Source organism: Rickettsia aeschlimannii, assembly GCF_047973405.1.
Taxonomy (GTDB): Bacteria; Pseudomonadota; Alphaproteobacteria; order Rickettsiales; family Rickettsiaceae; genus Rickettsia; species Rickettsia rickettsii.
Genome location: NZ_JBFQGO010000005.1, coordinates 57672 through 115342 on the forward strand (window position 1 = coordinate 57672; position 57671 = coordinate 115342).

The window sequence follows — 57671 nt, forward strand, 5'->3', positions numbered from 1 at the left end:
GCTGCTCTATATTTAGATTACAATCAATCAACCAAATTATGTTATAGTTATCTTTATTTTCATAAGCGTACATTCTAGCAAGCTGCGTTTTACCCATACCGCTTACCCCTACTACACTAGATTGCTTATATTTATTAAGATTTTCTTTTAGTTTTTTCAATTGAGATACATGATTTATAAAATAGCTAACCGGTACAACTCGACTAGAAGTCAATAAAATTTGAGGTTAGTGAAGGTATTGCACGGGGTGGAAAAGTAGGTGATGTCATTCCCGCGAAAGCGGGACTCCAGTAATTTAAAGATTATACACAATAAGTTTGTAAAATTAAAAGCTCGATTTATCTCACTTTTTTCCCGATCCCTGCCTACGCGTGGATGACATATAGTAGGTTTTTGAGCCATGCAACAAGACATGTAGGCGGGAAGAAAAAACAAACAAAGCCCCCTTTTTTCAAAGAGGGCTTTTTTCTTGAGGAACTTATAAATTTGCTAATCGGGAGCGATTAGAAGTTTACACGGACTTTTAGAGTACCTTGATGTGCGGTATATTTACTTGCAATCTGAGCATCGTAACCGATTCCGTACTCCATCTTAGCATCAGGTCTTATGCTTGCACTTAAACCTAAATTATAAGATGTTTTAGCGGTTCTGTCAGGCTGGCTAATACACGGAGTAACTTGTCCGTCTAATACAGACTGAGTTTTAGATAATCTACCGTTTACTTTATGAACCACAAAAGCGTGAGCTTCCGGATATACCGCAAGATCAGTTATGTTCATAGTACCGCCGACTACTTTAGCACCTACTATTAAATCGGTTCTATCGCTAAACTTGCTGTTAACTTGCTTGTTTGCAACTGTTGTACCGGTTTCTTTGTAGTTTTCATCAGAAGACTTTAAGTAGCTAAGTCCTGCCATTGGAGTTACTAACACACCTTGCATTACATTGTAATCATAACCGACTGTTAAGTTACCACCAAATGTCATGTTATCGTAATTACCGGCAGCAATTTGCTTGCTCATATTACCGTTAGCATCGAAGAAGTAACGCTGACTTTTGTTCTTTACTTGGTTTAAGCTAAATATTGCACTACCTTGAGCAAAGAAGTTCTCAACAAGCTGCTGGGCACCATATAGAGAGAATGAGAAACCGTTAACGTCAGTTTTATCACCTTTCTTATAATCTTGGTGTTTTATATCAGTTTTAGTGATACCGATAGCAGCACCGATCATTAAGTTATCGTTAGCTAGCGTATCTAAACCGATTACGACACCGGTGGTTTTAGCTTTATAACCAGCTAAACCACCTTTCTTACTTTGATGTGCATCAGTATAGAAAGGTTTTGTCCATATACCGTAAGCTACATTATCAACAGCCTCGTCACCTGCAGCAACCACAGCCGGTATTACTCCAGCTTCAGGTCCAGCCATTTCAGCAGTTTCAGGAGTACCTAAATATCTAAGAGCACCTAATCTGTTACCAAGTTGAGCTTGGATATCTTTAGCTACATCTAATTGTGCATTAGTTACGACCGCACTTGTATCGGTAACGATAGCTCCGACAAAGTTAGCAGAATCAGCACTATTTTTAGCTAAAAGAAGATTATTATATGCTGCAGTATTAGTTGCATTTACAAATGTTGTAACGTTCTGACCTACACCTGGTGCACCTCCAAACGAACTATTTGCGATATCGTTAGTAACTACGTTTTCTGCATTGTTAGTACGTGTTATTATATAATCTTGGTTAGCAGCACGTATTAAACCGTAATTTACGAAACGATTACTTCCGGTTACAGCAAAGTTAGGAACTCCTAAAGTACCGTTAAATCTAGCACCACCTTCGATTAAAGTATAAGTTTGTGTACCACTGAAATTTGCATTGGCATTATCTTGTACGTTAATGGTTGTAGTTCCTGTGGTTGTTGCATTAACTTGAGCACCTTCCGCGATAACGATGTGACCTATATTACCGTTTGCTAATGTTAAAGTAGTTTTAATAGAAGTATTGTTTCCCCATGTTGAAGTACCACTTGCAAATGTTAAAGTATTCGTAAGAAGATTGACTGCACCGTTAATAGCAGTAGTACCACCGCCTAAAATTACATTAGAATTTAAAATACCTAAGTCATAAGTACCAAAGTCTATGACTTGTGAATAAATATTTCCTTGTAATCCTGCACCATCATCACTACCTGTAAATCTAACAGAAGCTACAGGAGTACCTGAATCACCTATATTACCGACGAATGCATTACCTAAATAAGTTACAGTACCGTTATTAGCTTTAGTAGTAACAATCATACTTGTAGAATTAGAAAATATACCATCAGCAAATCTTACATTAGCGTTACCGTTAACACTTCCAAGAGTAATTTTACCGTCAAAATCTGTTCCGGCTATACCGCCTGTAGTAACAGTTACACCGTCATTAATTGTTGCGTTAGTTGCAATAATATTACCTAAGTTGTTATAGTCTGTAGTAAACGTTACTTGCTTTAACTGTGAAGAGCCAATACCTGTGCCTAAGCCATAAACTGTACCAGGGGTATTAGGAATACCACCGCTAAGTGTGACAGTACCTTGATTATTGTTTATAGTACCGATACCTGCATATAATGTAGTAGCATTAACGATTATGCCGTTATCGCTTCCAAGACCTAGACCTACGATATTATTTTGATCACCGATTACTTGACCGTCAGCGATGACACTATCAACACCTAAAACAATCACTCTAGGAACATCAAAACCTTTAGCTGTTTCATTACCTACGGTACTTTTAATTGTTAAAGGAATTGCGTTACCTGCATCATTGAATGGAATGCCGCTAGGTAAGAATAAAGTTGCACCTAAACTTGAATTTTCAAAAGCAATCGTATCAGTCGCAACACCATGATTATTACCTGCATTACCTATCCCATTAATCACTACGTTACCGGGACCAGAAACCGTTATTTGTTTTAAATAATCAACAGGTGCAGCTTGTTTGTTTAATGTTACGGTAATAGGACCGGTGTTAACGAATTCTACTATACCGGTACCATCGGCAGATGCAACAAAGTCTGCAGTATAGTTACCACCGATTTGTAAGGTAGAATTAGCTTCAATTATAGTTTCACCGTTAAATGTTGCATTATCTAAGAACTTAACAGTAGTACCGTTATCTAATGCTACAGTATTAAACTTATTACCTTGCTGTCCACCGACTGTACCGCTTACTATATTTGTTCCACCGGCATTAAAGACGAAAGAACCTACGTTAGCATCAGTAGTAGTAATATTAGTAGCATATAAATTTACACCTTTACCAACATTTAATATAGTATCAGCATGAGCCCCTTTAGATCCAAAATTAATTTCTGCAAGTGGATTTGCAGCACTACCTAAATTTGTACCGGCTGCAAGAGTTGTATTATTATTTACAACAGGATTAAATATTATTTTACCTTGACCGACAGCATTTGTAGTGCTTGTTATTAAATAAGTATTATGAGCGAATTGTACTGAACCGTTATTTCCAATAACCAACTCGTTAATAGCAACATTACCGCCATTTAAAGCTGTTTTACTTGAGCCAATATTAAATTGTCCAAGAGTTTTATTATTAGCTCCAATAGCACCGATTGTACCGCTAATAGTTAAAGTTTGAGCATTTGTTAGGCTACTCGCATCAACAACGCCTGTTTGATCAGTAGCTATAGCTAAATCAAAATCAACTAAAATATTATTTTGAGTGTTTGTTAATTTAATAGTACCACCGTTAGCTTGGAAATCAATCGTTCCACCGACATTAGCACCGATAATATTTGCTCCACCAAGTGTTAATGTTTTTGTAGCATCGTTAGCTAAAGTAATGCCTTGTAACGCAGCAACACCGCCACCGTTACCTATATCGCCGGTAATTGTAGCACTACCGTCTAAGGTAATAGCACCGGCTGCAAGAGCACCGCCGACAACAGCAGTTTGGTTAACTTTACCGTTTATAACTGTACCGTCAGCAAGTTTAAAGATAGAACCGGCATTTCCTAAACGTAACTCGGCAGTATGTGTTCCTGATAATTGGACAACTCCAATACCTGATGCTTCAATTGCTGTAATATTATTTGTCACCGCAACATTTGCATCTGCACTAGCACTTGCTAAAGTACCGTTAGCAGCAAAAGTTATCACACCTGCAGTGTTACCGTGATTGCTAGCATCACCTGTAAAATTACCGGTAAGAGTCATAGTATCAGGAACTGTAATCTGTGCTGCAAGATTACCGAAATCAGTAGTACCAAAGTTTGAGTTTTGGGTTATTGCAACTTTAGAAGCTGCTGTTTTAAAGGCAGTAGTACCATCTGTACCAACGTCAACTATGTGTCCAAAATTTACTTCTCCGCCTGCATTAGCACTTTGTATAACCATGTCTTTAGCATAAACTTGTCCAGCGATTGTTGCTGCATTACCATTATCTACGCTAACAACAAATCCTGCAGCTCTACCTGCGCCATTATTAGTACCTATTACTGCATTAGCAGGGCCTGCATTAGCTATAAGTTGACCGGCTACTGCAACAGTGTTAAATGCGATAACACCTTTTAGATTACCGCCTAAACTTCCTGTAACGTTAAAGTCGTTAGCAGCACCATGCTTACTTAATAATACTAATCTACCCGTACCGTCTGTTCCATTAAAATTAATAGTAGCACCACCTGCTTGTAAATTTAAAGCATTACCAACAGTAGCATCAGTATTGAAAATGAAACCTTGACCGTCACCGATATTAATTGTCTTAATAGTAGCGAAACTTTTGTCTGAAACTTGAATAAATCCATTAGTAACATTTAATGTACCGTTAACACCATTAGCTATTACAGCATTATTTCCAAGTACAAGAGGAGCTTTTTGAGTTGTAGGATTTGCTAAATTAAATACTAATGTAGAAGCCGCAGCACCCAAGTCTATTGTTCCTACACCGCTAAGATCATTATTGGCAATAGCAGCACCACCATTAAATTGTGCAACAACATTTTGAGCATTTTTTGTAACAGCAGCTTGTGCATTAGTAATACCTTGACCTGTTATAGTAAGAGTTTTACCGGCATCAACCCTAAGGTCAAAGGAGTTAGCGTTATTAGCAGCATTAGTGATGAACCCTAAGGTAGTATCTGCACTCACTGTCACTGCTAAATTGTTTGCAGTATCTAAAAACAAACCGTTAAAACTACCGTCTGGAGTATTTAAATTAATACCATTATTAGCATTAGCAGTAATAACTGCATTTAGAGCAACTGCAACATTTGCAGGAACGGCAGTTTGATCAAATCCCGCACCATCAACAGTTGTAGCAGCTCCGTTTGTTGTTCTATTCTGCTGTGTAGCAGCACCCATAGCTGCACCTGCAAAACTGGCTACTATGGTAGCTGTAGAAGCAGTTACCAACCCGGCGGAAATTAATTTTTTTAGAAAATTTGGTTTTTGAGCCATAATTTTTGTCCTATATTTAAGTTAAAATTTAGTATCTAGTATTAAAACAAACTTATCAAACGTGAATCAAGGATATCCCCCATTTGATAAGGAAATAACCTAATATTTTGTTTCAATAGTTTCTAAACTACGGACTATAGCATACTATATATTGTATATAATTACAAGCATCGCTATAGTTTTTTTATAAAGTTTTAATAAATGTTATATTTTTACCACATTGGAGTTATACCTTATCAGGGTCATCCCGTGGCTTGACCACGGGATCCAAAAAAATAACTTAATACGTATACATTTTTGATTTTTTTAGATGGATACCGCTACAAGCTCTCAGTATGACACCAAGAACTGGATCCCGTGGTCAAGCCACGGGATGACGAACTAATTATTCCCCTACTCTTCTTTAAATATTAGCACTTCAGCAGTATTTGCCCATTTTAGCATTTCGTCGTATTTAGTATGCCAAATACGCATAATTTCTTTTTCATATTCTACAATTTGCTCTTCTAATCCTTCAAATTGTTGCACCATTTGACGTGCTTTAGAAAGTATCGTGTCATTAGTAACGTCAAAAACTTTTTTCAAATGACGGTCTTGTTCTTCTTTATAATTTAAATGAGCTGCTCTACCAAGCTCGGCATCTTTATGCATATCTTCACTTCTTATCTGTATTTCAAAATTACGTTTAGAGTATAAAAGCTGCATTATATTATGAAGAGACTGATAGCCGTTGCTTTTTGGTCTATTGATATAATCTTTGGTGTATAACCAATCTAAATGCGGAGAACTCTTAACTACGTCCAAAGCATTATAGCATAGAGCTTTAGATTTAACTATAATCCTACATGCAATTAAGTCTTTCAATGCATCAATCGGCACTGCTTTCCTTTTCATCTTTTTTAAAACAGAATAAGGTTCTTTAAGACGCATATATATCTCATTTTCTATATCTGCTTTATTTAAATCTTCTTTAAGAAGATTAATAATATCACAAATCAAATCCCCTCCTGCTACCTAAAATTCTCTATATCTCTATTCTTAGTAAATATTACCTATAGCTTTTAGAACTTAAATCCACAAGACTGTTCATAACACTATTCAAGTAATTTATAAAATTAATTCTTTAACTAAAAATTAAAAAATAGATTAATAGTAAAAATAAATTTTTTCAATATAATTTGTTTAATTAATTTTAACTCAGATTAATTGGATAAGTTCCTTAATAGCCATTTTATGGCTAAATACCTGAAGTTGTGCAGTTCCATTGTCATCTCGCAGCTATGACCACGGGATCTTGCATCACAGACTGTGTCCTAAGATACCGCGGTCGAGCTGCGGTATGACATTAAATGAATAATAGCATTAAGCAATAAACAAGTCAGAAAATTTATCTATAGAACTTCCCGAAATACTACCTAGAACTTCAGACATTTTGTTAAATTCTCCGCTACATTCAAGCACTATATCTACGCCTGCATCTAAAACTTCTTTGGTCATATCTGCCATACTACTGCTTAAAGCTTTCATATCTATTGCATCGGAAATAATAAGCCCTTTAAAACCGATATTATTTTTAATATAGTCTATAACTTTTTTTGATAGGGTGGCAGGATTCTCAGGATCAAGAGCTTTGTAAATTATATGTGCCGTCATAGCAAGTTTAATATTATCGTACTTCGCTAGCTCCTTAAATACTTTAAAGTCTGTTTTTTCTAACTCTTCTATATCAGCATCGACAATCGGTAATTTTTTATGGCTATCCACCGTAGCTCTACCATGGCCCGGAATATGTTTTATACAAGCCCCAACTTTCTCTTCTTGTAATCCGTCTATAGCAGCTAAACATAAAGGCACGACTACTTCCGGCTCCCCGCCGAAACTTCTATCACCGACTATCTTGTCTGCTCCTTCGTGGATCAAATCCGCTACCGGTGCAAAATCTAGATTAATACCTACTTCTCTCAGCTCTTTCGCAATATCACTATAATTTTGTTTACATGCTTGGGGATCAGTAAAAGTTTGAGCAGCCGGAGCGTCATAAAAAGCCGGTGCTATGAGCCTTTTTACCCTACCGCCTTCTTGATCTATAGAGATGATAGTATTTTCCCCTAATACTTCTTTTATATATGCAATAAGCTTAATAAGGGCTTCTTTATCCTGTGCACCGTTATCATTCTTTCTAATATTACGACGGAATAAAATTACACCTAAAGGATTATGCTCTTCAAATAATTCTCTTTCGGTATCGGTTAATTCAGGACCAGATATACCTATAATTACTGGCTTTACCATTTGTCTTATTGTCATAATATGCTCCTTTCTGTTCTTTAAAACGTGATATGACAAGTAATATACGTGAGTCATCGAGGAATCGGCAAGAATTTTTTTTATTTGAAGAGACAAATTATGGAAGTTGGTAAGTATAAGTAATATATCGATTCTAGCAGTAGAAAGAGATGTAATATCTTTATTTAAAGATTTTTGGAGTAGATCAATATCATTAGCAGTATAATATTTTCTATTATTTATTTTATAATTAGATAAATCAGGGCTTTTTGTCTCTAGATATCTTAATTGATGTAAAGCAATATTTAAATGCTTAATCACTTCACTAGCAGAATAATATTTTTTTTGTTAGCTTATTGTTTGTCATATACTCCGAATACAGATTTTGTTGCATATCTCGGAAAACGCTTTTTTGATTCTATAATTACCGGTGCTTTGGTATGAAAATTTATTCCGGGACGTGGATTTTTTTGTTTAACCTCAAAGCTACCAAAATTCTTTAAAGTTAATTTTTGCTCTTTTGCTATTTCTAAAATACTAGAAAAAACCGTATGAACTATTTCCTCGCATAAATTATTTGAAAAACCCAATTTAAAGCTTAACATAGCTGCAATTTTTTCTTTGGTAATAGTCATAAATAATACCGGTTTTTAAGGGTATATTGTCCGCAGTCATTGCGAGGAGAAACTATAAGTTTCGACGAAGCAATCTCAGGAGTTTATCCTACTTTATGAGATTGCCGCATCGATGCTACGCATCTCCTCGCAATGACGTTAAAAAATTACGAATTTGCTTTTGTGTCATCCTTGGTAGGCAAATCTGCAAAAATGCTAGGTGTTAATAATAATGAAAAAAATTTTAATAACATAAAGTAGCGGTAGCACCTAATGTTATTAAAATTTTTTTCATTATATTCTCCAATTATTTAATCATCAAGTTTTTTCACAAGAGTTTGTCTATATTCTTCCACTTTATCATCTTTAATTTTCTGATAATCCTGTAACTCTTTCGTTAAATTTTTATATTGCTCTTTTATAGTTTCTAAAGAATGGTATTTACTATCCTTAGCCTATTCCTCTAAATCATTAATTTTGACGGATAATTTATCTGCTACTTCATGACATTTTTTATTAAAATCGACAGTAATAATTTTAGCAGAGTTCTTAAGATTTTTATGTAATTCTTCAAGTGCTTCACTTCATAGTTCTCATAAAACCTCTTTATTAAAATAGTTAATAAAAATTAAACTTAAGTATTATTATATACCGGTATCATAAATAATATAATTATAAAAAGCAATTTTAAAAAGTACATATTGAACATATAGTTATTGTATCAAATAAATTTGAGGGTATTATGACATTAGAACTAGGAAAAAAAGTTCCTGATTTATCTTTACACATAGGTAAAGATAACGTAATTAAACTATCGGATTTAAAAGGAAAATTCGTAATATTATATTTTTATCCGAAAGACGATACACCTGGATGTACTATTGAAGCACAAAATTTTAACAAGCTAAAACCAGAATTCGATAAACTTAATACGGTAATTATCGGAGTATCCAAAGATAAGCTTGACTCTCATGATAAATTTAAAGAAAAATATAGTTTAGGATTTGATTTAGCCTCTGATGCAAATTCAAATTTATGCGAACAATTAGGGGTATGGATAGAAAAATCAATGTTCGGTAAAAAATATATGGGTATTGATAGAGCTACGTTTTTACTTGATGAGGAAGGCATAGTTAAGCATATTTGGCGGTCGGTAAATGCTAAAAATCACGCTCAAGAAGTACTTGAGAAATTACGGACTATGCTTTCTTAAAATGTCATACCGTGGCTCATTTTTTTGTCATTGCGAGGAAATTGCATAGCAATCGACAAAGCAATCTCAAGATATTTGACGAGATTGCCACGCAGCCTACTACGCTACGGCTGCTCGCAATGACGTTTCATTTCTTCCATCTATTGTGAAACCAAAACCATTGAGAAGGATTTTGCTTAACCCATTCTCCTAGCATTTGATTAATATTAAGCATAATATTATAGCAATCGGCTTTATTATCGCCAGTTTGCTCAAACTTTAATTGCGGGTGAACTATTACTTTAAAATAACTGCCTTTAGTTCTAATGATTTGGCAAGGTATAATTGGATATTTATACTGCAAAGCAATTTTAGCGATGGCGCTTGCAGTCATAGCAGGATGCCCTAAAAAAGGCACTTCAATTCCATCGTTCATTTTTTGATCAACAAGCATAACAATAGATTCACTCTCCTTGATAGCCCTGACTAAAGCTCTGCTACCTTCAGGACCTTTCGGTATAAGTCTTAATTTATCACCGGCACGACTTTCATTAACCAACTTGTTAACATACGGGTTATTTGCTTTACGATAAATTACGGCAACTTTCGGATAAAATTTATGAAGAAGCTTAAGACTAATATCCCAATTGGCAAAGTGACCGCTAAATAATAAAAAAGGTTGTCCTTCAAGTTTTTTAATATTTTCTATGCCGATTATTTCGATTCTACACTCTAACTCGGCTTCATCCATCTTGCCAACATATGTAAATTCACCGATAAACCTACCGAAATTATCCCAAGTTTGATCTATGATTTTTTCAACATCACACATATCGCCGAATACTACTTTAATATTTCGTCTAGCAATTTTATTAACAGCAAATAATATACCGACTTTTCTTGCTATAAAACTACAAATATCCGCCGCTTTATCTACACCGAATATTCCTATTACTTTCAGGAATATAACAACGATAAAATACTCAATTAAATATCTGAGCTTTTTTAAAAATTTTTTCATTTAATAAATCAGGATTGTTTATAGATAATTCTACATCTAGACAGACAATATTATTATTTAAATCATTAAACTTAACATGATCTTTTCTTGTAGTAACTAAGGTAGCGTTATGGTCTTTAGCTAATGAATATAAATTTTCTAAATCTGCTTGTAAATAATTATAATGATCAGGAAAAATTTTGTAACCGGTTATATTTAATCCGTAATTTTTTAAAGTCGCAAAGAAACGCTCAGGATTACCGATACCGCTAAAAGCAAAATAATTTTTAGTTTTATCTATATTATTTGAAGGAACTATTTGAGCATTTATTAACTTATTGACATAAGGAGTTAAAATATTCGGTATTTTATCTTGGTGGCTACTGACTAAAAAAATTAAATCAGCTGCATCAAGGGCTTTATTTGGATATTGTCTTAAAGGACCGGCAGGAATTAGAAAACCGTTGCCGAAAAGCCTTTGGCTATCTATTGAGACTATAGTAAAGTCTTTATGAAAATAAGGATTTTGTAGGAAATCATCAACTATTATTATATCAGGTTTAAGCTCGTTAATTAACGGCACAATCTCTTTAATATTTTTAGTAGCAACAACTGTTCCATACTTTGCAAGTATTACCCCCTCATCTCCTACCTCTAATGCTGTATGTCCTTGATGTATGGTAGTTGCACTTTTAAGGTTACTACCATAAGCCTTAGTTACTATTACAAAACTTACATTTCTGGCTTTTAGTAATTTGGCTAGATACATTACTATCTGCGTCTTACCCGTACCTCCTACGCTACAATTACCGACACAAATAACTTTAGCAGGCAACATAATAGGACGTGCTAAACTAGCTCGTAAATAGCCTAAAAATTGATATATCAAGCTTATAAACAAAAGCAAATAAGCTATAATATTTTGCTTCTGCCAAAATTCAGGATATAAAAGTTTGATCATAGTTTAACATTTACGGTAGTTAAAAATAAAGTCAAATGGATTGACTACTTTATTATCTAACAGAATTTCAAAATGCAAATGTTCACCCGTTGCATTACCAGTGCTTCCTTGTATACCGATAAATTGACCACGCTTAATTTTATTTCCTTCCTTGACTGACATTTCTTTTAAATGAGCATATTTCGTAACAAATTTGCGTCCATGTTTAATCTCAACAAAATTCCCGTAATCAGGTGCTCTAGCGGCTTTTATAACAATTCCGCTTGCTGCTGCATATATCGGTGCTGCCTTTTTAGCTTGTAAATCAATACCGCTATGGAAACATTTCTTTTTTCTTTTCTTTTTATGAGGACTTGTCCTAGTTCCGTAATGGCTAGTAATTTTCGGCTCATATTCCGGCATCATAAGCGGTATTGTACTAATTATTTTATCAAGCTTGGTTAATTCCGAGATATTATTCCTATGAGTTTGTTTTTTTGCAAAATAGCTAGCTTCCGGTTTAGAGAGAAACTTATATTTTGAATTTAGTTTTGTTACAACTGCCTTTATATCAGCTATTTTTATTTCGGCTGCTTTATTAAATTCTGCCGGGTTTTTATTATGGAATTCGTGTAAAAAAATCTTATTTTGTTTAGGGTTATTAATTATTAGACCTAAGTTTTTTGCATATATACATTTGCTATTTTTGTTTGTTAAATCATACTGTACTACTAAATCCGCATGGCTGATTTTATATTTTTGCTTTAATTGAGATGAAGTAGTAGAAAGTAACGTAGTATCACTAGATTCTTTAATACTGCTACAACCTTGAACAAAAAAAACTATAAACAGTAAAAAGATATATTTTTTAAAAGACATTAAAGATAAATGTATGTAAATTTCAAATTAAGAGTGCCACTTAAATATTCTGTTAATTTCTCTAATTCTCCTCTAATATTTGGAGGGTTAATTAACATTAACCCACACTTTACCATATTTTTATCACTATTTAAAAGCTCATATTCAATAATCATAGTTTCTTTAAATCCGATATTTTTGTAATTGTGGTAAAAATCACAGACTAAAGATAAATCTTTTATAGGATACCAAATTAAGACAGTATTATTAAGAACTCGTAGCTTAATTTTTTTAAGTGCTTCAAGTAATTTTTGAAACTCATTTTTTACTTCAAAAGGCGGATCAAGAAAAATTAATCCTCTATTCTCTTTAAATGGTAGCAAAGCTTTGATAGCATTATAAGCATCTATATTATGCGTATCATTTGGTAATAATTTTTTTAAACTTAAATAATCACTTGGATGAAGTTCGCAGGCAATTTAAGCGATCATTTGGTCTTAATAATTGTTTAATTATAAAAGGTGAACCTGGGTAGTGACTTTTGCCTGCTATATTTATTATATTTAAAAAAGTTTGTAAGAGGAGCTGAGGAACAGGATCGGTAGCTTGCAGTAATTTATTAATTCCCGTATCGCTTTCTAGAGTTTTAGAAGCTGCCTCCGAGTTTAAATCGTAAAGACCTAGCCCAGCAAAAGCATCTAAAACCGCAAAAGGTTTTCCTTTTTTCTTGAGCTGTGCTAAAATACTAATCAGGACTAAATGTTTGACTATATCGGCAAAATTGCCTGCATGATAAATATGACGATAGTTCATTTTAAATTAATCATAAATTTCACTTCTACAACCAACTCACGCGCATGGCTCTATGTCATTCCTGCAAAAGCGGGAATGATATCGAGTTTTTTATTTACTATCATTTAGTTAACAATGCCTTGCTTTAAACATTTTTTATAAGGGTAAGCCATTCTTCTTCATCAATAATTTTAATATTAAGCTCTTTAGCTTTTTTAAGTTTACTACCTGCATCAACACCGGCTATAACTAAATCCGTGTTCGATGATACGCCAGCTGTAACTTTAGCCCCAAGCTTTTCAGCCGTTGCTTTAGCTTCTGCTCTAGACATCGTCGGTAAACTACCGGTAAATACTACTATCTTGTCTGTTAAACTACTCTGTTCTCCAGTCTCTTTATAATCTTCAATATTTAATATTTCACCAAGTTTTTTGATAAGCTCAATATTTTCTTTAACATCAAAAAAATCAATAATATCTACTAAAATCTTATCACCGATTCCTTCTAAATTGTTTAGTTTTTGATAAATATCAGGCTCATTTGTTCTAAGCAATTCCATTTGAGCTATAAAATTATTATAGCTGCCAAATTCTCTAGCAAGTAATTTAGCATTTTGTTCACCGATATGCCTTATGCCTAATGCATATATAAATCTTGGCAAACTAACATTTTTTGATTTTTCTATATTTTTAAAAAGATTTTCTACTGATTTTTTACCCCATCCATCCATATTTTCAAGTTTTGCTAAGCTAGAGTCATTTTTTTCTTTTAAAAAGAAAATATCTAAAGGATTACTAATCAATCCCTTATCTATTAAAAACTCAACTTGCTTACGCCCAAGCCCCTCAATATCCATAGCATTTTTCGATACAAAATGACGGATACGCTCATAATTCTGAGCAGAGCAGTTAAGGCCATTATCACAGCGTATAATAATATCTTCAGGCATGTAATGCAACTTAGAATTGCATGACGGACAAAATAAAGGAGTATCAAACATTGCTGTATCATTAGGACGTTTATCAAAATCAACTCCCATGATTTTAGGAATAACGTCACCAGCACGTTGCAGGAATACATAATCCTTAATCCGCACATCTTTTCGTGCAATTTCTTGGAAATTATGTAATGTTGCTCTGCTAACAGTTACCCCGCCTATTTCTATGGGTTCAAGTTCTGCTACCGGCGTTAACGTACCAGTTCTACCGACCTGTACAGTAATAGAAAGTAACTTTGTTTGTCCTATTATTGCAGGAAATTTATGAGCGGTAGCAAAGCGTGGACTTCGTGCAATAAAGCCCATTCTATTTTGCAGTGCAAAATCATTTAACTTATATACTACTCCATCAATTTCATAAGGTAAATCTTCTCTATTTGTTTTGAGATATTCGTAAAAGGCGAAAATTTCTTCTTCAGAACTCGCAAGTTTAGATATTTCATTAATGTTAAAGCCGCATTCTTTTAATTTTGTAAGTAATTGATCTTGTGAAGAAGCGAGATTCTGTTCAGTTACCCCTCCTGAATATACAAAATATTTGAGCGGTCTTTTAGCCGTAATAGAAGCATCAAGCTGACGAAGTGATCCGGCAGCAGCATTACGAGGATTGGCAAATTTATCCTTGCCCTGCTCTTCTTGTTCTTTATTTAGATTTAAAAAATCTTGTTTTTCAATATAAATTTCCCCTCGTACTTCTAAAAACTCTGGAACATTATCTATTTTATAAGGAAAATTTTTGATTGTTTTAATATTTGCTGTTATATCTTCACCGACATATCCGTCACCTCTTGTAGCTCCCGTTGTAAGCGCCCCGTTTTTATAAACAGCAGAAAAAGACAAACCGTCTATTTTAGGTTCACAAAAGATAGGAGCAAACTCATTAAGGCGTAAGAAATTTTTTATACGGTCTACAAAATCTCTCACATCTTGCTCATCAAAAGCATTACTGAGAGATAGCATAGGCACTTGATGCGTAACTTTAGCAAATTTATTTGCTATTTTAGCCCCTACTTTTTTGCTAGGACTATTTTCTAAAATTAAATGAGGAAATTTTTGTTCTAACTTGAGATTGGTATTAAATAGCTGATCATACTCGCTATCAGAAACTAAAGGATTATCTTCTATATAATAAGCATGGTTATACACTGCTATTTTATCAGCGAGTTCTTCTAGTAATTTTTGTGCTTCCTCTTCAGATATTAAATCAATATTTTGCATTAGTAGTTCATACTTTTATTTTAATTTACAATCAAATCCAATTCCTAAAATTTTTATTTTCTTCAAAATCGCTAATTGCTCGTTTTAGTCTTTCAGCATTTTTAGGACTTTTTAACAAGTATAGTTTCCTCCATAGCATTATGATCTTCAAGCGACATAATAACCACCGGTTTTTTGTCTAGTTACAATCACTGAAGTGTGATCTGCACAAACTTTTTTCATAACATAACCTACTTAAGTAAGTGTACATGTAATAAGTCATGTTTTATAACTAGTCACTTTAAGAATCAAAATCAAAATCTTTACCTAGTTTAATATATGCTCTAATACGGCTCATGAGATTTTGAAAATATGTTAAATTATGCCATGTCATTAGCATAGAGCCAAGTATTTCACCGATTCTAACTAAATGATGTAGATAAGCTTTACTATAGTTTCTACAAGCAGGACATAGGCAATCATGTTCTAGCGGCTTGTTGTCATCGGCATATTTGCTATTGCGGATATTTACCGTACCGTATTTCGTAAAAGCCTGACCGTTGCGACCTGAGCGTGTCGGGATTACGCAGTCAAACATATCTATACCCCTGCTAACCGCACCTATAATATCAGCAGGCTTACCGACTCCCATTAAATAACGCGGCTTATTTTGCGGCAGAAAATCAGGAGCATAATCAAGTACTTTAAACATAAGCTCCTGCCCCTCACCTACTGCAAGTCCACCTATAGCATAACCCTCAAAATCAAGTTCTACTAGATCCTTAGCCGATTGCTCACGTAATTCTTCGTAAACGCTACCTTGAATAATACCGAATTGTGCATAGCCTTCCCGCTTAACAAAAGCATTACGTGATCTATTCGCCCATCTAGTCGTAAGCTGCATAGAAGTTTTAGCTTCTTCAAAGGTTGCAGGGTAAGGCGTACATTCATCAAAAGCCATAGTGATTGTGCTACCGAGCAGATATTGTATTTCGGTAGAACGCTCAGGAGTTAACATATATTTATCGCCGTTAATATGAGAGCTGAAACTTACTCCCTCTTCGGTTATCTTGCGTAACTTCGATAGCGACATTACCTGAAAACCACCAGAATCGGTTAATATCGGCTTATCCCAATTCATGAATTTATGTAAGCCACCAAGCCGTACTATACGTTCGGCAGTCGGCTGAAGCATTAAGTGGTAAGTATTGCCGAGCAATATATCCGCCCCCGTTTCTGCTACCGATTCAGGTAGCATTGCCTTAACCGTTCCTCTAGTCCCAACCGGCATAAAAGCGGGAGTACGCATCTCACCATGTGCGGTTACGATAATACCGCTTCTAGCTTTTTTATGCTGATGATGAATATTAAAAGAAAATTTTGACACTGATAATCACTTATTTTTAAAAGCAATATCTTAGCATACTATAGTTTATCTTGAAATATAAAAATTAAAAGCAGGTATCACCTAGAAGCAGTTGTTTTATGCTGTAATTTAGCCTTCCAATGTCATTTCCCGCGAAAGCGGGAATGACAAAGAAACTTTAGATCAATCGTTTCTAAGCAATGCCATATTTTATGGTGGTTAGGGAGTTAGAAAAACCGCAATAACAGTTCACAATAGATTTTAAGCGCAAAGTAACCCTTAATAAGCTCTGGACATGTCTATCGTCATCCCCAACCATAAGTACTAAGGATTGCATCATATATAGACATCTTGCCAAAAGTCAATTGAGAACATTCTTGTCTTGACGGCATTGCCTAAAAAGAATTGCTTTGTATTGGAGCTTAACACTTTGATGTCATTCCCACGTAATGATAATCTTTTCAACTCTCAATAATTATAGTCATTGACTTATTTTAATTACTGCTATAGATTATTGTCATTCATAATATAATCTAATTTTTAAGAGTTAAAATATGGAAAATAAAGAAGAAGAAACTTTAACCTCTGAGTGAATAATAGATGAAGAGGAGGAAAAGCGTTTAAAAGCTCAAAATGCAAGGAAAGAGCTTAGGTTAATATTAATAACATTCGCTATTATTCTCACTAGTTTTTTAACTTTTTGTTATTTCTTTTTTAACTATATAGAAGAAAAAGCAGCAGAGTATAAATTACAGCAAGAACAAGAAGCAAAAATAAATAATAACACAAAATGAAATTGTTTAAATACAATGTAACCAAAAGCTATTAATATATTTAAAGTTAAAAAATTATTTGTTATTGCAATTTTTTAACTTTTGCTTTAATTGTAATCAACTATTATTAATATAAATAAAATAACTTTTATGGAAGATATAAGCTCTTGGAAAGAAAAGTTTGAAATTTGTGTTTACGCTAAAAAGCTACTCGATAAACTCGAATATTTAAACACTAAAGTAAAAAATCCTGTTGATATAGAGAGGAAGTTAAAAAAGGTATCTACTACGCTCGTAAATATCATGGTTCACAAATGCGTCAGTCAGGCGATCCGTATTATTCGCACCAGATCGAAGTAGCGATTATGCTTGCAGAGTTTGTAGCAGACGAAGCGCCTAAGCTTTTTACTTCTAATATGATAAATGCTGCTCTACTTCACTATACTATTGAGGATACAGCACTTACTGAAAAGATGATCATCGAAATTTTTGGTAAAGAAATAGCAAAACATGTAGAAGGTTTAACTAGAATTAAACCTCACGGAAAAATCAGTGTCGAGGAAAACTTAAAACTATTAATTAAGCAAAAAAGAGATAATACCTCACTTATAAAATTATTTACATTAGCAGCTAAATCACCTGAAAAAGCGAAGCAGATCATTGTGGGAACATTTAAGAAGTTTCTAGTTGTTGCTATTTGCTATACATTTAGAGTGTTATGAAATTGAAGAAAAGTTTAATGAAATTTGCTATAGGTTTTTATACAAAGATAAATTTTCTCAACAAAAACAAATATCATTATTCACTATGAATAACCTGCCTCTTTTTCCAACTTTTGAAAATGATTTAGACCAAACATACAAATTATAAGTAATGGAACCATCACAACAAACAAACCATATTGACCCCAATATTTTGTAAATATATAAAACTCCAAACGAAGTGATTATATACATTAAGGCTCTAGAAACAGCATATATCATACTACTGTAAAGCGTTTAAAAACCGGAAAATGCCTAAAAAAGATTGAAACAGCAGGAACAGTATCAAATGAACATATTATCAAACCTATTTGAATTAAAAGAAGAAGCTGGAAAGGTGTAGTTGTACTTTTCAAAAGGTATGGTGAAAATAGAATAAATATAAAGAGTAAAGCTAATTTTACTCTAAGGATTTTTAAAGGATATATTTTATAACTTAGAAAACATATTAAAAGACATACTAACTAGGTGGAACATTGAAATAATAAAATTATGATGAATAACCTGAGCTGCACTATATCCAAATGCATTCTTTAAAACTTCACCACAAGTAATATAAGTATAGTACAAACATATGAGCCAAACACAACTTATTATGAAAAAATATATAGTTGTCTTCTTATTAGGTTTTTGGTTAAAAATCTCATCGTTTTTTAATTCTTTTTTGTCAATATTTGCTTTTTCATATTTTCGTAAAAGTCTAGCACTTGCATATACAAAATCAGGCGTTTCTCTAAGATGAGCTCTAGCATAGCCTCTCACAACTGCAATAATTGCACCTATCCAAATGTCAAGACGCCAATTAAATCCTTGAGTAGTAACTGTATAGCTAAAACTGCAGTTGTCCCAATTACTGATGCCACGACGATAAAAGAAACTACGGGATATTTATTGTATAGGTGATTTTGTAATTTCAGTTAAATAAAGTTCTGCTACCACTATTTCACCTACAGAAGCCATACCTTGAATTGCACGGCAAATTGTGATTAATACAGCAGCAAAATAACCTACTTGTTCATAAGTAGGAGCATTTGCCATAATTATACAGGATAAAGCCATTAAGGTAGTAAGGTAGTTGTCATAATAACAGTGCCCTAATTTATCACCTATTCGACCAAAAACATATGCTCCTAGTAGTCTAAACTAGTGGTCTAAATATAAAGGTAGAACAAAAGGTAAAGGCAGAGAGAAGAGAAGCTGCACTCGAATCATATTTAGAAAAGAACAATTCATTTAACAATACTGCTAAATGGACGTACAACATTAAATCAAAATACTCAAGAAAAGTAGCTGTAGATAAAATTCCCGTGGCTTCTTTTTGGTCGCTTGTTAAACTTCTCTGTTCTTTTTCATAGCCTAGCATAAATCCTTTACAAAAAATTAAATTGTAAAGAAATTTATACTGTTTTATATAAAAATCAATAGGGAATTTCGCTTTATACGATAAATAAGAAAAGGAAGTGCAACTTGATATATTTCGTGAATTGATAGAAAAAAGTTATAATATATTGCGATGTTTTTATAGTTGTAATTATATAGATTTATATTCCCCAGCAAATAGTAACCTTAAAAGCAAGAAACAAACTAATAAATTAGTACTTTAAAATTTACTTTATTTTATTAGCATGATAGATATGTGATAAATAAACTAATTGAAAGAAAAAAATAAGTAATATACAGTAATGGTTCATTTTTAGATTGAGAAGTAAAAATGCTATACTATCATTGGTAGCTATAATTAAATATATTCAAAATATACTTTTCACTAAATTTATACTCTATCTTAGTTGCAGGCCTTACAGCTACTGTTATCGTGTTTATGCGTCAATTATCTTATTACAAACAGCAAATTATTAATAAGGATTTTAAAATAATACCTGCATATTTTGATAAAAAAATGTTATGCTCTTGAAATGATTAAATCATATTTTAAGTTGAAAACCGCAAGATCGTTATCATATGAAGAACTTGAAAATGATAAGCAATTAAGGGAATTATTTAGAGATTCTTTAAACCATTTTATTGATGATTTTATATCAAAATCCGATAAATCAGTTGCAGTAAATAAAGTGTTTAGTATACAAGATGAACATAACAATACTCATAAATTATATGCGTTTTAGAGAAAAAAAATATCGGACAAAACACATCAAATACTTATATATGTCAAAGTCCCTTATATAATGACCAAAGACGACGAAGAACGCTTAAACACTTTCATACACTTGGCTAAGATAATGTAGAGTATAGTTCCCAAAAACAAAATCAGACACTCAAATAACAAATTTAAGAGTGAGCTTAACGAAGTCATATAAGCGAATCTTACAAAATTCGGCATCAAGAGCTTAATATTGAAACTATATTTTTAAGTAAGACAGAATTATTTGAGTTACCTAAACCGAGAAATAAATTACTACTGACCTAAAAGTGGATATATAACATTTTTTAAGAACTTTCTTTTAATATAAGTACATACTAAAAATGTCAGTACGGTACTTGGAACATAGCGAATTATCGTATGTAAATATCTTATTAAGGTCTTAGTTGAGACTAAGTCAGTAAACGACGTACTGATGCTCTCTACTAACTCTCTACTTTTTGATCTTAAACAATCTAAAGTACGATATCTATTTTGTATTTTAAATAACATCTAACAGCTTCAATAACCATAGAAGATATAATAGAAATTAATTCCGCTTTGCATAAGAAAATTAAAACTAAACCTAGAATATTAAAAAAATAGACAAATGGTTTGCCATAAGATTTCTCTTCTTGCTTAATGCTACTTTTTAATAATTAATATATTAGAGATTTTAACATTGAATTACCTATTTCATAAGAATAGCGAGCAATACGCCTGCACCAAAAGCGTAGGCAAGATTCCACAAAGGGTGGTCACGTGTCGACTCACATAAATCCGCTACATTAGCTTTACCTTTATCCATTCCTTTATCTTTGTAATGTTCCATAACGGATGATAAATTACCTAACTGCTCATCTAGAGAATATCTCCGGATTTACCTTTTAAATTACGTAATCTTGACACTAAGCTTTCAATATCTTTTTTGCGACATCTGCTTTAGCAGAGTTTGAATTTGATTCTTTCATAATTTACTGTTTTATTAGTTTACATTTTGTTAAGCAAATTATTTTGCCTACAAAACTATACGATACTCCTCTTATAAGAACTTTACAATAGCTTAAACAATAAAAAAACCGAATCTAAACTAGATTCGGCTAAATTTAATGATTTTTTATTTCGTATTACTTCTACTTACTACCGAATGAAGAAATAATTTTATTAATTAATGATTCAATATTAATTGCTGATTGAGTATATTTTATCTCTTCATTAGCCGCTAAATTTTCATCGTCATTACCCGGTACAATTGAAATATATTTACCTCCAAGTAACCCTCTGGTGACTACTTGGGCTTTAGAATCTTTAGGTATTTTAACATCATCATTAATATTTAGATATACACTTGCATAAAAGCTATTTGGATCTAAAGTAATTTTCTTTACACTACCGATTTTTATACCTGAAATCATTACGTCGCTTCCGACTACTATCCCTTCCGCACTTTGGAAATGAGCAGTTACCTGATAGCCTTTTGAGCTAGTTATAGAACTACCTGTTTTGTAGGCAAAAATCAAAAATAGCAAAGCAATAATTAATACTACAAAGCCTATAATTGTTTCAATAATGTTCTGTTGCATTGTTTTTTATATTTTATTAATTAATTACGGTTGCCATCTATCATATTTAAGATTTGATGTTTTAGGCAGCTTTTTAACTATTTTACTATTCTTTTGCCATGGAAAAAGCTGAATATTTTTTGGTATCTCATTTACTAAATGATGTAACCAAGCGTGCCAACCTGGCGGAATTTTTGTAGGTTCATTTACATTTTTATAAATAACAAACCTCCTTGGACGCCCTAAATAATCAATATTACGGCTTTCATAATATTGATTCAAAAACTCATCTTCTCCTACTTTTTTGTGAAAAAAAGTAATAAACAACTTATCTATACACGACATTTTAAAATTTCTATAGCAGTTTCTCTTCCTTGCAATGCAAGTTTATCGGCAGCAATATTACCGCTATTATTTGCATGACCTTTTACCCATTTCCAAATAATAGTATGTTTACTCAATTCTGCGTATAATTTTTGCCATAAATCAGCATTTTTAACGGGTTCATTGTTGCTTTTACACCAATTATTTTTTATCCAATTATGAATCCAAATGGTAATTCCTTGTTGCAAATATTTACTATCGGTATAAATCTCAATATTACAAGATTTTTTTAAAATCCTCAAGGCTTCAAGTGCTGCCATAATTTCCATACGATTATTAGTCGTATCTAACTCATACCCAAATACTTCTTTGCTAGTATCATTAAATTGAAGCAAAGCTCCCCACCCTCCGGGACCTGGATTACCCGCACATGCACCATCAGTATATATCACTACTTTTGAATCCATAATATGCATTAACTAGGTTTAGAAGAATTACGAAACTTATCTAACATTATAACATTTGGACTTGAAGATGATGAAGTCTGATAACTTTTATTATTACTTATTTCCTCTTCATGTTGAGGATTTTCGTGTATATTTAACGAATGATTAAAAGTTAGACTGTAATTATTATTGGAATCAACAAAGCTAATAAGTGCATCAAAAGGTACGTAAATTATTTCTTTAACCCCATCAAAACTTACCGTTAAAGAAAAGCCCGTATCATTTACTATTAAATTTTCAAACTGATATTGCAGTACTATTGTTATCTGTTTCGGATATGCCTGTTTAACTTTTGAAGGTAAAATTACCGCAGGGTTATCGGTTCTGTACGATATGTATATTAACTGATCCCAATATAAATTTTCATGCTGAATTTTTGTTAGAATTTTTTTCACAAATTCTAGCATATATTCATGCACAAATTTTTTATATTCAATATTCATACGAGAAAAATAAATAAAAATAGATCGACGAAGTTTAATTTGAACAGTTTACGTCATTGCAAGGAAAAACTGTAAGTTTTGACGAAACAATCTCAGGAGTCCTACTTTATGAGATTGCCACATTCTCTACGTTCGCTCGCAATGACAAGATCAACCATTTTTAGGCAATGCCAATTTTTCAAATTAAACAAGTATAAGTGAGGGTTTTTCTGTTGCCCGGCACACCCCCCAGCCGCGTAGGGTTAAGCTGCTAAAGCTAAACGACCTACAGAACGATTATTATCGTTTGCGTTTCTTTGTTTTGACCCATATGGCAAAAGCCATCGGCGGAATCATCCCGAGTAAAAGCAATCTTTTTATTAGGCACGTCGATCCTATTTCGCCCCCAAAAATACTCGATGAACTTCGTATTGTCTACTCTTTAAGAGTTATTACATATTTAAACTTTTCTAAATGACGTAGCTAATAAAGAGGAATTTGAAGGCGACACGGAACGCAGAACTGCAGCGTACACGCAAGTAACGTGAGGATTCGAGTACCGGATCGACGTACAAATTACCTTTAGGAGCAAGTTATTTAGAAAGTTTTGGTGGAGGCGTCGGGTACTGCCCCCGAGTCCGCAACCTCTATTCTAAATTACGTTTATTACTATAGCTATATTAGCACCAAATATTATGCCTTAATTTGATTAAAATGTAAAGGTCAAATAAGAATTCTAGATTTATATTAAAAATGGACTTATAATAAATGTTTAGAATTCTAAATTAAAAACTTAATTATGCTACCAAATCTTGGAATTATCGCCGGCAGAGGTTCATTACCTTACTTAATAGCAGGTAATTATACAAAGCAAGGCGGTAATTGCTATATAGCGGCAATTAAAGACGAAGCTGATATAGATCAAATTAAAGATTTTGAATATAAGATTTTAAAAATCGGTATGGTCGGGGAAGCTATAAAATATTTTAAGAAGTATGAGGTAAAAAATATTATTTTTATCGGTGGAGTTAATAGACCAAATTTTAAAAATTTAGCCGTAGATAAAATAGGCGGTTTATTGCTTTTCAAAATAGTTGGACAAAAAATTCGAGGAGATGATAGTTTGCTAAAAACAGTAGCGGATTTTTTTGAAAGTTATGGTTTCAAGGTAATTTCAAGTAATGAAATATATAAAAATCAACAAGGTAACTCCAATATTATAACCGATACTAACCCTATAAGTTCAGATAAAAATGATATTGAGCTTGGAATAAAATTATTGAATCATCTAAGTTCATTCGACATCGCACAATCGGTTATAGTTGAAAGTGGCTACATACTTGGTATAGAGGCTGCCGAAGGAACGGATAATTTAATAACGAGATGTGTAGCTTTACGTAAAAATCCTCATGGAGGAGTATTAGTAAAAATAGCAAAATTAGGTCAAGATAATAGACTAGATATACCGACGATCGGTCCTAATACTATAAAGAATCTTGCTAAATATAATTACAAAGGGGTAGCGATTCAAAAAAATAACGTAATTATAGTCGAAGAAGAATTAACTATAAAACTCGCTAATGAACATAAAATTTTTATAACAAAATGTTAGCAATAGGTATTACCGGTAGCTATGCATCAGGCAAAACTTTTATGTTGGATTATTTAGCAGAAAAAGGATATAAAACTTTTTGTGCCGATAGATGCATAAAAGAATTATATCAAGATGTAGTTTTGCAAACTCAGATTTTAAAATTACTACCTGAACTTGAGTCTTTCAATATTGGAAAAATCAGTAATTTAATTTACAATAACGACCTAGCTAGAGAAAAACTACAAAATTTTATTTACCCCTTACTAATAGATAAACTCATTTTATTTAAAAAAGAAAATGCTAATTCCAAATTTGGCTTTGCCGAAATGCCGCTGCTTTATGAAGCTAAATTTGATAAATATTTTGATTTTGTCGTAACAATATACTGCTCTGAAGAAATAAGAATACAAAGAGCAATAACGAGATCTTCGTTTGATATAGAAATTTATAATAAAATCAAAGAAATTCAACTATCACAAGAGAGCAAAATAGCAAAAGCAGATTTTGCTATAAATAGCGGCGTTGATATGTTAGACTTGGAAAAACAAATAGCGAAGCTAATAAAGGATTTGGAATGTCGAGTTTAAGAGAAATAATTTTAGATACCGAAACTACGGGACTTGACCCACGACAAGGTCATCGAATCGTTGAAATCGGTGCTATTGAGATGGTAAATAAGGTATTAACAGGCAGGAATTTTCATTTTTATATTAATCCTGAACGAGATATGCCGTTTGAGGCTTATAGAATTCATGGCATATCCAGCGAATTTTTAAAAGACAAGCCTCTATTTCATACAATAGCCGATGATTTTTTAGAGTTTATTTCAGATAGCAAACTGATTATTCATAATGCTCCTTTCGATATTAAATTTCTAAATCACGAATTATCATTATTAAAAAGAACCGAAATTAAACTCTTGGAACTAGCAAATACTATTGATACTTTAGTAATGGCTAGAAGCATGTTTCCAGGCTCAAAATATAATCTTGATGCATTATGTAAAAGATTTAAAGTTGATAATTCAGGTAGGCAGCTTCACGGAGCTTTGAAAGATGCAGCATTACTTGCAGAAGTATATGTAGAGTTAATGGGCGGTAGACAATCCGCTTTTAAAATGGTTGATAAATCTGCCGGAATAAATAATTTAGCAACTAATCAAGTAAATAACCAAACAGAGCAAGCTACTATTGTTATTAAACCTACAAAAGAAGAGCTACAAAAACATAAAGAGTTTCTCAGTAGGATTTTAAAAACTGCTTAGTAAAACGTCATTGCGAGGAGAGGCAAAGCCTCGACTTGGCAATCTCAGGCATTTTATATTATTTCATGAGATTGCCACGCTCCTTTTAGTCGCTCACGCTCGCAATGACGATTATCAACAATCCCCTTAAAACTTATCTATGAAAACAAATTTTCTTGTATTTATAACCTTTACAATACTTATCTCTTTAGGCTTTTGGCAGCTTAGTCGTTTAAAAGAAAAGAAATTATTTTTAGCTTCAATGCAAGCTAACCTAACCTCACCTGCAATTAATTTAGCAGAAATTCAAGACTGGTTACCTTATCACAAAGTAAAAATTACCGGTCAATTTTTGCCTAATAAAGACATATATTTATACGGTAGAAGGTCAATGTCGAGTGAAAAAGACGGATATTATTTAGTTACTCCTTTTAAAACCATAGAAGATAAAGTTATTTTAGTAGTACGAGGTTGGTTCAGTAATCGCAATAAAAATATTATCACGCAGGCTACAAACGACCGGCAGCACGAGATTATCGGTGTTACCATGCCATCAGAAAAAACTCGTATCTACTTACCTGCTAACGATATAAAAAATAATGTGTGGCTAACGCTAAATTTAAAGGAAGCATCCAAAGTGTTAGGCTTAGATCTTGAGAATTTTTATATTATTGCGGAAGGAAAAGATATTAACAATCTAGATATTTTATTACCTCTTGCAATAAATCATTTAGCAGCAATCAGAAATGACCATTTAGAATACGCCCTAACTTGGTTTGGACTTGCTATTTCTTTAATCGTAATATATGTAATTTATCGGCGTCGTTATATGGCTGTGGATGTCATCCCGCGAGCTTGTAGCTGGATCCAGAAAAATAATTAAAAAGACTGGACCCCGTGGTCAAGTCACGGGGTGACAGTAGAAAATCGATACATAAATGAGTGATTTACAAAGAGAAGCATCCGATCCTAATTACTCCGTTTGGGTATCGGCATCTGCCGGTACCGGTAAAACCAAAATCCTAACTGATCGATTTTTACGTCTGTTAATAACGGGCGTAGAGCCTTCCAATATTTTATGCCTTACTTTTACTAATGCTGCAGCTATAGAGATGCAAGTAAGGATTAATAGCAGACTTAAATATCTTTCTCTTTGCAACGCCGAGAAACTAGAAGAAGCACTTTTCTTAATGAGCGGCAATAAGCCATCACCGCAAGAAACAGAAAACGCAAAAACTTTATATGATAAAATACTAAATAGCAATAAGCTTTTAAATATCTATACAATTCATGCTTTTTGTCAAAAAATCCTTAAAACTTTTCCCTTAGAAGCCGACATAACACCGGAGTTTAAAATCCTTGAAGAAAGTAAATTACAAGATATCTTCCTAAATATCAGAAACGAAATTTACTTAAGCGATGAACATAATGACTTAATTAAAATTTTACTTAACCGATTTCATGAAATAACTCTGCAAGATATTTTTACCGAGATAATCGAGCAGAAAATTAAATTCAGAAAGTTATTTATAAATAAGCAAATTCCCAAAGAAATATCTAATAAAAGATTAGCGTTAGGGGAATTAAATAATATTTACGATAAGGTAAAAAACTTATTTGCCGAGTATGATTTGGAGATAGCACCGAAAGAAATTTTTTTTACCAAAGACGGTAAAAAACGACAGAACCTTTTATCGAAAGAATTAATAAGGAAATATCCTAAATTATTACTAGAGCTAGAAAAAATTACCTCCGAAATTTACCGACTAGATGAGCTGCGTCGCATAGAAGAGCTAGAATATCATACGAACTTACTTACTAAACTTGCGCATATTATTTTAAAAAAATACGATTCATATAAGAAAGAAAATAATTTACTCGATTACGACGATTTAATTTACTACACCGAGAAATTACTAAATAATAAAACTACTCATGAGTGGTTGCTGCATAAGCTTGAAAGCGAGATAAATCATATTCTTGTCGATGAAGCACAAGACACAAGCCCCCCACAGTGGAATATTATTACTACTTTAATAACAGAGTTTAATGCTGTAGAGAGGCCCAATAATAGTGTTTTCATAGTCGGCGATGATAAACAATCGATCTTCAGTTTTCAAGGGGCTGATCTTCATAATTTCAACTTAGTAAATGAGCGACTAAAAGCAAATCTTACAAATGCTAATAAGAAATTCAAAAATATCACCCTTGAATATTCTTATAGATCATGTGCAGAGATTTTACAATTTACTTATAATGTTTTAAAAAATATAAAATCCAATTACCCGAGTTTATTCCTTTCGAATAATCCTTTAATATCCTCATTTTGTACACATCAAGGCTCTGTAACGGTTTGGCCATTAGTGACGAGTGAAAAACAAGAAGAGCTTTTTTGGGCACTACCTGAAGATTATGAAAATTCTAAATCTGCTGCCGATTTACTCATAGAAAAAATCGTAAATTTTATAAAAGAACAAATAGAAAGCGAAGCAATTTTACCGTCTACTGCAAACAGAATATCTGAAAAAGATTTCATGATATTAGTAAGAAAGAGAGATGAATTTAGTAATAATCTGATCAAAGAACTTAGCAAAGCTAAGCTTAAAGTTGAGGTAAGCGACAGAATGAACCTTAAGGAAAATCTAACTATAATGGATTTAATTTCATTAGCTAAATTTGTGTTACTACCTGATGATGATTTAAATCTTGCCGGTTTACTAAAATCACCGATTATTGGAATAAGCGAGCAGCAATTATACGAACTTCTTGTAAATAAAAGTGAGAATAGCTTATGGGATATACTCTCTTCACATGAGGAGATATATAATAAGTTAGATTCTCTAATTGAAATTTATAAAATATCTATTGTTGAGAACTTCTTTGATTTAGTGGTGCATAATCTAAATTTACGAGAGATTTACGATGATGATAGTGATGGTATGATAAATGAACTATTAACATTAAGCAAAAACTATGCAAATGATATAGATAATTCACTGCAAGGATTCGTTGCTTGGTTTGAGAATAACGATATCTATATTAAACGTGATATGGAGCATTCAGACAAAATAAGAGTAATGACCGTCCACGGCTCTAAAGGGCTTGAAACTCCTATCGTTATATTATGCGATTCTACTACTTTACCGATAAGCAGCAATAAATTTATTTGGGATGATAAAGGAGAAATGTTTTTCTCTGCTAATGCTGCCGATACTCCTAAGTTTTTGCAAGAACTGAAAGAAGCTGAAAAATTAAAAGATTTGCAAGAATATATAAGACTACTCTACGTTGCAATGACAAGAGCTAAAGACAAGCTGATTATATGCGGTTTTAGTAATAAATCTACCACTCCTGAAAATTGCTGGTATGAAATAGCCAAACAAACTTGCGATAAATTTCTCAATTAGTAGCTGCTACTATATTAAACATAATATACTAATAAGACGTACATATACATATATTAAAATAGCATCTTATGTTAAAAATTTTAGAAAGTTTCTTTGAAAATAAAGCAAGAATTAAAATAGAAAGGTTAAACAATTACCATCCCTGCATTAATGAAAAAGGTAATAAGGAATAATACTTAAATTTTTTTCTTTTAAGGCTTGTTTATACTTTGTTATTTTAGAAATAACAACTATAACAAGAAAAATAAAAATACTTTTATTAACAGAGGATTATAAGATATTTAACTCCTATATCTTAAATTTAAATCATTTATATTTAGATTGTCATAAGAAAATTAATAAGATTTTTATTGAAACCGCTACTTCTTAAAATAGATAGCATAATAATTTATGCATTATGATAATAATCATGCCCTAATAAATCAGATTTAAGAATACCACAATTATATTCATATGAATCTAAATAAGCTTGTAATTCATGAACATTTTGTTCTATTTTAAAAAAACCATCTTTTTGTTCTTCACTACGAAAGTAATCCTTAAATTCACTATGTTTTTTCGGTAAATTAGAGATAAATTCTGCAAATTTTTCTAATTGAATATTGGTAATTAGAGTAAATACCAAACCTATATTTTCGCTATATTGGTTAACTCTTGAAATTTCATGCTCTATTGTATCTTTTTGTTCAATTTCAATAACATTATTAGATAAAATAACTAAATCTTTTTTATTAACCTCTTGCTTTTCAGATTCCTTTAGTTTTATATTCAGTATTTCCTCTTCTAATGCCTCTTTACTAAATAATTTTTTAAATTGCAGCAAGCCACGGACCAAAAGCTGTACTTTCTAACTTTTTAAAATATTCTTTTAACTTCATAACTAATTTCCTTGTTTATATTTTCTTAGTTTAATTTATAGTACTAGTTGGAAGTAATCAAGTTATAGAGCTAAGAAAAATTAATACTTTTGTAAAAATTATATATAGCGTAAAAATTGAAAAACAGTTTTAAAATGCTTAAAATAATTTGACTATTTTAGAAAATTTTAATAAAATCTATTAATAAAATCGATAATACAAAATATGAAAACAGCTTTTATCTTCCCTGGTCAAGGGTTGCAATTGATCGGTATGGGAAAAGATTTTTATGATAATTTTAAACCCGCCAAAGAAACTTTTCAAATCGTTGATGAAGTACTAAACCGAAAACTCACTAATATAATTTTTAACGGACCTTCTGAAGAACTTACCTTAACCACTAACGCACAACCGGCATTAATGGCAGTATCTATGGCAATAATAAATATTATCAAAGCTGAAACCGGTAAAAGTTTGGATAGTCTTTGTGATTATGCTGCCGGTCATTCGCTAGGTGAATATAGTGCTTTATGTAGTACCGAAAGTATTAACCTTGAGACAACGGCAAAACTACTTCATATACGTAGTACATCTATGCAGGAAGCATGTCCTGAAGGTGAGGGAAGCATGGCGGCTTGTATCAATATTCCGCTTCAAAAACTTGAAGGAATATTAGCAGAGATCAATAAAATAAATTTATGCCAAATTGCCAACGATAACATCGAAGGACAAATAGTTATTAGCGGCAAGACCACAGCTATAGATCATGCTATTAGTATAATTAAAGATTTAGGTTATAAAGCGATAAAACTGAAAGTCAGTGCTCCATTTCATTGTAGCTTAATGAAGCCGGCAGAAGAAAAAATGCGAGTAGCTCTTGATAAAGCTGTAATTAATAAGCCTCTGATACCGATAATCCAAAATTATACCGCAAAACCTACTCTAGATCCTACAGAAATCAAACAAAATTTAATTCTTCAGATATGCGGGCGAGTTAGATGGCGTGAAACTTTAGAACTATTTAACAAATTAGAAATCGCTCATATAGTAGAAATAGGGGCAGGAAGCGTACTAACAAATATGCTCCGGAAAATTAATTATCCATATAAGTTAAGTAATATAAGTAATTTAGAAGAACTACAGAATTGTTTAGATAACGTTAGTAAATAACTGTCTCTAATAACTTCTGATTCATAAAGTTTTTAAATTAACTTAATATACTTAATATTATTATATGCAAATTAGTTTTAGTTTTTTTAAGCAATAGCTAGAATTATTAACTAGTGATTGGCAGAACTATTTAGACAAGGTAATAGAGGATTTTAAAAATTTAACCTTAACAGATACTAATGATACATTTTTAAAATAAGAATGTTATAAAAAAATTGCTCTTATCCAAAAAGACATTAAAGAATGTGAATATCCATGGTATGTTGCTCCTTTTAATAAAATAGATCATGCAAGTTTATTACTTACCAATATTCATATATTAGAGCTTGATTATCTAAATCAAAATACGGTGAAAGCAGTAAATATGCTGCGAAATAACTTCAAAGATATATATAATCCGGAAATTTATATTATTGCTAATTATGAAGAACCTATAATTAAAAACTATAGAATAATAGATAAAATAGCCAAAGGTAAAGTTATTACCTTTGAAGATTTAAATATTAAATATGTAGATCACACGGATGAAGAGTTAAAATATATAGGTGATATAGTAAATGATATTAGAAAACTAGACAGCGAGTTAGTAGCAGATATTCAAATATCATCAAATTTATTTATCAATTTTATTTTGTAGATTTTCTTATTACTTAGTGTACAATCATCTTTATAGCTACACATTTTGAAGAATTACAAAATTTTCATCAAAATTAGTACCGTTACAAAAATATACTCCCGAATGCCAACCAAAAGACTATACGAGTTTTGTTAATCTTGAAGTAATAACTTGGAATAGATTTTTAGTTAAATATCAGAAATTATTTGAGAACATTCAAAAATATTATTTAACATCTGTAGTGATAGTGAGAATTTTGTAAAATTGTTAATTTCAGACTCTTATCATCTTAGCTTAAACAAACGAATCGAAATTATAGAGTACTTAATAGATAAATATAAAAATGATACTAAATCTATTTATTATATAACCCAACAACTTTTTGATATTTGTGATGATAATACGGATATTAAAACTATCGAAGCCAAGGCTAAACAGTTTTACAAATATATTGAATATTTCCGTAGTTGGGATGATTTACCTAGTTATTGGTATATGGACTTTAAAGGGCTACCTGGATGTGATAAGGAAGCTTTGATTATGGGCAATTCCGTAAAGCCGGAAAATGATTATATTTAGTTAGAAAAATTATAAAATAATTCTAGAAATTTTGCTTATTAGATGATATAAAGTAACGCCATAACTGGAGAGATGGCCGAGTGGCCGAAGGCGGCGGTTTGCTAAACCGTTATACGGGTCATACCGTATCGAGGGTTCGAATCCCTCTCTCTCCGCCAGTCTGGACAGTTAGCCAATTCTTGTAGTGCTATCTAAGTATAATCTTTATCACCAAGCATATTATAGATTTCCGGCATATATTTATGTTTCAGCCAAATCTCAAGGCTACCGTTTTAGCTCTGCTAATACCGACGTTTAAGATAGATTCGCTGTAATCTTTATACATTGTAATAATACTAATATCAGAATTACAGTCAGAGGTAGCAAAAATCATTTTGTCACCGTAAGCTATTTTGTTACATATTTTAAACATCGGATTTTGGCATCTTCTATGCACTAATAAAGGGAAACGAACCGTAACATCATCTATTTTTGTTTGATATAAAGAATTACGGTCAGTTAGGTTTTGCAATGAAACTTCCGAAGGTGACCACTCAGGATATGAAACCTTAAAATGTTCACATAATTTGTTCACTAAATCTTGCTTTATTAATATAGAAATAGGATCTGTTTGCAGCGGATCACTGACTACTACGACTTTTTTTGATTTGTAAATAGCACTCGCTGTGTATTGTGGCGATATCTGCCCTGCTTCATCAATAAATAACCAAGGAATTTCATTATGTTCGGATGTTACCAACATTTTATCGAATAAGTAAAAAGTTGTAGACACAACAGGTATGACCATAAAGAAATTTTGCCAAACAATTTTGTTTATCTTAGGGGCACCCAATGAGTGCACTGCCATATCAAAGAAATATTGCAGGCTATGCCAAAAATTATCAGCATTAGCATTTATAAATATCTCATGTAATCTCACAGCACTTATGAATAATTTTGATCTTAATTTTTCAAACTCTTTATCAAAGTAAGGAGTGACTTTATTTAAATCTTCAAAATTTTCTTGCCAATTTTTCCAAAATAAATCTTCTTCAAAATCCTTAATACTGAAATATTTATCTTTTAAACTTATGATAGCCAAGCTTATATCGTCGTTAAGCTGTTTTATTTCTTCTACAGAAGCTTCAATTTTCTTAATTTCAGCTTTAATATTCTTAACATCAGTTTTTATCGGGTTAATTTCTTCTGAAGATTTATTTTTTAGCTTAATTAAATCCCGTTTTTGCTCATAGCAAGAATTGTATTTTGCGGTTTTTAAAAATGCATGAATTTTTTCAAAAAAAACCAAATTTAATAATTTTATTTCACAATCAATTTCAAGTATTTTAGAGCTTTTATAATCAAGCTCTAATTCTAACTCATTTTGCTCTTCTTTTTTTTCTGCATATATCACTCCTAAATCCTCCTCCTTAATTAACTCTCTTTTCTTTTTATTAAGTTCAATAACTGATGCAATATTTTCATAAACTTCATGAATTTCACTGTATAAATTGTTAAAATCAGCACACGCTTCTTTCCATTCATTATTAATTTCATCTATAGAATTACTACAATATTCAGTGTGCAGGGGCTTTATCTTTACATTTATTATTAACTAGCAGATTAAGATATTGCAGCATTGTATGTTTTTTATCATTCTTATCATCGTTTTCTTCTTCATCTTTATATTTCCAAAACTTATTTGAAAATCTCTTTTTATTTGCATGATTACCGAGCACCGCAGCAAATATACCCCAATCTTTCTCTTTTTCCTCTTCCAATAAAAGTTGTTTAAAATAACTTAAATCTTTATGGATATAGCTTATCTATTTTACTATATAACGATATTTCTTTAGGTATATTTTCAACATTGTTATTAGATGATGCAACAACCATACCGTAAGTTTGTAATTCCGGTTTTAAAGAATTAACATGATAATCAAAATTGGGGGTATGTAAGGAAGATTTTTTATTTTGAAACCCGTCCTTAGGATCTTCTAAAATTGCTAAATATGAAGCACGATCTACATAGATATTTGCTATAAGATCAAAAAGTATAGTGGTTTTACCTGTACTAGGCGGACCATTAACAGCAAAAAGCTTTCCTGAAAAAGAGGGTAATATCAAATTAATGGCAGCAGCTTGCAGTGCTGCAAGAGAGTGACTCGGCGATGAACACCAACGCGTCGGTTACATCATAAATGGAGATAACAGTTCTTGTAGACTTTCTTGATGCTTTAAAACATCTATGGAATCCGGCTTATCTTCTTTACCGAGATATTTGGCAATTGCTGATTCCGAGTCAAATTTTTCTATATTACTTCGTACAAAATCTAATGGCCTTAGAAAAAAACTATTAAACATTTCTAAAGAAGGAGTGGCAAAATTATAAATTACCGGTTTATCTTTTTTCTTTTTATGCGAGGTAACTCTTCTTACGCATATTTCAGAGCGGCCAAATAAATATTTTTTGTCAATTTCTAACTTCTGCACTACAAGATCAATCATAAGATTAATCATTTTTAAATCTAGAGTTTTAACTCAAGAATCTTGCTTTTTATCCTTAAAATATATTCTCTCGCTTTCTGAAAATACTTCCTCTATTAGGCTGTTATTATTATCTACAAAATTTGGTAAATCTTTATTCTTTTTCTTGGAACTCATCTCTCATGATTCTACCGAGAGCATAAGCAGCAGTAGAGATAACCATCGATCCTTCAACATATTTACCGTTTTCATCTATAGTTAAACCAGCAATAGGTGTTTGTCGGTTGCTCTTGCTTATCTTGATGGTTATCATAATCATTTAAGAACTCTTGATCTAATTTAGTTATATTTTGGATTTTCTTTAAAATATCAAGTTCAGCTTCCGACCATTTTAAATAACCGAGATAAATATGCCAATGAACTGCTACTTCGTTTTTCTCAAGATCAATACCGAGTTTTGTTTTATCCAGTTTTTCAAACGGAACATCTTTTAAGAAAAAAAGCGTTTCTTTCTTATCCAGTTTGCAACTAAAACTGCCTTCTTTATCGGTATGTTCTCTAATAATTTCAAAATATCTATTTAAATTTTCGTTTTTATTAGGAGTTAGTACTTCAATAATCTTCCATACATCGAGGATAGATTTGATTTGTTCATCAGATTGATTGTACATAAAAAGAAGTTTACATTTAAAATAGAAATATCCTAAGTATGAAACTAGAAGAAGTAAACAACTTTTTAATGTTACTATTTATATTATAGTATATAAAGATGTGTATAATTAACACAATTATCGCCAAATTATTAATGATTTTATAAAATTTTAGTATTTTTTATAAATTCATTTAATATATTTCCTTAACCAAAAAATAGGATATAATAAATGCAAAATAATAAGGAAATTATTAAATATATAGTGTCTAGCATTTGGTCTTCTTGGAATCCTATAAACTGGTCACCAAGCATGCAATTAGCTACCTTAAGTTATATATTGTCTTGTTTAATTGATGGAAATGATGCATATCCAATTGAAGATGCACAAATAATAAATAATGACCAGGAATGGCCTAAAAACAATCAAACTTATACCTTTTATAATACCCAATTTCCATCTTCTCGTTATATGGAACTTGCAAAAGAGATACCTATATGCCTAAAAAGATTAAAAATATTTCATCAATTTGATGATGAGAATTATGTACCCAATGAAGCATTAGCCTCTCATAAACTCATAAATAACTTTTCTAATTTATTGAAGCATTTTAAACTAACTCCTCTTATAGATTCTACTGATTTTAATCCTAACTATTTTATGGTATGGAGTTGGGCAAAAAATTTAGGGAATATTCCTAAATATTTTGGTCAAAAGCTAAAGCGTGTTTGTAATAATATAGAAGAAGCAGAAAATTATTGGGAGAGTTATGAACCGGAGGCATTCTCTAATTTTTCTACCTTTCATGAGTTTATAAATACAATCACACATTGTAATGATGCATTATTAGGTTGTAGAGATATTAGATCAGATATATATTACAATGAACTATAGTTAATTCAGATGAATACAACTTTCTTCTTTAGCAAATAAAGCAATTAATGCCTATATAGTCAAATGCACATTTAAACCGCTTCAACGCACATAGCCATACCCATACCGCCACCGATACATAAAGTAACTAAGCCTTTTTTAGCTTTAGCTCTTCGTAAGCCGTGTATCAGAGTAATAAGTACACGTCCGCCGCTTGCCCCGATCGGATGACCGATTGCTATTGCTCCACCGTTAACATTAACCTTCTCCATATCCCATTTCACGGTTTACATAAATACTTTGAGCGGCAAACGCCTCATTAACCTCGATAACTTCCAAATCATTAACGTTCCAACCTGCTTTACTTAAAGCTTTTTTGGATGCAGGGACAGGGGCAGTACCCCCATAACACTTGGATCAACACCAGCTGAAGCATAAGAATACGAGCTAGCGGCGTTAAATTATGCTTTTTCAAAGCTTCTTCGGAAACTACCATAAGAGACATGCCGCACCGTCATTAATAGAGGAAGCATTACCCGCCGTAACTACACCATTTTTATCAAAAGCAGGACGTAATTTACTCAAAATTTCAAGACTGGTATCAGGTCTTACTGTTTCATCATGATCAAACAAACTAGTAGTTTTTTAACCGTTACTTCAATAGGTAAGATTCCATCTTTAAAAACTCCTGCTAGCTGTGCTTTAGCTGCTTTTTGTGAGAGCTTAAGGCAAACTCGTCCTGCTGTTGTCTGCTCATATTAAACTGTTTCGAGATATTTTCGGCAGTAATACCCATAAATACTCCTGAAAATACATCGGTTTATCGGTCATACTGCATTAGATCAACCATTTTAATATCGCCGAATTTAGCTCCTGCTCTGATATAGCTACCGTGCATACCGAGCGACATATTCTCCTGCTCACCTGCTATAACTATTTCATTATCACCCGTCATAATTGAATTTGCTGCAAGTACTACGCTTTAAAGACCTGAGACGCATACTTTATTAATCGTATAGCCCGGCACTTCTTTCGGTATTCCCGTATAAATCAGAGTTCGCCTCGCCGGATTCTGCCCTCTACCGCCGGTTATTACCTATCCAAGGATTACCTCACCTACTAAAGCTGGATCGATTTTGCTGTTTTGCAGTATATCCTTTATTAAATGAGCAGCAAACATAGGTGCAGCTGTTGTACTAAGGCTCCCCATAAAAGAGCCGAAAGCAGTCCTTTTCGCATAAGTTATATAAACCGGTTTTGTCATAATGTGTACTCCTTAAATAATTTATCTAGTTTATCATTTATTAAATAACTAATATGTCCGCCTGCTACATCTATAAGCTTAGAGTTTTTTAATAATTTTTGCAAAGGTAAAATGGAATATTTAGGTACTATTTGATCATCTTCTGCTGCTACTATATATACAGGACAATGAATTAACTCGGATCAATAATAAAATTATCGATTTTCCATTTAAGATTTATAAACATATTTTCATCTAATATATTTTGTATAATTTGATTATAAACCTCCTTAGATATACTATTACCTGACATAAGCCAATTCTCTATTCCAAATGCTAATTCTTGCTCCTTATCAGAAGTTATAGAGAAAAATTTTTTTAATTTAGCATTGAAATAATCAGGAAATAAAAGAAAAAATAAAATTTGAATATGAATTTTAGGAATTATCAGTAAATTTTCTATGCCACTATCTAGTTTTAAATATCGATGCAACATTCTTATATAGAAAAAATGAGAAAAATCCCACGGGCAGGTAAGTAAAGTCAGAGTTTTGATAAATTAAGGCATAAGTACGTTTGTAGCTATCGCAAGGTTACCACCGATACAATGACCTATTAAATTAATGTCTTTAATTTTCAAATTATCTATTACTTCGATTATTTTATGCACATAGTCGTCTAGTAAATATTTAGGTTCCTCAATCTCTAACCAATCTATTAAATAAACTTCACCGTAGCTTCTCAAATTTTCAATAAAACTTTTGTCACGAGCTAAAAAAAATATTTCCGGTGAGTTGAAGATAGAGGGGATGATTAGGAAAGTTTTGATGTCATCTTGACTTCTTTCTGTGTCATTCCTGACTTCCCCCTTGTCATTCTTACGAAAGCGGGAATCCATTTTTAATTTATTTTTACTGGAACCCGTGGACAAACCACAGGATGATGCCAAGTAATACAACACCCTATAATGCTCTGTTTGCATTACTATTTTACCTGATTTTAAATATTTATTACCTAAATTAGGTGTCTTTGTATAATTATTATAAAGGTCAAAATATTCCTGTAGTTTATTACTATCTAGCGTTGAGAGTATCTAATCTTATATTAGTAATTCTTGACAAAAGGCTAAATATATTGTATAAGTTCAGCACCCTCAGAATATAATAACAATATATAGGCTCTAAAGTTTTAGGGGAAATATCTTTTCATAAAATCTTGAAGTGCTTAAGTTTTTTTTTTCCTTAGGGATTTATAATGCTAAGTACCTCATCACGATCGTTTAAAAACAAATTCAGAGCGGCATTTTGGCCTGTACATAATTACGAACTCGGAAAGTTTATTCCGATGAGTACCTTAATGTTTTGTATTTTATTTAATCAAAATGTTTTACGAATCTTAAAAGATAGTATTTTAATCTCCGAGATTAGTGCAGAAATAGCAGGTTTTGCTAAAGTTTATTGCGTTACGCCTGCCGCTGCTTTATTCGTGATTATTTATGCTAAAATGATTAATTATCTTACTTTTGAAAAGATCTTTTATTATTTAAGTGCATTTTTTATCAGCTTTTTTGTTTTATTCACTTTTGTAATCTATCCTAATATTCATATTTTTCATGTACATCCCGATAATCTAGCTGACTGGATGGAACGTTATCCTCATTTTAAGTGGTATATCTCATTAGTAGGTAATTGGGGTTATATAGTATATTATAGTCTTGCCGAGCTTTGGCCTAATATTTTTTACGTATTATTATTTTGGCAGTTTGCTAATGAACTTACTACTATCGAAGAAGCAAAAAGATTTTATACTCTCTTTTCGCTATTCGGCAACTCTTCTTTAATATTAGTCGGCTTTTTAATGATGAATCTATCATCGGAAGATACTATTATTAAGAAGTTTATGAGTATTTCAGATAGTAAAATCACTTTAGTTCAAGTATCCACGACAATTGTGGTAATTGTTGCTATTATTTGTTGTTTGTTAGTTAGATTTATTAGCAAGAACGTTTTTACTAATCCGTTATTTTATGCTAAAGCAAAAAGCGGTAGATCAACTTCAGAACGTATGGGGCTAATTAAAAGCTTTAAATATATTGCGAAATCAAAATATTTATGGCTACTTTTAATTTGTTCGGCAGCTTTCGGATTTGCTATTAACTTAGTCGAAGCAGTATGGAAAGCAAAAATTAAGGAATTATATCCGACTGTAAATACCTATGCTGAATTTAACAGTCTGTATATACTTTGGACAGGCGTGGCAATAATGGTTATGACCATCATCGGTAATAACGTTATGCGTATGCACAACTGGTTTGTAGCAGCAGTTATTTCACCAGTTATAATAATGGTGACCGGCATTTTGTTCTTTGTACTTATCGTATTTGACCAACAAATTTTATCATTATTTGATGGAGCAATTTTAATGTCACCTCTTGCTCTCGCCGTTTCGATCGGTGGTATTCAAAATATTTTAGCTAAAGGTACTAAATATTCTATATGGGATACTTCAAGAGAAATGTTATATATCCCTCTTGATGAGGAGCTTAAAACCAAAGGCAAAGCTGCGGTTGACGTGATAAGTGCAAAAGTCGGCAAATCCTCTAGCGGTCTTGTGCAATCTATTATTTTTACTCTAGTTCCAACCGCTACTTTTACCTCAATCTCACCAATTCTAATGGTGGTATTTACTTTTGTATGCTTAGCGTGGATTTATGCAGTAAGAAAAATATATTTTGAATATCAAAAAATAGCATAAAATAAACTATTGTCATCCCGCGACTTGATCACGGGATCTAAGGATACAGTCTACGACACAAGATACCGTGGTCAAGCTACGGTATGACACCGAACGCGTTTTTTGATCCACGCGGGCAATGCCCTTTTTAACTAGGAACCTTACAGCATAAAACTATCGATGTTACTATGAATCAATCTCTCCTAAAGCTTTAGTCTCTATATTATCTAAGGAAATCTCAAAATCCTTTAAGATATTTTCAACATCTTTTAAGATAGGATCAAATTCGTCTTTACTTTGAGAAGAAGGCGGTTTAAATGAAGTTAGGGTAACTTTTTCACTCTTTATAAAATTATGAGGCTGAGGCTGATTCCTTAAGTTTAATAGTAACAACTTCGCCTGCTAGAGAGTTCGTATGTCTGTTCTCATTAATTGAATCTGGATGCGTAATTTCTAGGTTTTTTGTAGTATTATCTTCCTTGTTCTTACTACGGAATGAAAAAATTCTAGATAATGGCATTTTATTTAAAAAACGCCATTATAGGGCAATAATTTATATTTAACAAGCAGGATGGTTAATTGTCATAAACTTTTCTATCATTCTAGTAACGGAGCGTTCTAGCTCAATATCTAATTTTGAATAATCAGAAAAGTTAAACCATTTAAGTTCATTCGATTCGTTATTTTTTATAAAATTATCATTATTTACTGTTTTTAGTAAAAATCGTACATCATAGTGATAATGAGCAGGCTCCTTATGAGTTTGCAGAATATAATGGGTGTCTATATCAAAAATCTCCTTATTTATAGTTTTGATTTCATTAATTCCCGATTCTTCTATAGCTTCTTTAACCGCTACATTTAATATATTACTATCTCCATCACAATGACCGCCTGGTTGAAGCCACTTATCAAGCTTTTTATGGTGCATCAATAAAAATTTAGTTTTATCATTATTAAGTAAAAAAGCCGAAGCAGTGAAATGTCCTATTTGTAAATCTCCGCTAAAAGGGTTTTCATATTCATTTAAAAATTCAAGCATTTTTGTTTTTGTAACAATTTCTTCAGGATATGTACTACTGTAATTTTGTAGTTTAATATGTAATTCTTTCATAATGATAATTTTTTATGTATAGAGCTTCGATATTTAACTCAAATTTCTCTGCTAAGTCAAATGAAAATAATGTCATAAAATTATTTCCATGTTTCATGGTAATTACCATTGACAATTAGGTTTATTTTTATGCTTAATAAAATAGTCGAGTTATTTAGAAGTGATGATACAACCCCTTGGTATGGTAAGCTTGCAGTAGTAGGAGCATGTGCTGTTGGAATTTATGTGATAGCAGGTGATTTACTTAAATCTCCGGCTTTTATTCTCAAATGTGGTGCCAATGTAGTAGCAACAATGGGAACAATTCTAGCATATGAGCATTATACAGAAGCAACTTCGCAAGAAAGTCCGATGGAATTGATAGGAAATGAAGCACAAGCTGAAATATAATAATAAAATATTTTTAACGAATTTAGAGGACACACCGACTCTAAATTCGTATTCATTTACCATTCAAACCGTTTTTTAGTCTAATTTTGACTTGTTTTAAAGAACGAGGAGTTGCGTCCGTAACTTCAATTTCAATATTTTCTGAAATATCTATTCTAGTACCGATAGCCGGAACACTACTGACTCTAGTCAATACTAATCCACCTATCGTATCAAACTCATCATCATCATTTTGTAGCTTTTCTCCTATTATTTCTTCAAGCACTTCTACTTCAACACGTGCATTTGAAATAATTGTTGAGTTATTAATAACCTTGAAATTATCGCTATCTAATTGCTGATCATGCTCATCATCTATTCGTCCTACTATTTCTTCTATAAGATCTTCAATAGTAACTAAACCGTCAGTACCGCCATACTCATCAACAACTATTGCAATATGTGTTCTCTCACGACGCATTTTTGCTAGCAAATCTAATAATTTCATAGAAGGAGCTGCAATTATATGCTTACGTATAAGCTTTTTTAAACGACCGTTTTGCTTTGTAGCCAATGCTTTAAATAAATCCTTAATATGAATGAACCCTACTACATTATCCAAAGTGCCGTCATATATAAGAGTTCGTGTATGTGGAACTTCTAACTTAATAGACTCACTTAATTTTTCTAGATTCGTAGTTAATTTTATTGCCGCAATATCGGAACGTGGTACCATTATATCTTCAATAGTTTTATATTCTAGCTCCAATAAATTAGCTAAAATATTACGCTCGTCTAAAGTCATTTTTTGGCTATTAATTTTAAGGCGTTTTATGACACCAAAAAAATTATCGGGCGTTTTTGTTTTTCTAAAAAAATTTTTTATCGGAGAGAATAATTTTCGTACAGTAAAAATTAACTTATTATTTTGATTTTTTTTACTAGAATCTTCTTTTTTTGAAGATTTTAACATAAATTTTTTTATTTAGTTAATAAGGGGAAAAAATACCGAAATATGATAATATTTCAATTTCTAGATTTTCCATAATATTTGCTTCTGTGTCATTTTGATGATCAAACCCAATTAAGTGTAAAATACTATGTATTAAAAGATGAATAAAATGATTCTCAAAAGTTTTTTGTTGCTCGCACGATTCATTATATATTACCTCATAACAAAATGCTATATCACCTAAATGCATATAATCAGAGTCACCTAAAAATTCAAGTTTAGAATATAAATCCTGCCAATTTAATTCATTGCTTGGAAAAGAAAGAACGTTAGTAGCTTTTTCTATATTACGAAATTGTTTGTTTAAGGTCAATATTTCTGCAACATTTGTTAGTAAAATTGATAATTCAAATTGTTTTATTTTACTAAAATTATCAAATCGCAATAAAATATTTTGAGTTATTTTTTTGATTAAACTCTTATTTATCTGCTTATGCTCACGCCATTTGTTGTAGTTTCTTACAATTTCTACGTTTATCATTGTACCAAATATTGAATGTCGTTATAGACTTAACTGCAACTTAAGAGCATATTTTAAAAGCTGTATATCTTCATTAGAGATAACGTTAATTTTAGATTTTAATCTTAATTTGCTTACTGTCATTATTTGATCAGTCATGGCTTTACCTTTTTTGCTACCTATCATTACGTAGGCTTCACAAAGATAGCATTTATCGATGTTACTAGTTAAAGGTATTACTTGCACACGATTTAATGAAGCATTTGAGTAATTATTGCCGGTCTTACCTTAGCGACTTCCCCACCTAACAAGGATTAAAGTCGACCACCATACCTCACCTCTTTTCATAAAAATCGCGTTCTATTAACCCTTCTACCCACTCATTGGCCTTTTCCTCAGCTTTTGTATCTTGAGCCATGGCTTTGTAAGCGGCTTCAAGCTCCTCATTAATTACATAAGCTTTTAAAGTTACTCAATAAATTTGCTAATTTTACGTTCACCTATTACAGAATAAAGCCTATAATAAACCGCTCATCTATAGTAATTGTCAATTTCTTCTGCATAAAATACTCGTATACACGTGTTACACTTATGATATCATATATATAAATTAATCAACATGAGAATTATTTACTTTAGTAAACAAAGATAATAGCTATGAAAACTGACCACACAGGCAATAAGCATGATATTTTAAGACACCAGTTTTTGTTGGTAATTCTCTTTTAATTTTTGAAAATCCTCATCGGCATGGTATGAAGAACGGGTTAGCGGGCTTGCCGAAACCATCAAGAATCCTTTTGTTTTTGCTACTCGCTCTAGATATTTAAACTCTTCCGGCGTAACATATTTTGCGACCTCAGCATGATTTTTGGTAGGCTGCAGATACTGCCCGATAGTTAGGAAATCAACCTTTGCTTCTCTTAAATCATCCATAACCTGTACTACTTCATTTATTTCTTCCCCAAGCCCTACCATCATACCGGATTTTGTAAAAATTTCAGGAGATAATTTTTTGATATTATGAAGTAATCTTAAAGAATTATAATATCTAGCCCCCGGTCTAATCGTTTTGTATAAAGACGGTACTGTTTCGACATTATGGTTAAAAACGTCAGGTTTTGCGTTTGCTATTATTTCAGCTGCTCCTTCTTTTCTTAAAAAATCGGGTGTTAGAATCTCAATAGTAGTACTTGGCGATGATTTTCGGATTTCGCTAATACACTCCGCAAAATGTGAAGCTCCGCCGTCCTCAAGATCATCACGATCGACGGAAGTAATTACTACATGCTTAAGATTTAGCTTTTGTACCGCCTCCGCTAACCTTTGCGGTTCATGCGGATCAAGTAAATCCGGTCTACCCGTTTTAACGTTACAAAACCTACATGCTCTAGTACAAACCGAACCTAAAATCATCACAGTTGTATGTTTTTTTGACCAGCACTCACTAATATTAGGACAAGCAGCTTCTTCGCACACAGTACTTAATCTCAGATTCTTTATTAAATCTTTTGTATTATAGTACTCTGTAGAATTAGGAGCTTTTACTTTTATCCAATCAGGTCGTTTATTTAAATTAGCCATAAAACGGAAATAATTTAATTAATTTTGTCACTTCATTTAATACTTTCTGCTCAAGATCGCTATTATCTTCATTATTTTTTAAGCCGTCTAAAATATCTGCTACCATACGACCGACTAATACAAAATCCTTTTCTTTAAAGCCTCTAGTAGTACATGCGGGAGTACCAAGGCGAATACCTGAAGTGATAAAAGGCGAAGTTTCATCAAACGGGATAGCATTCTTATTACACGTAATCCCTGCTCTATCCAAAGAATTTGCAGCAAACTTACCCGTGATTCCGTCTTTACGCAAATCCACTAAAACAATATGATTATCGGTACCACCTGTTAATATATCATATCCTCTTTCTTGCAAGCTATTTGCTAAAGCTTTAGCGTTACTTATTACCTGCTGAATATAACTTTTATACTCAGGCTGCAAATTTTCTAAAAAAGCTACGGCTTTTGCGGCGATTATATGCATTAACGGACCACCTTGTAGTCCTGGAAATAATGCAGAATTTATTTTTTGACCTATCTCTTCATCGTTAGATAAAATTAAACCGCCTCTTGGACCTCTAAGTGTTTTATGAGTAGTAGAGGTAACAGCATGAGCGTAAGGAATAGGGCTTTGATGCTCACCTGTGGCAACAAGTCCTGCAATATGAGCAATATCTGCCATAAAGTAAGCTCCTACTTTATCCACGATTTCTCTAAATTTTGCAAAATCAATATTACGAGGATAAGCAGAAAAACCGGCTATAAGTAATTTTGGTTTATGCAAATCAGCTAAGCGTTCAATCTCATCATAATCGATTAAATAAGTCTCTTTATTTACGCTATAAGAAACGGAGTTAAACCATTTACCGGACATATTAGGAGCTGCACCATGCGTTAGATGCCCGCCGCTATCTAAGGACATACCAAGAACCGTATCACCCGGCTGTAATAAAGCAAGATATACAGCCTGATTTGCTTGTGATCCTGAATGAGGTTGGACATTTGCATATTTGCAGTTAAAGAGTTTTTTTACTCGTTCTATAGCTAAATTTTCAGCTTTATCTACTTCCTCACAACCGTTATAGAATCGCTTACTTGGGTATCCCTCAGCATATTTGTTAGTCAGAAGCGACCCTTGAGCTTCAAACACAGCAGGACTTACGAAATTTTCTGATGCAATAAGCTCGATTACGCTACTTTGACGTAGCTTTTCATGCTTTATTATTTCATTAATCTCTTTATCCGTTTCATGTAAATTATTATTAAAAATATTCATTCATCCTCATATTTTTTTTGGTTTTGTTGTGTGGATATCTAATCGTCATTGCGAGAAAAAATTGCTTTGACGAAGCAATCTCGTACCAAAATCCTGAGATTGCTACGCAGCCTACGGCTGCTTGCAATGACGATTATTTATAAAATTAATCGCAATCTCAAGCCCCCGTCCATCTATTGAATGAGCAAGAGACGTTAATTTATGTCCACTATGCTCTATATGCAGCTTAGATAAATAGTTTGAAGCATTATACATCTCGCTAACACCAACCACCTCATCCAATTCCCCATGAATCAAGCATATAGGAGTAAGCTTATTATTAACTTCCATAGGTGGAATTAATGCACCCGAAAAACCTATAGTACAGAAAAACGGCTCTTTTTGAACTAGTGTTAAATATAACCCTATCATCGTACCTTGAGAAAAGCCAATAATGATAGTATCTTTGTTGGTTAGATTTAACTCGTCCTGCTTTTGCTTTATTATATCTTCAACCTTAGAAATATTATTTGCAATTAGCTTTGCTATAATATGCGGGCTGCGGTCTTGCAAACTAAACCATTGTCTACCATAAGGCATCATATCATAAGCCTCAATACCATGCGGTGAAATAAAATGACAATTGGATAAATAATTTTTGATATAAGGCACAAGCCCTATTAAATCATGTCCGTCCGAGCCGACACCGTGCAGTAATACTACTAACTTCTTCGGCGGCTGCTCTTTACTTTCTACTTCGGGGTATTCTAAATATTTGCTCATGTTTTTATATGTTTATGTACTTAAAATATTAAGGTTGAGTAGTAGTATACGAAGATCAATTTCAAAAAGAGCAAGGAGTCTGCAAGGCAAGGAGCGGAGCGTATACTTAATACGTGAGCACCGCAGAACTTGCTAGACGACGACGCCAATTTTTGAAATTCACTGATTATACGCTTTTCAACATCTTCTCAAGTTCCCCACTTTGATATAACTCTCTAGCAATATCACACCCGCCGACTAATTCTCCGTTAATGTATAATTGTGGGAATGTCGGCCAGTCGCTAAATTTTTTTAAATCTTCACGTAATTCAGCATCAAAAAGTACATTAATATCACGAAATTCTACACCTAATTTATTCAAAATAGCTACTACGGTTCCTGAAAATCCGCATGCAGGCGACTCTTTAGTACCCTTCATGAACAATACTACTTTATTATTTTTTATTTCATTTTCTATAAATTTAAAATTTTTATTTTCTAGCATTTTAAGACTCAATAATTTATCTTCTAAAATACACTTTCTATAGCAATATATGCAAGCACAAATAGTTAATAAAATTTTTGAGATTTTTAGCAAGAATAATCCAAATCCGAAAACCGAATTAATATATAAGAATGATTTTACCTTATTAGTAGCGGTAATATTATCTGCTCAAGCCACCGATATATTAGTAAATTTAGCAACTAAATCTTTATTTGAAACTTATGATACACCAGAAAAAATTTTAGAACTCGGCGAAGAAGGACTTAAAAAATATATAAAATCTATCGGACTATTTAACAGCAAAGCAAAAAATATTATCGCATTATGTAAAATATTGATAAGCAACTATCAAGCTTCAGTACCGAATGATTTTAAGGAATTAATTAAACTACCGGGCGTTGGCAGAAAAACTGCTAATGTTGTACTAAATTGCTTATTCGGCATGCCTACAATGGCAGTTGATACGCATGTCTTTAGAGTAACCAAAAGGATCGGCCTTGCTAAAGGCGGTACTCCTGAAATAGTAGAAAAAGAGCTACTGCAGATTATCGATAAAAAATGGCTAACGCATGCCCATCACTGGCTAATTCTGCACGGCAGATATATATGCAAAGCTAGAAAACCCGATTGCGACATCTGCCCTATTAAAGAGTATTGCGATTATTATTTTAACCTTAAATAAGAGTTATAGTAAATCTTATAAATTACCAATTATTTCTGAATAATATTCATGTTCTATAGAATTAGGTTTAGGATCAAGCGTTGCTAATGTTTCTAAATGACAAGTAACGAATGGTGCACCTTTACCTTGCCCCCTGAATAGATACGGATGTTTGCAAAACCAAGCGAATCCTCCTTCCATTTGTGCACTAGTTAATTCATGTAATATATTACCGTTTTTATCATAAAGACTAAATAAAGTGTTGTCATTATCCTCAATAAGTTTTATAGGGGTTTATAAATTTTCTTGCTGATGTCCTATATATATTTTATCTAAAACTCCTTTTTTCTCATATTCTTTAAGAATTATTTGTGTCATTTCCTTTACCGGTACAGTAATCATATATTCTTTTTTATTAGAATAAATATCTTTGGCACAGGCGACAATAAAACTATGAAGTTTAACTGCAAGATTTTTATGTTTTATAATAAAAGGTTTTTCTTGATATATTGGAAGTCTTGCTATACCAGAATGCAAAATAAAGCTTGCATTTTGAGAAGTCAGCATGGTTATAAACATCTCTATAGATGAAGTATCAAGCGAGTCACCTTTTTGTCATATTTTATTGGAAACAAAGGCTACATAATACATCGGTTAAGCTTTGATCATGATAATCTAAGCTAGCGGGAAAGGCATACTTCCCCTTATCAAAATTTTTTATCACCAGATTATTGCCTTGATAAGAACTTTGAAAGCTACTCTGCTTACCCCAAAAATCTTGCTAAGTAGACATATTCGCTCCGTTGACTTTTACCATATAAAAATGTAAATCATCTTCCTGTTTATAATGATGAATTTCTGAATTTACTTTTTGTATTTGTGTCTCTTGTAACTTTTTAGAAATACCCTGTAAATCAGAATATTGTTTATCTATTTTACTGAAATTATACTTAGAACCAAGCTGTAAAACTCACCCATACTGCATTTCGATTCCATCCGGGGTTTTAGCTTCTTTACATGCAGCTTTTATAAATTGACTTAACTGTTCTTCATCTTTAGTAAAATTATTTTTTTTAAATCTCTCTAAGAATTTTTTTAATAAAGCCTCTTTTTTCTTTGATCTGTCATATTAACATCAGTATGATTAGTAATATTTATGCCTGTTTTTAATCTTAAATTAAAAATATCTTCCATATATCTATAGAAGGTATAAATTTCTATAGTTTGGGGCTTAAAAGATGAATTATCATTTAATTGCAAAATAAAATCATTTACTTCTTTCCAATTTTCATAAGTTGATATATCAAGAGAGATAATTTTATCCTTTACTATATCAGGATTTTAAAGAAAATTAAAAATCTCTTGTAAGCTTATTCCCTCTAAATTTGTACAATCTAAGACACCGTCTTTCATAGAAGATAGTGCTTCTTTCAATTGATCATTGATTTCTTTCATTTTATAAATCTTTTAAATATTAATTCTTAAAGAAGTACTAAGAAATTAATATTTTGTCAACAAAATATCTTATGTGATTATAAAGATACGGCTAAGTGATGTGTACAAATACTTTAAATTTTAATATATTTTCAAGTTGACAATTTTTTGCTTACTTCATAATATCTAAGCTCAATTTGATAAAGGTAAAATTTATGCGTTCAGCACTTATAACTTCTATATTAGTAGCTGTAGCTTTCTTAACAAGTGCTTGTAATACAATGCAAGGTACAGGTCAAGATATGCAGGCAGCCGGTAAAAAACTTGAAGATTCGGCAGAAAGAAATAAGCCTAAAAAAGATTGCGGCTGTCCTCACAGCTCAGCTAACTAAATATACTGTTTTTTATAATGGGTCGTCTGCCGATTCTTCATTTACTCGGAGTATATATCGCAGACGACTTTTTATTTTTCGACCTTATCGATTTCTGCTTTTAGCTTTTCTATTTCTTCTTTTGAAAGTTTAGTATATTTAATTATTGTTTCTAGAGGCTCTTTATCAATTAGCATTTCTTTTGCTATTTCAATATTTCTTCTAGCTTCGCCTTCAGCTCTTCCTTCCTCTTTCATCTTTTTAAAAGCACTAGTTTCAATTCTAAGCCACTCTAAACGGTTTTCATATTCCTCTCTTTCTGCATCATTTAAATTTATTACCTCAAGCACGGTTGGTTAATGCTTTTCTCAATACATCATTATACAATTCTTTCAGTAAATTATCTTTATTTAATAAATCATTACGTGTTAAAATGCTAGCCATATATCTAAAGCATTTTTAACTTTCTTGACGACGTCAGATAACTCCTCCTTAGGATTCTTAGCAAATTTATTAAGCTCTATCGTATGTAACTCTATATCTTTAAAATATACTAAACCACTTTTTTCCCCTTTAACTGAAAAGAATTATGATATTCATCCGTATCTGTAATACTGGTAAAGTTAAGTATGTTTAAGTATGTGTATCCCTATTGTTTTATTTAATGCCGCATAATCTGATCCCTCTTTCAGTTGCTCCGTATACATTTTCACCCACTAATACAAAGCTCTTTTATCGTAATCCGCTTCATCGGTTACTTGGATTTCGATATTATACCTTTTACTGCTTTCACTTTTGGCTTTTATATCAAGTATAGATAGTTTATCGGCTTTAAAATTCTTTGGATTATACGGATTAAGTAATGCTACTTCTACAATCTGATCTTTCTCACTTACTATCGAATTAATAAGCGATATCAATAAATCTTTATTCTCTTCTACTCCGAAGATTTTTTTAAACGCTAAATCTACTCTCGGATTAACTTTTGACATATTATTATGTTACTGAATGTTATTTTCTCTTTATTTTAGCATATTCTGAGGTAAATATTCTACTATAAATTTATATTAAATCTTTTGCTTATTCACCAATCTATATATCTCTTTTTTACTATAAACATCTTTGAATTTGTCATAAACAAGTTCGGTAGTAGTTTTGTTACTTAAGTTTTTATTTAAGCAAAGTTCTATAAATTTTTCTAAATTTTTTTGTTGGTTTTGTTCCTGTATATTTCCTGAAATCAACAATACTATCTCACCTTTTAAAATATTATTTTGATAGAACTCTATTATTTCATCTATATCCCCTGTTTTTATTTCTTGATACAGTTTAGTTAACTCACGAGCTACACATATTTCTCGGTTTCCTAGTATTTCCTTAGCTACCGATAAAGTATTTATCAAACGAGGGGCCGTTTCAAAAAAAATCAAAGTAGCCTTAAGATTTACTAGTTCAGAAAAAATCTTTTTCTTACTTTCTATAGTTTTAGGTAAAAACCCATGAAATAAAAATCGATCAGTAGGAAGAGCCGATAAAGTTAGAGCAGTAACCGGTGCAGATACTCCCGGTACTACGTCTATATGACAATTAAGATTGCGTATATCTCTAACTAACTTATAGCCGGGATCGGAAATTAAAGGAGTCCCTGCATCAGAAATTAAGCTTATTATATTGCCCGATTTTATTAAACTTATGATATTTTCTCTATCTTTCTCATCACTATGATCATTATAAATTTGTAATTTTGTATGAATGTCATGTTTTGCTAGCAATTTTTGTGATATTCTAGTATCCTCGCATAAGATAATATCCGAATTTTTTAAAGTCGATATAGCACGAAGCGTTATATCTTCAAAATTACCGATCGGTGTTGAAACAATATATAATAATCCCGGTTTGGAAAGATATTTAATCATAGTTTTTTAATTTTAAGTAACATTATGGCTAGTATAAAACATAAACTACGAATCGTTCTATCATTTTTTTGCTTGATATATTTAACGTCCTGTCAAACTCCTAAAGAAGAACCTATAAGTTTTTCTAAAAAAGAACAAAAAGAAATTGAGATTGCAATTTTAATGCCAAATCAGGGTCCTGATGGTATTGTCGGGAAACAATATAAAGATTTAATTAAAATGGGACTTAACGACGGAATCAAATCTTACATACATGTTACTTCTTACGACGGTTCAGACGAAAAAAACGTTTTAGCCGCTATGGATAAAATAGTAGCACGTAAAACTAAGATTATTTTAGGTCCTCTATATTCTAACTTTACCTCTCTAATAGCCGAAAAAGCAAAGGCAAATGATATTATTATAATAACTATGTCAAATAATCCGGCTCTTGCAGAAGATAAATTATTTGTATTCGGTCATGCACCTTTAAAACAACTGATACGTATCATTAATTATTACGCAAGTAACGACCATAAAGATTTTATGGTATTATTACCTAAAGGGAAGCATTCGCAAACTATTAGTCAAGTAATGCAAAATATATTGATTCAGAACAATGCATCATTATCACGCACTGAATTTTATGAGGATAATCTTGAATCTATAGCAAAAGCCGCAAGAAATATTTCAGATAACACCGATATTATAAATGAACGTAGCGACACGACAAAACCAGTTATTTATCTATCAGACGATCCCAAAAATTTAAACCTACTCGCTGATAGTATTCGTAAATATAATTTAGATAAAAAGGCTATTTTAATCGGTGATAATCGTATTGATATCGATTACCCTGAAAATATCGATATTAGCTTTACCGGCTCTTTAAATTTACTCAATAGCAACGTTCCGGATAGGGCAAAAGACTTAGGTATTAACCATATAGGCTTTATGCATCTTCTTTCTTATGATTTAGGACGTATGACTGCAAACTATATAGGCAATGAATTTGCATCTGAAAGGTTTTTAAGTAGAATGAACAGTAGACAACCTTATATAGGTTTATCCGGTAATATTCATTTCATCGATGGAGTAGCTCAGAGACGATATGATATTATTAGGAAAGAGAATGGGATATATTCTACTGTTTCAGGAAATTAGGGAGTTGTTGTATCTTAGTCACTCAGTGGCCTGACCATGTGTTGTACGAACGTTCAGGATGTCATTCCTGCAAAAGCGGGAATGACATTGAGTAGGTTTTTCAAGCCATGCAACAAGGCTGGTCAAGCCACAGGATGATAAATGGACACTAAAGATTAATTATTTATTTTTATCATTATCACTACCGTCATCTTTCATGCCGTCTTTAAAAGCTTTAAGACCTTTAGCAAGATCGGACATAACTTGCGGTAATTTGCCGGCACCGAATAATACAAAAATAATTAGTAAAACTATTAATAAATGGCTAAAGCTCATTCCCATGATATTTTTGCTGTATAAGTTAAAATTTAATTATACAAGATATTATAGCTCTAATCTAGGATAAAATAATTAAAGAAATGTTTACTAAAAAACAATTTTCAGAATTTTTTGCTACTTTTTTTTATATCGGGAAAATAAAATACTGCCCAGGCACTTTTGGATCGATTGCCGCTTTCCCTCTAACTTATTTCTTAATATATTTTATTGTTAATAACAAAATAATCATTCCTTTCTTAAGTCTTACTCTCGGTGAAGCTCAACTTGTCAGTATATTTATTATAAGCTTTAGCTTATGTTTGATACTCTTAATACTCGGCACTTATTTTACTAAAATATATTTAAATCATACAAATTTAGAAGACCCTAAAGAAGTGGTAATTGATGAAGTAGTAGGGCAAATGCTAACTATCGTTTTAGTATTTTTTTCCGCTTTATTTGCTAATGAATCGTATTTAATTAAATATTTTAGTCCGCTAACAATAAATATTATATTACTTTTCGTATTACCTTTTTGTCTATTCCGATTTTTTGATATAGTAAAGCCCTGGCCTATTAATTGGTTGGACAAAAATATTAAGGGCAGTATCGGCGTTATGCTTGATGATTTGCTAGCCGCAATATTTGCTGCGGTAACTCAATACGCAATTATATTTGTGTTAATAGATATTCGACAATAGATTTGCTATAAAAAAAGATCATTGACTAATTTCTAATATAATAATATGATATGACAAATATTTATAAATTTTTAAAGAGATAGTTTTCATGTTCGCAGTTATAAAAGCAGGTGGAAAACAATATAAAGTAGACAGAAATAGTATTATTAAAGTCGAAAAAATTGATGGAGAACTTGGCTCTAAAATTCAGTTTGATCAAATTTTAATGATTGGCGAATACTCAAAGCCTTCTTTTATTGGGACTCCAATAGTTAAAGGGGCTGTTGTTACGGCTGAAATTACTAACCAACTTAAAGATAATAAAATTATAGTCTTTAAGAAAAAGCGTAGAAAAAATTATCGTCGTAAAGCCGGTCATCGTCAAGAATTGACGGAATTAAAAATATTAGATATTACCAAACAATAATAATAACTTAAAAGGAATTATAAAATGGCAACCAAAAAAGCCGGTGGTAGTTCTAGGAACGGAAGAGACTCGGCTGGTCGAAGGCTGGGAATTAAAAAAGCCGATGGACAATATGTAATACCCGGTAATATTATAGTTAGACAACGCGGCACAAAAATTCATCCTGGAACGAATGTAGGGTTTGGCAAAGATCATACAATATTTGCTTTGATAGAAGGTAGAGTAGAATTTTTAACTAAGCGAAATTATAAAATCGTGAATGTTAAAGAAATTGCCAGTGTTTAAGTATTACGGTTTGATCTACTAGTGTTACGTGGAACGAAAAATGCTTTTTATGGCATTGTTGTGTTGATTGGTAAAATCCACTTTGTCACCCCGTGGTTTGACTACAGGGTCCATAAAAATAATTTAAAGTACTAATATTATTAGTATTTTAAGCTGGATCCCATGATCAAGTCGCAAGATGACAATTGAAAACCGTTCTACACAATAATGTCTGTAAGTGAACTAGATGACGACAGGCGGAAATTAATTATATAACATAATATTCTATTAGGCTTTCTTTACTTATGGCCTTAATAATTCAAAAATTCGGTGGCACTTCCGTTGCAAATATTGATAGAATAAAAAAAATCGTTCCTATCATCAAAACCGAAATAGCTAAAAATAACCAAGTAATTGTAGTAGTTTCGGCTATGGCAGGTGTTACTAACCAACTTGTCACATTGTGTAATGAAGTATCAAGCCTTAACAACATTTCTCAATTTGCAGAATATGATGTAGCACTTTCTAGCGGTGAAATAGTCACTGCTTCATTACTAGCGCTCGCTCTTCAAGAAGAAGACATAAAGGCGCGGTCATTTCTAGCTTGGCAATTACCGATGCTCACCGATAATAATCATAGTAAAGCTTTAGTAGAATCAATTACTACAGATTTACTAGAAAAATATTTACAGTTAAATACCGTCCCTATAATAGCCGGTTTTCAAGGAATTAACAAATCCAATAGGTTAACTACTTTGGGCAGAGGAGGATCTGATACTACTGCCGCCTTAATCGCTGCAGCTATGAAAGCCGATAGATGTGATATTTATACCGATGTAGAGGGAATATTTACTGCTGATCCAAGAATTATTCCAAATGCTAAGAAGATAAAAGAAATAGATTTTTTAGAAATGTTAGAACTAGCATCAAGTGGAGCAAAAGTACTACACCCTAGAGCCGGAGAGTTAGTAATGCGGTATAAAATAGATATGCGTGTTCTGTCAACATTTTCACCGGATACAGAAGGTACGTTAATCACTTCAAAGGATAAAAATATGGAGAATGGGATTATTAACAGTATTACTTCTAATAAAAATTTATTAAAAATATCTGTAAAGAGCATTTCTTTAAGTTTTTTGCAAGTTGCAAATATGATTACACAAAACAATAATCATATTGAGTTTATGCAAGAGATAAAAAATAATAAAGAATATAGTTTTATTACGAATTTAACCGATAAAAATAATTTACAAGCTTTACTGACTAATTTAAAAGATGATAAGCAGATACAAGATTTTACTTTTGATACCGAAATTGCTACAATCTCTCTTATTGGTTATGGGATTAAAAATGATTGTAAATTACTTGAAACGATATTATCAAAGTTAACGAAAGATAATATAAATGTTAACATGATACAATTATCAGAAGTTAAAATTACCTTATTCATAAATGATCAAGATGCAGAAAAAACAATTTTTAATTTATATAATCTTTTTAAAATATCTTAGATTCTGCATCTGAAATTTAATTTATAGTAAAAGAAGTGGAAAAGACATGGCTCCTTCTACAGAAAAATTTTATAATTTGTGACAAAAAAAGTTAAAATAGATTAATTTAAATTTCATATATAAGACCTAAATACTTAATTCAATAGCTTAAATTTATTATTTTCATTATAATTATCTTCTATTTACTATTTATTAGTTATATATTAATAAATAAGTCTAAGAGGCTATCTATGAAGTTATTGTAACTCTCAATTTTTAGGAGTAAATTTTACAGGAAAAAATAATGAGCGAAGATATAAGGTCCAAAGAAAGATTTAATCGGATTAACGATATATCAGAAACAAATAAAGATGGGCCAGAAGAAATTAGAAATAATTTTAAAAAATTTGTACTGAATATATTAGAAACAGACAATATAACCCCGTATAAGTTAAGTGAAAAAACAGGTACTCATGAAACAGCGTGGAAAAATTTTTTAGATGGTCGTACAAAAATGCCTGATATGGGAGCAATTGTTGCTCTTGCAGATTATAAAAATGTTCCACTAGATGAAGTAATAGGCAGAGATATAAATAAAGCAAAAAAGATAACGGTAGAAATAAAACAAACTCCGGAAATATCGGCATCTATAGCTAAACTACCAAAAGATATACTTCAAGAAGCCATGTTGATAGGAGAAAAAACTAGAGGATTTATTCATAAACCAACAAATAAAGAGACAAAATCTTTTGCTAAACAAGTTAAAAGCTCTAATAAACCGAAAAAAAGGTCTATCTAAATAAAAATATGTTTTTCAATATTGATCCTAGTATAAAACCTAAAACCTTACTTGATATTCTAAAATGGAAAATAACTTCAAAACGACCAAAATGGCCGGACAGCACTGCCGCTTACTTCCACTGATATTCCACTACAAAAAATAACTAGCAATAAAAATACACAGCTAAATCTTGATCACTTCAGACAAGATGAATTTAATGACGAGTCTGCACAGTGTACATTAAGTAGGTGACTACAGACGAGTCCCCCGAAATGCATTAGTATCAAGCGATCGAGATGACGCTGTACGAGTAGCCTATGTAGGGCATGTAACCTTTTGAATTCAAATAGATGTTTTAAATATCTTAACCGATCGTGTATGGTCGGAGCGGCTTAGTCCTTTTACTTTTGCAGGACCAAAGAGAGTGGTAAAACCCGGTATTAATTTTACTGATTGACCTAAAATAGATGTTATATTAATAAGCCATAATCACTATGACCATTTAGACATCAGAACAATTAAAGATTTATGGGTACGA

General features: G+C 32.0%; 58 protein-coding genes, 1 tRNA gene, 1 other RNA gene and 12 pseudogenes (2 of these 72 cut by a window edge). 25 read left to right on the forward strand and 47 right to left on the reverse strand.

Annotated features, from left to right (window positions below; all coding sequences use genetic code 11):
- The 7 genes and pseudogenes from AB4K15_RS04850 to AB4K15_RS04880 all read right to left on the reverse strand — a co-directional run.
- A protein-coding gene (locus AB4K15_RS04850) for a hypothetical protein (RefSeq protein ID WP_500225133.1) crosses the window boundary here: on the reverse strand, positions 1-160 show its 5' portion. It extends 35 nt beyond the left edge of the window; 160 of the gene's 195 nt are visible here — the first part of the coding sequence; its start codon is at positions 158-160; its stop codon lies off the left edge, out of view.
- Between the two features lie 343 nt (positions 161-503).
- Positions 504-5471 (reverse strand): outer membrane protein OmpB, encoded by a 4968-nt coding sequence (ompB, locus tag AB4K15_RS04855; RefSeq protein ID WP_500225135.1) that lies wholly within the window; start codon positions 5469-5471, stop codon positions 504-506.
- A 393-nt stretch (positions 5472-5864) separates the two neighbouring features.
- Entirely contained in the window at positions 5865-6470 is a 606-nt protein-coding gene (locus AB4K15_RS04860) for a RelA/SpoT-related domain-containing protein (RefSeq protein WP_500225138.1), read from the reverse strand.
- Positions 6471-6833: 363 nt separating this feature from the next.
- On the reverse strand, positions 6834-7778 hold the full coding sequence (locus AB4K15_RS04865) for a glycoside hydrolase family 3 protein (RefSeq protein ID WP_032073595.1): 945 nt from the start codon (positions 7776-7778) through the stop codon (positions 6834-6836).
- A gap of 45 nt (positions 7779-7823) precedes the next feature.
- Positions 7824-8124, reverse strand: a pseudogene (locus AB4K15_RS04870) (MerR family transcriptional regulator); the annotation flags it as partial.
- Complete coding sequence (locus tag AB4K15_RS04875; RefSeq protein ID WP_500225140.1) at positions 8111-8392, reverse strand: HU family DNA-binding protein; 282 nt, start codon at positions 8390-8392, stop codon at positions 8111-8113. The gene AB4K15_RS04875 and the pseudogene AB4K15_RS04870, both read right to left, overlap by 14 nt.
- A 152-nt stretch (positions 8393-8544) precedes the next feature.
- Positions 8545-8666, reverse strand: a pseudogene (locus tag AB4K15_RS04880) (hypothetical protein); the annotation flags it as partial.
- Positions 8667-9113: 447 nt separating this feature from the next.
- Between AB4K15_RS04880 and bcp the strand changes: the two are divergent.
- On the forward strand, positions 9114-9584 hold the full coding sequence (gene bcp, locus AB4K15_RS04885) for a thioredoxin-dependent thiol peroxidase (protein ID WP_032073535.1): 471 nt from the start codon (positions 9114-9116) through the stop codon (positions 9582-9584).
- Between the two features lie 127 nt (positions 9585-9711).
- On the opposite strand, the gene AB4K15_RS04890 is transcribed toward bcp, so the two are convergent.
- From AB4K15_RS04890 to tgt, 6 genes and pseudogenes are all read right to left on the reverse strand, one after another.
- A complete protein-coding gene (locus AB4K15_RS04890) occupies positions 9712-10584 on the reverse strand; it encodes a lipid A biosynthesis lauroyl acyltransferase (protein ID WP_032073536.1) in 873 nt (290 codons plus the stop codon).
- Positions 10547-11524 (reverse strand): tetraacyldisaccharide 4'-kinase, encoded by a 978-nt coding sequence (lpxK, locus tag AB4K15_RS04895; RefSeq protein WP_032073537.1) that lies wholly within the window; start codon positions 11522-11524, stop codon positions 10547-10549. The genes AB4K15_RS04890 and lpxK overlap by 38 nt, the downstream gene beginning before the upstream one ends.
- A 3-nt stretch (positions 11525-11527) precedes the next feature.
- Entirely contained in the window at positions 11528-12382 is an 855-nt protein-coding gene (locus AB4K15_RS04900) for a M23 family metallopeptidase (protein ID WP_032073538.1), read from the reverse strand.
- Positions 12382-13174, reverse strand: a pseudogene (gene rlmJ, locus AB4K15_RS04905) (23S rRNA (adenine(2030)-N(6))-methyltransferase RlmJ). The gene AB4K15_RS04900 and the pseudogene rlmJ overlap by 1 nt, the downstream one beginning before the upstream one ends.
- Positions 13175-13298: 124 nt before the next feature.
- Positions 13299-15368, reverse strand: coding sequence for an NAD-dependent DNA ligase LigA (ligA, locus tag AB4K15_RS04910; protein WP_032073539.1), 2070 nt, complete (start codon positions 15366-15368; stop codon positions 13299-13301).
- A 280-nt stretch (positions 15369-15648) separates the two neighbouring features.
- A complete protein-coding gene (tgt, locus tag AB4K15_RS04915; protein ID WP_032073540.1) occupies positions 15649-16734 on the reverse strand; it encodes a tRNA guanosine(34) transglycosylase Tgt in 1086 nt (361 codons plus the stop codon).
- Between the two features lie 572 nt (positions 16735-17306).
- Between tgt and AB4K15_RS04920 the strand changes: the two genes are divergently transcribed.
- Entirely contained in the window at positions 17307-17507 is a 201-nt protein-coding gene (locus AB4K15_RS04920; protein ID WP_500225200.1) for an RP671a family tick cell line-upregulated protein, read from the forward strand.
- A 129-nt stretch (positions 17508-17636) separates the two neighbouring features.
- Positions 17637-18356, forward strand: a pseudogene (locus AB4K15_RS04925) (HD domain-containing protein).
- 320 nt (positions 18357-18676) lie between these two features.
- Here the strand turns inward: AB4K15_RS04925 and AB4K15_RS04930 are convergent.
- The 3 genes from AB4K15_RS04930 to AB4K15_RS04940 form a co-directional block, all read right to left on the reverse strand.
- Positions 18677-19009, reverse strand: coding sequence for a hypothetical protein (locus AB4K15_RS04930; RefSeq protein WP_500225145.1), 333 nt, complete (start codon positions 19007-19009; stop codon positions 18677-18679).
- Between the two features lie 126 nt (positions 19010-19135).
- Positions 19136-19357, reverse strand: a complete 222-nt coding sequence (locus AB4K15_RS04935; RefSeq protein WP_500225203.1) for an MFS type sugar transporter — start codon at positions 19355-19357, stop codon at positions 19136-19138.
- A gap of 28 nt (positions 19358-19385) precedes the next feature.
- Positions 19386-19610 carry a hypothetical protein gene (locus AB4K15_RS04940; protein WP_032073541.1) on the reverse strand — a complete coding sequence of 75 codons (225 nt, stop codon included), beginning with the start codon at positions 19608-19610 and terminating at the stop codon, positions 19386-19388.
- 362 nt (positions 19611-19972) lie between these two features.
- Here AB4K15_RS04940 and AB4K15_RS04945 point away from each other — a divergent pair.
- A pseudogene (locus AB4K15_RS04945) lies at positions 19973-20490 on the forward strand (hypothetical protein).
- A 170-nt stretch (positions 20491-20660) separates the two neighbouring features.
- On the opposite strand, the pseudogene AB4K15_RS04950 reads toward AB4K15_RS04945, so the two are convergent.
- From AB4K15_RS04950 to ssrA, 7 genes and pseudogenes are all read right to left on the reverse strand, one after another.
- A pseudogene (locus AB4K15_RS04950) lies at positions 20661-21028 on the reverse strand (hypothetical protein).
- Positions 21029-21075: 47 nt separating this feature from the next.
- Complete coding sequence (locus AB4K15_RS04955) at positions 21076-21216, reverse strand: hypothetical protein (RefSeq protein WP_500225147.1); 141 nt, start codon at positions 21214-21216, stop codon at positions 21076-21078.
- Between the two features lie 301 nt (positions 21217-21517).
- A complete protein-coding gene (gene mlaD, locus AB4K15_RS04960) occupies positions 21518-21967 on the reverse strand; it encodes an outer membrane lipid asymmetry maintenance protein MlaD (protein WP_032073542.1) in 450 nt (149 codons plus the stop codon).
- Positions 21968-21991: 24 nt separating this feature from the next.
- A complete protein-coding gene (locus AB4K15_RS04965) occupies positions 21992-22291 on the reverse strand; it encodes an NADH-ubiquinone oxidoreductase subunit NDUFA12 family protein (RefSeq protein ID WP_500225150.1) in 300 nt (99 codons plus the stop codon).
- Positions 22279-22746: a ribonuclease HI gene (gene rnhA, locus AB4K15_RS04970; RefSeq protein WP_500225152.1), complete on the reverse strand. Its 468-nt coding sequence runs from the start codon at positions 22744-22746 to the stop codon at positions 22279-22281. Before rnhA ends, AB4K15_RS04965 begins: the two co-directional genes overlap by 13 nt.
- Entirely contained in the window at positions 22746-23219 is a 474-nt protein-coding gene (locus AB4K15_RS04975; RefSeq protein WP_014408992.1) for an SspB family protein, read from the reverse strand. Before AB4K15_RS04975 ends, rnhA begins: the two co-directional genes overlap by 1 nt.
- 196 nt (positions 23220-23415) lie before the next feature.
- Positions 23416-23923, reverse strand: a transfer-messenger RNA (tmRNA) gene (gene ssrA, locus AB4K15_RS04980).
- 74 nt (positions 23924-23997) lie between these two features.
- On the opposite strand from ssrA, the gene AB4K15_RS04985 reads away from it, so the two are divergent.
- The 5 genes from AB4K15_RS04985 (at position 23998) to AB4K15_RS05005 (ending at position 29442) form a co-directional block, all read left to right on the forward strand.
- On the forward strand, positions 23998-24810 hold the full coding sequence (locus AB4K15_RS04985) for an LpxI family protein (RefSeq protein ID WP_032073545.1): 813 nt from the start codon (positions 23998-24000) through the stop codon (positions 24808-24810).
- The gene (coaE, locus tag AB4K15_RS04990) at positions 24804-25379 is read left to right on the forward strand and encodes a dephospho-CoA kinase (RefSeq protein WP_032073546.1); all 576 of its coding nucleotides are present in this window, start codon (positions 24804-24806) and stop codon (positions 25377-25379) included. Before AB4K15_RS04985 ends, coaE begins: the two co-directional genes overlap by 7 nt.
- The gene (gene dnaQ, locus AB4K15_RS04995) at positions 25367-26056 is read left to right on the forward strand and encodes a DNA polymerase III subunit epsilon (RefSeq protein WP_032073547.1); all 690 of its coding nucleotides are present in this window, start codon (positions 25367-25369) and stop codon (positions 26054-26056) included. The genes coaE and dnaQ overlap by 13 nt, the downstream gene beginning before the upstream one ends.
- Positions 26057-26195: 139 nt before the next feature.
- Complete coding sequence (locus AB4K15_RS05000; RefSeq protein WP_500225153.1) at positions 26196-26918, forward strand: SURF1 family protein; 723 nt, start codon at positions 26196-26198, stop codon at positions 26916-26918.
- 55 nt (positions 26919-26973) lie between these two features.
- Positions 26974-29442 (forward strand): UvrD-helicase domain-containing protein, encoded by a 2469-nt coding sequence (locus AB4K15_RS05005; protein ID WP_032073549.1) that lies wholly within the window; start codon positions 26974-26976, stop codon positions 29440-29442.
- Positions 29443-29830: 388 nt separating this feature from the next.
- On the opposite strand, the pseudogene AB4K15_RS05010 reads toward AB4K15_RS05005, so the two are convergent.
- Positions 29831-30320: pseudogene (locus tag AB4K15_RS05010) on the reverse strand (hypothetical protein).
- 204 nt (positions 30321-30524) lie between these two features.
- On the opposite strand from AB4K15_RS05010, the gene fabD reads away from it, so the two are divergent.
- The 4 genes from fabD (at position 30525) to AB4K15_RS05030 (ending at position 32822) form a co-directional block, all read left to right on the forward strand.
- Positions 30525-31469 (forward strand): ACP S-malonyltransferase, encoded by a 945-nt coding sequence (fabD, locus tag AB4K15_RS05015; protein ID WP_500225154.1) that lies wholly within the window; start codon positions 30525-30527, stop codon positions 31467-31469.
- Positions 31470-31833: 364 nt separating this feature from the next.
- Positions 31834-32106 carry a hypothetical protein gene (locus AB4K15_RS05020; protein WP_032073596.1) on the forward strand — a complete coding sequence of 91 codons (273 nt, stop codon included), beginning with the start codon at positions 31834-31836 and terminating at the stop codon, positions 32104-32106.
- Between the two features lie 243 nt (positions 32107-32349).
- Positions 32350-32664 carry a hypothetical protein gene (locus AB4K15_RS05025; RefSeq protein ID WP_032073597.1) on the forward strand — a complete coding sequence of 105 codons (315 nt, stop codon included), beginning with the start codon at positions 32350-32352 and terminating at the stop codon, positions 32662-32664.
- Positions 32665-32730: 66 nt separating this feature from the next.
- A tRNA-Ser gene (locus AB4K15_RS05030) sits at positions 32731-32822 on the forward strand.
- An 836-nt stretch (positions 32823-33658) separates the two neighbouring features.
- Here the strand turns inward: AB4K15_RS05030 and AB4K15_RS05035 are convergent.
- The 6 genes and pseudogenes from AB4K15_RS05035 to AB4K15_RS05060 all read right to left on the reverse strand — a co-directional run.
- Positions 33659-33952 (reverse strand): annotated as a pseudogene (locus AB4K15_RS05035) (hypothetical protein); the annotation flags it as partial.
- 268 nt (positions 33953-34220) lie between these two features.
- Positions 34221-34424, reverse strand: a complete 204-nt coding sequence (locus tag AB4K15_RS05040; protein ID WP_048751013.1) for a hypothetical protein — start codon at positions 34422-34424, stop codon at positions 34221-34223.
- Between the two features lie 28 nt (positions 34425-34452).
- Positions 34453-34770 carry a hypothetical protein gene (locus AB4K15_RS05045; RefSeq protein ID WP_500225161.1) on the reverse strand — a complete coding sequence of 106 codons (318 nt, stop codon included), beginning with the start codon at positions 34768-34770 and terminating at the stop codon, positions 34453-34455.
- A gap of 63 nt (positions 34771-34833) precedes the next feature.
- Positions 34834-35151, reverse strand: a complete 318-nt coding sequence (locus tag AB4K15_RS05050) for a hypothetical protein (RefSeq protein ID WP_500225729.1) — start codon at positions 35149-35151, stop codon at positions 34834-34836.
- A gap of 33 nt (positions 35152-35184) precedes the next feature.
- On the reverse strand, positions 35185-35307 hold the full coding sequence (locus AB4K15_RS05055; RefSeq protein WP_500225163.1) for a hypothetical protein: 123 nt from the start codon (positions 35305-35307) through the stop codon (positions 35185-35187).
- Positions 35308-35378: 71 nt separating this feature from the next.
- Entirely contained in the window at positions 35379-35600 is a 222-nt protein-coding gene (locus tag AB4K15_RS05060) for a hypothetical protein (protein WP_500225204.1), read from the reverse strand.
- A 411-nt stretch (positions 35601-36011) separates the two neighbouring features.
- On the opposite strand from AB4K15_RS05060, the gene AB4K15_RS05065 reads away from it, so the two are divergent.
- A complete protein-coding gene (locus AB4K15_RS05065; protein WP_500225165.1) occupies positions 36012-36674 on the forward strand; it encodes a hypothetical protein in 663 nt (220 codons plus the stop codon).
- Between the two features lie 71 nt (positions 36675-36745).
- On the opposite strand, the pseudogene AB4K15_RS05070 reads toward AB4K15_RS05065, so the two are convergent.
- Both AB4K15_RS05070 and AB4K15_RS05075 read right to left on the reverse strand, forming a co-directional pair.
- A pseudogene (locus tag AB4K15_RS05070) lies at positions 36746-37917 on the reverse strand (acetyl-CoA C-acetyltransferase).
- Positions 37914-38989, reverse strand: a pseudogene (locus tag AB4K15_RS05075) (alpha/beta fold hydrolase). The pseudogenes AB4K15_RS05070 and AB4K15_RS05075 overlap by 4 nt, the downstream one beginning before the upstream one ends.
- 161 nt (positions 38990-39150) lie before the next feature.
- Here AB4K15_RS05075 and tlc5 point away from each other — a divergent pair.
- On the forward strand, positions 39151-40650 hold the full coding sequence (gene tlc5 / locus AB4K15_RS05080) for a GTP/GDP exchange transporter Tlc5 (RefSeq protein WP_032073553.1): 1500 nt from the start codon (positions 39151-39153) through the stop codon (positions 40648-40650).
- Positions 40651-40815: 165 nt separating this feature from the next.
- On the opposite strand, the gene AB4K15_RS05085 is transcribed toward tlc5, so the two are convergent.
- Positions 40816-41022, reverse strand: a complete 207-nt coding sequence (locus AB4K15_RS05085; RefSeq protein WP_500225168.1) for a hypothetical protein — start codon at positions 41020-41022, stop codon at positions 40816-40818.
- Between the two features lie 166 nt (positions 41023-41188).
- Entirely contained in the window at positions 41189-41620 is a 432-nt protein-coding gene (locus AB4K15_RS05090) for an NUDIX hydrolase (protein WP_500225208.1), read from the reverse strand.
- Positions 41621-41872: 252 nt separating this feature from the next.
- Here AB4K15_RS05090 and AB4K15_RS05095 point away from each other — a divergent pair, with 252 nt between their 5' ends.
- Positions 41873-42133 (forward strand): hypothetical protein, encoded by a 261-nt coding sequence (locus AB4K15_RS05095; protein ID WP_048751015.1) that lies wholly within the window; start codon positions 41873-41875, stop codon positions 42131-42133.
- Positions 42134-42185: 52 nt separating this feature from the next.
- Here the strand turns inward: AB4K15_RS05095 and tlyC are convergent, their stop codons facing one another.
- The 7 genes and pseudogenes from tlyC to grxD form a co-directional block, all read right to left on the reverse strand.
- Positions 42186-43085, reverse strand: coding sequence for a hemolysin C (gene tlyC, locus AB4K15_RS05100; protein WP_032073555.1), 900 nt, complete (start codon positions 43083-43085; stop codon positions 42186-42188).
- Between the two features lie 16 nt (positions 43086-43101).
- Positions 43102-43605, reverse strand: a complete 504-nt coding sequence (ybeY, locus tag AB4K15_RS05105; protein ID WP_014365447.1) for an rRNA maturation RNase YbeY — start codon at positions 43603-43605, stop codon at positions 43102-43104.
- A gap of 21 nt (positions 43606-43626) precedes the next feature.
- Positions 43627-43848, reverse strand: a pseudogene (locus tag AB4K15_RS05110) (type II toxin-antitoxin system PemK/MazF family toxin); the annotation flags it as partial.
- A gap of 429 nt (positions 43849-44277) precedes the next feature.
- Positions 44278-45168, reverse strand: coding sequence for a lipoyl synthase (lipA, locus tag AB4K15_RS05115; RefSeq protein WP_032073556.1), 891 nt, complete (start codon positions 45166-45168; stop codon positions 44278-44280).
- Entirely contained in the window at positions 45161-46423 is a 1263-nt protein-coding gene (glyA, locus tag AB4K15_RS05120; protein ID WP_032073557.1) for a serine hydroxymethyltransferase, read from the reverse strand. The genes lipA and glyA overlap by 8 nt, the downstream gene beginning before the upstream one ends.
- A 111-nt stretch (positions 46424-46534) precedes the next feature.
- Positions 46535-47185, reverse strand: a complete 651-nt coding sequence (locus AB4K15_RS05125) for an alpha/beta hydrolase family protein (protein ID WP_032073558.1) — start codon at positions 47183-47185, stop codon at positions 46535-46537.
- Positions 47186-47351: 166 nt separating this feature from the next.
- On the reverse strand, positions 47352-47669 hold the full coding sequence (gene grxD / locus AB4K15_RS05130; protein WP_032073603.1) for a Grx4 family monothiol glutaredoxin: 318 nt from the start codon (positions 47667-47669) through the stop codon (positions 47352-47354).
- A 49-nt stretch (positions 47670-47718) separates the two neighbouring features.
- Between grxD and nth the strand changes: the two genes are divergently transcribed.
- Entirely contained in the window at positions 47719-48351 is a 633-nt protein-coding gene (gene nth, locus AB4K15_RS05135) for an endonuclease III (RefSeq protein ID WP_032073559.1), read from the forward strand.
- 15 nt (positions 48352-48366) lie between these two features.
- Here nth and AB4K15_RS05140 read toward each other — a convergent pair whose 3' ends face one another.
- Entirely contained in the window at positions 48367-48531 is a 165-nt protein-coding gene (locus AB4K15_RS05140) for a hypothetical protein (RefSeq protein WP_500225172.1), read from the reverse strand.
- 93 nt (positions 48532-48624) lie between these two features.
- A complete protein-coding gene (locus tag AB4K15_RS05145) occupies positions 48625-48897 on the reverse strand; it encodes a hypothetical protein (RefSeq protein ID WP_032073604.1) in 273 nt (90 codons plus the stop codon).
- 1082 nt (positions 48898-49979) lie between these two features.
- On the opposite strand from AB4K15_RS05145, the gene AB4K15_RS05150 reads away from it, so the two are divergent.
- A complete protein-coding gene (locus AB4K15_RS05150; RefSeq protein ID WP_014409024.1) occupies positions 49980-50156 on the forward strand; it encodes an entericidin A/B family lipoprotein in 177 nt (58 codons plus the stop codon).
- A 71-nt stretch (positions 50157-50227) separates the two neighbouring features.
- Here the strand turns inward: AB4K15_RS05150 and AB4K15_RS05155 are convergent, their stop codons facing one another.
- The 3 genes from AB4K15_RS05155 to rsmI form a co-directional block, all read right to left on the reverse strand.
- On the reverse strand, positions 50228-50485 hold the full coding sequence (locus tag AB4K15_RS05155) for a hypothetical protein (protein WP_500225175.1): 258 nt from the start codon (positions 50483-50485) through the stop codon (positions 50228-50230).
- Positions 50486-50851: 366 nt separating this feature from the next.
- Positions 50852-51127: an Rpn family recombination-promoting nuclease/putative transposase gene (locus AB4K15_RS05160; protein ID WP_500225176.1), complete on the reverse strand. Its 276-nt coding sequence runs from the start codon at positions 51125-51127 to the stop codon at positions 50852-50854.
- 75 nt (positions 51128-51202) lie between these two features.
- Entirely contained in the window at positions 51203-52051 is an 849-nt protein-coding gene (gene rsmI / locus AB4K15_RS05165) for a 16S rRNA (cytidine(1402)-2'-O)-methyltransferase (RefSeq protein ID WP_032073560.1), read from the reverse strand.
- Between the two features lie 24 nt (positions 52052-52075).
- Here rsmI and AB4K15_RS05170 point away from each other — a divergent pair, with 24 nt between their 5' ends.
- The gene (locus AB4K15_RS05170) at positions 52076-53194 is read left to right on the forward strand and encodes a penicillin-binding protein activator (protein ID WP_032073561.1); all 1119 of its coding nucleotides are present in this window, start codon (positions 52076-52078) and stop codon (positions 53192-53194) included.
- A 159-nt stretch (positions 53195-53353) separates the two neighbouring features.
- Here AB4K15_RS05170 and tatA read toward each other — a convergent pair whose 3' ends face one another.
- A complete protein-coding gene (gene tatA, locus AB4K15_RS05175) occupies positions 53354-53515 on the reverse strand; it encodes a twin-arginine translocase TatA (RefSeq protein WP_004997483.1) in 162 nt (53 codons plus the stop codon).
- Between the two features lie 77 nt (positions 53516-53592).
- On the opposite strand from tatA, the gene AB4K15_RS05180 reads away from it, so the two are divergent.
- From AB4K15_RS05180 to AB4K15_RS05205, 6 genes and pseudogenes are all read left to right on the forward strand, one after another.
- The gene (locus tag AB4K15_RS05180) at positions 53593-54192 is read left to right on the forward strand and encodes a phosphatidylglycerophosphatase A family protein (RefSeq protein WP_032073562.1); all 600 of its coding nucleotides are present in this window, start codon (positions 53593-53595) and stop codon (positions 54190-54192) included.
- Between the two features lie 88 nt (positions 54193-54280).
- Complete coding sequence (gene rplU, locus AB4K15_RS05185) at positions 54281-54598, forward strand: 50S ribosomal protein L21 (RefSeq protein ID WP_004997480.1); 318 nt, start codon at positions 54281-54283, stop codon at positions 54596-54598.
- Between the two features lie 24 nt (positions 54599-54622).
- Positions 54623-54883, forward strand: a complete 261-nt coding sequence (rpmA, locus tag AB4K15_RS05190; RefSeq protein WP_032073563.1) for a 50S ribosomal protein L27 — start codon at positions 54623-54625, stop codon at positions 54881-54883.
- A 284-nt stretch (positions 54884-55167) separates the two neighbouring features.
- A complete protein-coding gene (locus AB4K15_RS05195) occupies positions 55168-56373 on the forward strand; it encodes an aspartate kinase (RefSeq protein ID WP_032073564.1) in 1206 nt (401 codons plus the stop codon).
- A 283-nt stretch (positions 56374-56656) separates the two neighbouring features.
- Entirely contained in the window at positions 56657-57151 is a 495-nt protein-coding gene (locus AB4K15_RS05200; RefSeq protein ID WP_032073565.1) for a hypothetical protein, read from the forward strand.
- A 445-nt stretch (positions 57152-57596) separates the two neighbouring features.
- Positions 57597-57671 (forward strand): annotated as a pseudogene (locus tag AB4K15_RS05205) (MBL fold metallo-hydrolase) (its annotated part continues 133 nt past the right edge of the window); the annotation flags it as partial.

Bases quoted from the DNA above. Each gene is read 5' to 3' on its own strand.
- ompB (WP_500225135.1), bottom strand. From the start codon at position 5,471: ATGGCTCAAAAACCAAATTTTCTAAAAAAATTAATTTCCGCCGGGTTG.
- AB4K15_RS04865 (WP_032073595.1), bottom strand. From the start codon at position 7,778: ATGACAATAAGACAAATGGTAAAGCCAGTAATTATAGGTATATCTGGT.
- AB4K15_RS04875 (WP_500225140.1), bottom strand. From the start codon at position 8,392: ATGACTATTACCAAAGAAAAAATTGCAGCTATGTTAAGCTTTAAATTG.
- bcp (WP_032073535.1), top strand. From the start codon at position 9,114: ATGACATTAGAACTAGGAAAAAAAGTTCCTGATTTATCTTTACACATA.
- AB4K15_RS04890 (WP_032073536.1), bottom strand. From the start codon at position 10,584: ATGAAAAAATTTTTAAAAAAGCTCAGATATTTAATTGAGTATTTTATC.
- lpxK (WP_032073537.1), bottom strand. From the start codon at position 11,524: ATGATCAAACTTTTATATCCTGAATTTTGGCAGAAGCAAAATATTATA.
- AB4K15_RS04900 (WP_032073538.1), bottom strand. From the start codon at position 12,382: ATGTCTTTTAAAAAATATATCTTTTTACTGTTTATAGTTTTTTTTGTT.
- ligA (WP_032073539.1), bottom strand. From the start codon at position 15,368: ATGCAAAATATTGATTTAATATCTGAAGAGGAAGCACAAAAATTACTA.
- AB4K15_RS04940 (WP_032073541.1), bottom strand. From the start codon at position 19,610: ATGCTAGGCTATGAAAAAGAACAGAGAAGTTTAACAAGCGACCAAAAA.
- AB4K15_RS04955 (WP_500225147.1), bottom strand. From the start codon at position 21,216: ATGGAACATTACAAAGATAAAGGAATGGATAAAGGTAAAGCTAATGTA.
- mlaD (WP_032073542.1), bottom strand. From the start codon at position 21,967: ATGCAACAGAACATTATTGAAACAATTATAGGCTTTGTAGTATTAATT.
- AB4K15_RS04965 (WP_500225150.1), bottom strand. From the start codon at position 22,291: ATGTCGTGTATAGATAAGTTGTTTATTACTTTTTTTCACAAAAAAGTA.
- rnhA (WP_500225152.1), bottom strand. From the start codon at position 22,746: ATGCATATTATGGATTCAAAAGTAGTGATATATACTGATGGTGCATGT.
- AB4K15_RS04975 (WP_014408992.1), bottom strand. From the start codon at position 23,219: ATGAATATTGAATATAAAAAATTTGTGCATGAATATATGCTAGAATTT.
- AB4K15_RS04985 (WP_032073545.1), top strand. From the start codon at position 23,998: ATGCTACCAAATCTTGGAATTATCGCCGGCAGAGGTTCATTACCTTAC.
- coaE (WP_032073546.1), top strand. From the start codon at position 24,804: ATGTTAGCAATAGGTATTACCGGTAGCTATGCATCAGGCAAAACTTTT.
- dnaQ (WP_032073547.1), top strand. From the start codon at position 25,367: ATGTCGAGTTTAAGAGAAATAATTTTAGATACCGAAACTACGGGACTT.
- AB4K15_RS05000 (WP_500225153.1), top strand. From the start codon at position 26,196: ATGAAAACAAATTTTCTTGTATTTATAACCTTTACAATACTTATCTCT.
- AB4K15_RS05005 (WP_032073549.1), top strand. From the start codon at position 26,974: ATGAGTGATTTACAAAGAGAAGCATCCGATCCTAATTACTCCGTTTGG.
- fabD (WP_500225154.1), top strand. From the start codon at position 30,525: ATGAAAACAGCTTTTATCTTCCCTGGTCAAGGGTTGCAATTGATCGGT.
- AB4K15_RS05020 (WP_032073596.1), top strand. From the start codon at position 31,834: ATGCTGCGAAATAACTTCAAAGATATATATAATCCGGAAATTTATATT.
- AB4K15_RS05050 (WP_500225729.1), bottom strand. From the start codon at position 35,151: ATGATTGATCTTGTAGTGCAGAAGTTAGAAATTGACAAAAAATATTTA.
- AB4K15_RS05055 (WP_500225163.1), bottom strand. From the start codon at position 35,307: ATGAGTTCCAAGAAAAAGAATAAAGATTTACCAAATTTTGTAGATAAT.
- AB4K15_RS05065 (WP_500225165.1), top strand. From the start codon at position 36,012: ATGCAAAATAATAAGGAAATTATTAAATATATAGTGTCTAGCATTTGG.
- tlc5 (WP_032073553.1), top strand. From the start codon at position 39,151: ATGCTAAGTACCTCATCACGATCGTTTAAAAACAAATTCAGAGCGGCA.
- AB4K15_RS05095 (WP_048751015.1), top strand. From the start codon at position 41,873: ATGCTTAATAAAATAGTCGAGTTATTTAGAAGTGATGATACAACCCCT.
- tlyC (WP_032073555.1), bottom strand. From the start codon at position 43,085: ATGTTAAAATCTTCAAAAAAAGAAGATTCTAGTAAAAAAAATCAAAAT.
- ybeY (WP_014365447.1), bottom strand. From the start codon at position 43,605: ATGATAAACGTAGAAATTGTAAGAAACTACAACAAATGGCGTGAGCAT.
- lipA (WP_032073556.1), bottom strand. From the start codon at position 45,168: ATGGCTAATTTAAATAAACGACCTGATTGGATAAAAGTAAAAGCTCCT.
- glyA (WP_032073557.1), bottom strand. From the start codon at position 46,423: ATGAATATTTTTAATAATAATTTACATGAAACGGATAAAGAGATTAAT.
- AB4K15_RS05125 (WP_032073558.1), bottom strand. From the start codon at position 47,185: ATGAGCAAATATTTAGAATACCCCGAAGTAGAAAGTAAAGAGCAGCCG.
- grxD (WP_032073603.1), bottom strand. From the start codon at position 47,669: ATGCTAGAAAATAAAAATTTTAAATTTATAGAAAATGAAATAAAAAAT.
- nth (WP_032073559.1), top strand. From the start codon at position 47,719: ATGCAAGCACAAATAGTTAATAAAATTTTTGAGATTTTTAGCAAGAAT.
- AB4K15_RS05140 (WP_500225172.1), bottom strand. From the start codon at position 48,531: ATGGAAGGAGGATTCGCTTGGTTTTGCAAACATCCGTATCTATTCAGG.
- AB4K15_RS05145 (WP_032073604.1), bottom strand. From the start codon at position 48,897: ATGCTGACTTCTCAAAATGCAAGCTTTATTTTGCATTCTGGTATAGCA.
- AB4K15_RS05150 (WP_014409024.1), top strand. From the start codon at position 49,980: ATGCGTTCAGCACTTATAACTTCTATATTAGTAGCTGTAGCTTTCTTA.
- AB4K15_RS05160 (WP_500225176.1), bottom strand. From the start codon at position 51,127: ATGTCAAAAGTTAATCCGAGAGTAGATTTAGCGTTTAAAAAAATCTTC.
- rsmI (WP_032073560.1), bottom strand. From the start codon at position 52,051: ATGATTAAATATCTTTCCAAACCGGGATTATTATATATTGTTTCAACA.
- AB4K15_RS05170 (WP_032073561.1), top strand. From the start codon at position 52,076: ATGGCTAGTATAAAACATAAACTACGAATCGTTCTATCATTTTTTTGC.
- tatA (WP_004997483.1), bottom strand. From the start codon at position 53,515: ATGGGAATGAGCTTTAGCCATTTATTAATAGTTTTACTAATTATTTTT.
- AB4K15_RS05180 (WP_032073562.1), top strand. From the start codon at position 53,593: ATGTTTACTAAAAAACAATTTTCAGAATTTTTTGCTACTTTTTTTTAT.
- rplU (WP_004997480.1), top strand. From the start codon at position 54,281: ATGTTCGCAGTTATAAAAGCAGGTGGAAAACAATATAAAGTAGACAGA.
- rpmA (WP_032073563.1), top strand. From the start codon at position 54,623: ATGGCAACCAAAAAAGCCGGTGGTAGTTCTAGGAACGGAAGAGACTCG.
- AB4K15_RS05195 (WP_032073564.1), top strand. From the start codon at position 55,168: ATGGCCTTAATAATTCAAAAATTCGGTGGCACTTCCGTTGCAAATATT.
- AB4K15_RS05200 (WP_032073565.1), top strand. From the start codon at position 56,657: ATGAGCGAAGATATAAGGTCCAAAGAAAGATTTAATCGGATTAACGAT.